The organism is Leptospira bandrabouensis, assembly GCF_004770905.1.
In the GTDB taxonomy this organism is placed as follows: domain Bacteria; phylum Spirochaetota; class Leptospiria; order Leptospirales; family Leptospiraceae; genus Leptospira_A; species Leptospira_A bandrabouensis.
Genome location: NZ_RQHT01000014.1, coordinates 1,970,343 through 2,028,013, shown reverse-complemented (window position 1 = coordinate 2,028,013; position 57,671 = coordinate 1,970,343). Strand labels below are relative to the sequence as shown.

General features: G+C 37.2%; 53 protein-coding genes (2 of these 53 cut by a window edge). 18 read left to right on the top strand and 35 right to left on the bottom strand.

Annotation, left to right across the window (positions count from 1 at the left end):
- From EHR07_RS16635 to EHR07_RS16580, 12 genes are all read right to left on the bottom strand, one after another.
- Window positions 1–311 carry the beginning of a chemotaxis protein CheW gene (locus tag EHR07_RS16635; protein ID WP_135746085.1) on the bottom strand. 2,899 nt of this gene lie to the left of the window's left edge, so the window shows 311 of its 3,210 coding nt (coding positions 1–311); its start codon is at window positions 309–311; the stop codon falls past the left edge of the window.
- A gap of 18 nt (window positions 312–329) precedes the next feature.
- Entirely contained in the window at window positions 330–833 is a 504-nt protein-coding gene (locus tag EHR07_RS16630; protein WP_135746084.1) for a chemotaxis protein CheW, read from the bottom strand.
- 36 nt (window positions 834–869) lie between these two features.
- Window positions 870–1,454, bottom strand: coding sequence for a 5-formyltetrahydrofolate cyclo-ligase (locus EHR07_RS16625; RefSeq protein ID WP_135746083.1), 585 nt, complete (start codon window positions 1,452–1,454; stop codon window positions 870–872).
- Window positions 1,451–1,768 carry a cell division protein ZapA gene (locus tag EHR07_RS16620; RefSeq protein WP_135746082.1) on the bottom strand — a complete coding sequence of 106 codons (318 nt, stop codon included), beginning with the start codon at window positions 1,766–1,768 and terminating at the stop codon, window positions 1,451–1,453. Before EHR07_RS16620 ends, EHR07_RS16625 begins: the two co-directional genes overlap by 4 nt.
- A 5-nt stretch (window positions 1,769–1,773) precedes the next feature.
- Complete coding sequence (locus EHR07_RS16615) at window positions 1,774–2,412, bottom strand: hypothetical protein (protein ID WP_135746081.1); 639 nt, start codon at window positions 2,410–2,412, stop codon at window positions 1,774–1,776.
- A gap of 57 nt (window positions 2,413–2,469) precedes the next feature.
- Window positions 2,470–2,823 (bottom strand): 50S ribosomal protein L20, encoded by a 354-nt coding sequence (rplT, locus tag EHR07_RS16610; protein WP_002975326.1) that lies wholly within the window; start codon window positions 2,821–2,823, stop codon window positions 2,470–2,472.
- A gap of 3 nt (window positions 2,824–2,826) precedes the next feature.
- Window positions 2,827–3,027, bottom strand: a complete 201-nt coding sequence (rpmI, locus tag EHR07_RS16605; RefSeq protein WP_002988170.1) for a 50S ribosomal protein L35 — start codon at window positions 3,025–3,027, stop codon at window positions 2,827–2,829.
- 8 nt (window positions 3,028–3,035) lie between these two features.
- The gene (gene infC / locus EHR07_RS16600; RefSeq protein WP_135599828.1) at window positions 3,036–3,599 is read right to left on the bottom strand and encodes a translation initiation factor IF-3; all 564 of its coding nucleotides are present in this window, start codon (window positions 3,597–3,599) and stop codon (window positions 3,036–3,038) included.
- An 89-nt stretch (window positions 3,600–3,688) separates the two neighbouring features.
- Window positions 3,689–4,570, bottom strand: a complete 882-nt coding sequence (locus EHR07_RS16595; RefSeq protein WP_135746080.1) for a hypothetical protein — start codon at window positions 4,568–4,570, stop codon at window positions 3,689–3,691.
- A gap of 48 nt (window positions 4,571–4,618) precedes the next feature.
- Complete coding sequence (thrS, locus tag EHR07_RS16590; RefSeq protein ID WP_135746079.1) at window positions 4,619–6,532, bottom strand: threonine--tRNA ligase; 1,914 nt, start codon at window positions 6,530–6,532, stop codon at window positions 4,619–4,621.
- Between the two features lie 49 nt (window positions 6,533–6,581).
- The gene (locus tag EHR07_RS16585) at window positions 6,582–7,175 is read right to left on the bottom strand and encodes a TetR/AcrR family transcriptional regulator (protein WP_135746078.1); all 594 of its coding nucleotides are present in this window, start codon (window positions 7,173–7,175) and stop codon (window positions 6,582–6,584) included.
- A complete protein-coding gene (locus tag EHR07_RS16580; protein ID WP_135746077.1) occupies window positions 7,160–8,050 on the bottom strand; it encodes an alpha/beta fold hydrolase in 891 nt (296 codons plus the stop codon). Before EHR07_RS16580 ends, EHR07_RS16585 begins: the two co-directional genes overlap by 16 nt.
- 150 nt (window positions 8,051–8,200) lie before the next feature.
- Here EHR07_RS16580 and EHR07_RS16575 point away from each other — a divergent pair, with 150 nt between their 5' ends.
- From EHR07_RS16575 to EHR07_RS16565, 3 genes are all read left to right on the top strand, one after another.
- Window positions 8,201–9,550 carry an adenylate/guanylate cyclase domain-containing protein gene (locus EHR07_RS16575; protein ID WP_135746076.1) on the top strand — a complete coding sequence of 450 codons (1,350 nt, stop codon included), beginning with the start codon at window positions 8,201–8,203 and terminating at the stop codon, window positions 9,548–9,550.
- Window positions 9,551–9,638: 88 nt separating this feature from the next.
- Window positions 9,639–11,306, top strand: coding sequence for an ABC transporter ATP-binding protein/permease (locus tag EHR07_RS16570; RefSeq protein WP_135746075.1), 1,668 nt, complete (start codon window positions 9,639–9,641; stop codon window positions 11,304–11,306).
- Window positions 11,264–14,602 carry a GH36-type glycosyl hydrolase domain-containing protein gene (locus EHR07_RS16565; protein WP_244288968.1) on the top strand — a complete coding sequence of 1,113 codons (3,339 nt, stop codon included), beginning with the start codon at window positions 11,264–11,266 and terminating at the stop codon, window positions 14,600–14,602. The genes EHR07_RS16570 and EHR07_RS16565 overlap by 43 nt, the downstream gene beginning before the upstream one ends.
- 67 nt (window positions 14,603–14,669) lie before the next feature.
- On the opposite strand, the gene EHR07_RS16560 is transcribed toward EHR07_RS16565, so the two are convergent.
- Together EHR07_RS16560 and EHR07_RS16555 are read right to left on the bottom strand one after the other, a co-directional pair.
- Window positions 14,670–15,014 (bottom strand): P-II family nitrogen regulator, encoded by a 345-nt coding sequence (locus EHR07_RS16560; protein ID WP_004786287.1) that lies wholly within the window; start codon window positions 15,012–15,014, stop codon window positions 14,670–14,672.
- Window positions 15,015–15,034: 20 nt separating this feature from the next.
- Window positions 15,035–16,423 carry an ammonium transporter gene (locus EHR07_RS16555; RefSeq protein WP_135746074.1) on the bottom strand — a complete coding sequence of 463 codons (1,389 nt, stop codon included), beginning with the start codon at window positions 16,421–16,423 and terminating at the stop codon, window positions 15,035–15,037.
- Between the two features lie 365 nt (window positions 16,424–16,788).
- Between EHR07_RS16555 and EHR07_RS16550 the strand changes: the two genes are divergently transcribed.
- Genes EHR07_RS16550 through EHR07_RS16540 form a run of 3 tightly spaced genes read left to right on the top strand, consistent with a single transcriptional unit; the run spans window position 16,789 to window position 19,210 of the window.
- Window positions 16,789–18,207, top strand: a complete 1,419-nt coding sequence (locus EHR07_RS16550; protein ID WP_135746337.1) for a deoxyribodipyrimidine photolyase — start codon at window positions 16,789–16,791, stop codon at window positions 18,205–18,207.
- Window positions 18,204–18,488, top strand: a complete 285-nt coding sequence (locus tag EHR07_RS19290) for an ATP-dependent Clp protease adaptor ClpS (protein WP_135746073.1) — start codon at window positions 18,204–18,206, stop codon at window positions 18,486–18,488. The genes EHR07_RS16550 and EHR07_RS19290 overlap by 4 nt, the downstream gene beginning before the upstream one ends.
- Window positions 18,485–19,210 (top strand): DNA alkylation repair protein, encoded by a 726-nt coding sequence (locus EHR07_RS16540; RefSeq protein ID WP_135746072.1) that lies wholly within the window; start codon window positions 18,485–18,487, stop codon window positions 19,208–19,210. Before EHR07_RS19290 ends, EHR07_RS16540 begins: the two co-directional genes overlap by 4 nt.
- Here the strand turns inward: EHR07_RS16540 and EHR07_RS16535 are convergent.
- Window positions 19,207–21,267, bottom strand: a complete 2,061-nt coding sequence (locus tag EHR07_RS16535) for an adenylate/guanylate cyclase domain-containing protein (protein WP_135746071.1) — start codon at window positions 21,265–21,267, stop codon at window positions 19,207–19,209. The genes EHR07_RS16540 and EHR07_RS16535 overlap by 4 nt on opposite strands.
- Before the next feature lie 46 nt (window positions 21,268–21,313).
- Between EHR07_RS16535 and EHR07_RS16530 the strand changes: the two genes are divergently transcribed.
- The 3 genes from EHR07_RS16530 (at window position 21,314) to EHR07_RS16520 (ending at window position 24,715) form a co-directional block, all read left to right on the top strand.
- Window positions 21,314–22,633: a class I SAM-dependent RNA methyltransferase gene (locus EHR07_RS16530; protein WP_135746070.1), complete on the top strand. Its 1,320-nt coding sequence runs from the start codon at window positions 21,314–21,316 to the stop codon at window positions 22,631–22,633.
- A gap of 49 nt (window positions 22,634–22,682) precedes the next feature.
- Window positions 22,683–23,810, top strand: a complete 1,128-nt coding sequence (locus tag EHR07_RS16525) for a SpoIID/LytB domain-containing protein (RefSeq protein WP_135746069.1) — start codon at window positions 22,683–22,685, stop codon at window positions 23,808–23,810.
- Between the two features lie 62 nt (window positions 23,811–23,872).
- Window positions 23,873–24,715 carry an HDOD domain-containing protein gene (locus EHR07_RS16520; protein ID WP_135746068.1) on the top strand — a complete coding sequence of 281 codons (843 nt, stop codon included), beginning with the start codon at window positions 23,873–23,875 and terminating at the stop codon, window positions 24,713–24,715.
- A 31-nt stretch (window positions 24,716–24,746) separates the two neighbouring features.
- Here EHR07_RS16520 and EHR07_RS16515 read toward each other — a convergent pair whose 3' ends face one another.
- The 7 genes from EHR07_RS16515 to EHR07_RS16485 are packed head-to-tail and all read right to left on the bottom strand — an operon-like array spanning window position 24,747 to window position 32,673.
- Window positions 24,747–25,979 (bottom strand): adenylate/guanylate cyclase domain-containing protein, encoded by a 1,233-nt coding sequence (locus tag EHR07_RS16515; protein ID WP_135746067.1) that lies wholly within the window; start codon window positions 25,977–25,979, stop codon window positions 24,747–24,749.
- A gap of 5 nt (window positions 25,980–25,984) precedes the next feature.
- The gene (locus EHR07_RS16510) at window positions 25,985–26,800 is read right to left on the bottom strand and encodes an NADH-quinone oxidoreductase subunit B family protein (protein ID WP_135746066.1); all 816 of its coding nucleotides are present in this window, start codon (window positions 26,798–26,800) and stop codon (window positions 25,985–25,987) included.
- Complete coding sequence (locus tag EHR07_RS16505) at window positions 26,797–28,227, bottom strand: hydrogenase large subunit (protein ID WP_135746065.1); 1,431 nt, start codon at window positions 28,225–28,227, stop codon at window positions 26,797–26,799. Before EHR07_RS16505 ends, EHR07_RS16510 begins: the two co-directional genes overlap by 4 nt.
- Window positions 28,215–29,432 carry a proton-conducting transporter transmembrane domain-containing protein gene (locus EHR07_RS16500; RefSeq protein ID WP_135746064.1) on the bottom strand — a complete coding sequence of 406 codons (1,218 nt, stop codon included), beginning with the start codon at window positions 29,430–29,432 and terminating at the stop codon, window positions 28,215–28,217. Before EHR07_RS16500 ends, EHR07_RS16505 begins: the two co-directional genes overlap by 13 nt.
- The gene (locus EHR07_RS16495; RefSeq protein WP_135746063.1) at window positions 29,429–30,040 is read right to left on the bottom strand and encodes a formate hydrogenase; all 612 of its coding nucleotides are present in this window, start codon (window positions 30,038–30,040) and stop codon (window positions 29,429–29,431) included. The genes EHR07_RS16500 and EHR07_RS16495 overlap by 4 nt, the downstream gene beginning before the upstream one ends.
- Before the next feature lie 8 nt (window positions 30,041–30,048).
- The gene (locus tag EHR07_RS16490) at window positions 30,049–30,927 is read right to left on the bottom strand and encodes an NADH-quinone oxidoreductase subunit H (protein WP_135746062.1); all 879 of its coding nucleotides are present in this window, start codon (window positions 30,925–30,927) and stop codon (window positions 30,049–30,051) included.
- Window positions 30,928–32,673, bottom strand: a complete 1,746-nt coding sequence (locus EHR07_RS16485; RefSeq protein ID WP_135746061.1) for a proton-conducting transporter transmembrane domain-containing protein — start codon at window positions 32,671–32,673, stop codon at window positions 30,928–30,930.
- Window positions 32,674–33,054: 381 nt separating this feature from the next.
- Between EHR07_RS16485 and EHR07_RS16475 the strand changes: the two genes are divergently transcribed.
- From EHR07_RS16475 to EHR07_RS16465, 3 genes are read left to right on the top strand one after another with little or no spacing between them, the layout of a single operon-like run.
- Window positions 33,055–33,759, top strand: coding sequence for an ABC transporter ATP-binding protein (locus EHR07_RS16475; protein WP_135746059.1), 705 nt, complete (start codon window positions 33,055–33,057; stop codon window positions 33,757–33,759).
- Entirely contained in the window at window positions 33,756–36,215 is a 2,460-nt protein-coding gene (locus tag EHR07_RS16470) for an ABC transporter permease (RefSeq protein WP_135746058.1), read from the top strand. Before EHR07_RS16475 ends, EHR07_RS16470 begins: the two co-directional genes overlap by 4 nt.
- Before the next feature lie 37 nt (window positions 36,216–36,252).
- A complete protein-coding gene (locus EHR07_RS16465; protein WP_135746057.1) occupies window positions 36,253–37,158 on the top strand; it encodes a hypothetical protein in 906 nt (301 codons plus the stop codon).
- A 2-nt stretch (window positions 37,159–37,160) separates the two neighbouring features.
- Here the strand turns inward: EHR07_RS16465 and EHR07_RS16460 are convergent, their stop codons facing one another.
- The 3 genes from EHR07_RS16460 to EHR07_RS16450 all read right to left on the bottom strand — a co-directional run bounded on the left by EHR07_RS16460 (window position 37,161) and on the right by EHR07_RS16450 (window position 39,598).
- Complete coding sequence (locus EHR07_RS16460) at window positions 37,161–37,913, bottom strand: hypothetical protein (RefSeq protein ID WP_135746056.1); 753 nt, start codon at window positions 37,911–37,913, stop codon at window positions 37,161–37,163.
- A complete protein-coding gene (gene pyrE / locus EHR07_RS16455; protein WP_135574488.1) occupies window positions 37,914–38,471 on the bottom strand; it encodes an orotate phosphoribosyltransferase in 558 nt (185 codons plus the stop codon).
- A 140-nt stretch (window positions 38,472–38,611) separates the two neighbouring features.
- Complete coding sequence (locus tag EHR07_RS16450) at window positions 38,612–39,598, bottom strand: cytochrome-c peroxidase (protein WP_135746055.1); 987 nt, start codon at window positions 39,596–39,598, stop codon at window positions 38,612–38,614.
- 272 nt (window positions 39,599–39,870) lie between these two features.
- Here EHR07_RS16450 and EHR07_RS16445 point away from each other — a divergent pair, with 272 nt between their 5' ends.
- Window positions 39,871–40,218: an LEPBI_I2431 family sigma-54 regulated protein gene (locus tag EHR07_RS16445; RefSeq protein ID WP_135746054.1), complete on the top strand. Its 348-nt coding sequence runs from the start codon at window positions 39,871–39,873 to the stop codon at window positions 40,216–40,218.
- An 87-nt stretch (window positions 40,219–40,305) separates the two neighbouring features.
- The gene (locus EHR07_RS16440; RefSeq protein WP_135746053.1) at window positions 40,306–41,238 is read left to right on the top strand and encodes an ornithine carbamoyltransferase; all 933 of its coding nucleotides are present in this window, start codon (window positions 40,306–40,308) and stop codon (window positions 41,236–41,238) included.
- Window positions 41,239–41,308: 70 nt separating this feature from the next.
- Here the strand turns inward: EHR07_RS16440 and EHR07_RS16435 are convergent, their stop codons facing one another.
- Window positions 41,309–41,743 (bottom strand): globin domain-containing protein, encoded by a 435-nt coding sequence (locus tag EHR07_RS16435; RefSeq protein ID WP_135746052.1) that lies wholly within the window; start codon window positions 41,741–41,743, stop codon window positions 41,309–41,311.
- A gap of 258 nt (window positions 41,744–42,001) precedes the next feature.
- Between EHR07_RS16435 and EHR07_RS16430 the strand changes: the two genes are divergently transcribed.
- Window positions 42,002–42,994, top strand: coding sequence for an HpcH/HpaI aldolase/citrate lyase family protein (locus tag EHR07_RS16430; protein WP_100727834.1), 993 nt, complete (start codon window positions 42,002–42,004; stop codon window positions 42,992–42,994).
- A 198-nt stretch (window positions 42,995–43,192) separates the two neighbouring features.
- Window positions 43,193–45,013, top strand: coding sequence for an alginate export family protein (locus tag EHR07_RS16425; protein ID WP_135746051.1), 1,821 nt, complete (start codon window positions 43,193–43,195; stop codon window positions 45,011–45,013).
- Between the two features lie 102 nt (window positions 45,014–45,115).
- Here the strand turns inward: EHR07_RS16425 and EHR07_RS16420 are convergent, their stop codons facing one another.
- From EHR07_RS16420 to EHR07_RS16405, 4 genes are all read right to left on the bottom strand, one after another.
- Window positions 45,116–47,188, bottom strand: a complete 2,073-nt coding sequence (locus EHR07_RS16420; protein WP_135746050.1) for a methyl-accepting chemotaxis protein — start codon at window positions 47,186–47,188, stop codon at window positions 45,116–45,118.
- A gap of 339 nt (window positions 47,189–47,527) precedes the next feature.
- The gene (locus tag EHR07_RS16415; protein WP_135746049.1) at window positions 47,528–48,664 is read right to left on the bottom strand and encodes a FecR family protein; all 1,137 of its coding nucleotides are present in this window, start codon (window positions 48,662–48,664) and stop codon (window positions 47,528–47,530) included.
- Window positions 48,665–48,747: 83 nt separating this feature from the next.
- Window positions 48,748–49,386 (bottom strand): hypothetical protein, encoded by a 639-nt coding sequence (locus EHR07_RS16410; protein ID WP_135746048.1) that lies wholly within the window; start codon window positions 49,384–49,386, stop codon window positions 48,748–48,750.
- A 61-nt stretch (window positions 49,387–49,447) separates the two neighbouring features.
- Window positions 49,448–50,740, bottom strand: a complete 1,293-nt coding sequence (locus EHR07_RS16405; RefSeq protein WP_135746047.1) for a chloride channel protein — start codon at window positions 50,738–50,740, stop codon at window positions 49,448–49,450.
- Between the two features lie 112 nt (window positions 50,741–50,852).
- On the opposite strand from EHR07_RS16405, the gene EHR07_RS16400 reads away from it, so the two are divergent.
- Both EHR07_RS16400 and EHR07_RS16395 read left to right on the top strand, forming a co-directional pair.
- Window positions 50,853–51,194 carry an ArsR/SmtB family transcription factor gene (locus tag EHR07_RS16400; RefSeq protein ID WP_135746046.1) on the top strand — a complete coding sequence of 114 codons (342 nt, stop codon included), beginning with the start codon at window positions 50,853–50,855 and terminating at the stop codon, window positions 51,192–51,194.
- Window positions 51,187–51,675: an SRPBCC family protein gene (locus EHR07_RS16395; RefSeq protein ID WP_135746045.1), complete on the top strand. Its 489-nt coding sequence runs from the start codon at window positions 51,187–51,189 to the stop codon at window positions 51,673–51,675. Before EHR07_RS16400 ends, EHR07_RS16395 begins: the two co-directional genes overlap by 8 nt.
- A 30-nt stretch (window positions 51,676–51,705) precedes the next feature.
- Here the strand turns inward: EHR07_RS16395 and EHR07_RS16390 are convergent, their stop codons facing one another.
- The 5 genes from EHR07_RS16390 to xerA all read right to left on the bottom strand — a co-directional run.
- Window positions 51,706–52,485 carry a lysophospholipid acyltransferase family protein gene (locus EHR07_RS16390; RefSeq protein ID WP_135746044.1) on the bottom strand — a complete coding sequence of 260 codons (780 nt, stop codon included), beginning with the start codon at window positions 52,483–52,485 and terminating at the stop codon, window positions 51,706–51,708.
- Window positions 52,486–52,580: 95 nt separating this feature from the next.
- On the bottom strand, window positions 52,581–54,737 hold the full coding sequence (locus EHR07_RS16385) for a PAS domain S-box protein (protein ID WP_135746043.1): 2,157 nt from the start codon (window positions 54,735–54,737) through the stop codon (window positions 52,581–52,583).
- A gap of 140 nt (window positions 54,738–54,877) precedes the next feature.
- The gene (locus EHR07_RS16380; RefSeq protein WP_135746042.1) at window positions 54,878–56,320 is read right to left on the bottom strand and encodes a nitrilase-related carbon-nitrogen hydrolase; all 1,443 of its coding nucleotides are present in this window, start codon (window positions 56,318–56,320) and stop codon (window positions 54,878–54,880) included.
- Between the two features lie 62 nt (window positions 56,321–56,382).
- Window positions 56,383–57,072 (bottom strand): TetR/AcrR family transcriptional regulator, encoded by a 690-nt coding sequence (locus EHR07_RS16375; protein ID WP_167483381.1) that lies wholly within the window; start codon window positions 57,070–57,072, stop codon window positions 56,383–56,385.
- Window positions 57,073–57,293: 221 nt separating this feature from the next.
- On the bottom strand, window positions 57,294–57,671 hold the end of the coding sequence (xerA, locus tag EHR07_RS16370; protein ID WP_135746041.1) for a site-specific tyrosine recombinase/integron integrase. It continues 558 nt past the right edge of the window; only the last 378 of its 936 coding nucleotides appear in the window; its start codon lies off the right edge, out of view — the gene reads right to left on this strand; it ends in the stop codon at window positions 57,294–57,296.

Genomic DNA, 57,671 nt, shown 5'->3' with positions numbered 1-57,671 from the left:
CCTTCAATCACCTGTTTGATCAAATCAAAACATTCAAAGAGTAAATTAACAAGTTTAACGTTAATTTCTAAACTACCTTCTCTAATTTTTTGGAGAAGGTTTTCCATCGTATGGGCTAAATCGGATAAATTGTACAGTCCAACGAAAGCAGAAGAACTTTTTAAAGAGTGCGCTGCACGAAAGATGTCATTGATGATTTCTGGGTTTTCATGGTCTTTTTCGAGTTTTACCAAATTGGAATTTAGTTCCTCAATTTGATCCTCTGATTCTTCCAGGAAAACTTCTGTGTATTCGCCTAAAATTCCAGCCAATGTCGTATCCCTTTTTCTTTACTTTGCGGATGAAACAAAATCAACAATTTGTTCCAAATCCAAATTCAAAATCAAATGGTCTTCGTATCTAGATACTGACTCAACCATCTTACTATAGTTTAACGACAAGTCATCAGTTGTGTAACTGATAAAATCTTTTTGGATTTTTACAACCTGTTTGACTTCATCAACAAGAACACCAATCCGCTTTTCATCTAACATAATCACGATGATACGCGAAACTGGAAATATTTCAGAATCAGTTCCATGGAATCTTTTTTTCAAATCCACAATAGGAATGATTTCACCACGTAGGTTGATGACACCTAAAATATAATCATCCACGTTCGGAATCCTTGTAATGAGGACTGGTTTTAAAATTTCGTGAACTAGAAGCAAACGAATGCCAAAGAATTCTTTTTCAATGGTAAATGTAAGGAACTGTTCCAAGTCTCCCAAATCGGACTCTTGTTCCATTTTGGTTTTTTCCGCCAGGGATGTGAGTAATGTTTCTTGGTCCATATGCTACCTGGAATCGTGTCAGAATCCTACGTGGATTCAATCTAAAAACGAATGAATCTGGATTTCCGTAATCATTTTTCCTATTTTTAAATCGTGAGTTTCTGCAAGGAATGGGACGGGAAAAAGTTTAGAAAAACTAAGCCCCACTGTTTTCTTTTGGAGAGTTTCTGAATTTAAAATGCGATCATAATAGCCACCACCTCGTCCCAATCTGTATCCTTTTTCATTGAAACCAAGGGAAGGAACAAGAATCAATTCGGCTTCTTCTACGGAGATCTCCTCATCTCCAATCGGTTCAAAGAGCCCAAGGTCGTTCTTCACAAAAGAATGGGGTCGTAGAAACCTCAGTTTTTTTCCCTCTTCCATCCGAGGGAAATACCATTTCGCCGAATGTCTAGCTTCAATAAATCCAGTTGGCCTTGGTAGGGGGCAAGATTCAATGACAGGAAGTACATCTACTTCATACAATAGATCGGGCGAATAGGTAATGATTTTGGATTTGCCTTGTAATAGAGGGAATAACCTTCTTAAAATCGCAGCCTCATGGTCTTCCCTTTCTGGAAGATTCGGAAGGTTCTTTTTTAGAATTTCTCTAGCATCTGCTTTTGAAATTGGATTCAAAAATGATCCCCAATGATCCCCTCTTCCAAGAGAGAAATGATCTTTTTTGTTCTTTCTTCTAATTCAGGATTTTCGTTTAATTTGGCAGAGGCTTCTTTCATTTGAAAAAGTTCATCAGCTAAATTCAGAGCACATAATACTGCCAATTTAGTTTTAGATGCGTTTGGAAGTGCCTTTGCTAAATCTAAAAGACGTTGTTCCACGTAATCAGCAACCTCAGAAATATATCCTGAGGATGCTTCGCCAACAATGGTATACGTCTCACCAAAGATTTGTTTGGTTATTTTTTGCGATTTTGGGGCAGATTCTGCCATACAAATTATTTAGGATCGTCTTCGATAATTAAAAAATCATCATCGTCATCAGCATCAAATACGCTGATTGATTCGTCATCGTCGTCAATGATGATGTCATCATCTTCATCGATATCCACAGTCGGAATTTCTTCTTCCGATTCGACAACGAGTTCTTCTTTTTCAAAGGATGCGGAGGCAGGAGATTTTTCTAGAGTTTCCTCGGTATGGAACTCAGATTCTTCTTCATCCAAAAGGATAATTTCATCATCTTCTTCTGCGACTAAACTGGGAGTGAGAGAAGTAACCGCAGGTGTTTCTGGTCCCACAGAATTGGAATCTGTATTTGGTTGTGGTTTTGGAGCCGAACTTCCTGTTGTAGGAAGTCCATCCAAACGACCAAGGAGTTGGTGGACTTTGGATTCCAAAAGTCCTTCTCTTTCGCGGAGTTGGTTTAACTCATCGTTTGCTTCTTGGAGTTGGGAACGAAGTGTTTTGAGTTCACGTTCCTTCTCCTCCATTGCGAGCTTCATCTGGTCGTTTTCTGCGCGGAGGGATTCGTTTTCCGTCTCCAGACGTGCATTTTCCGTTCTCAGGTCTTGGATTAACTCCAAAGCCTTAACAACTTTACTTTCTAGCTCTTCAATGGTTTCGATTTTTAACATGATAACAATCCGATGGAATAGAATAGTCGAGCTATTCTATTCCAATCAAGCACTAATTTACTTAGCGACTTTGGTTTTTTCTACGATGGCGTTGAATACTTCTTTGTGGTTGTAAGCAAGATCAGCCAAAGTTTTTCTATCTAAGTTGATTCCGTGTGTTTTAAGTGCATGGATGAATTTTGAATAAGACATTCCATTTTCTCTTACTGCGGCATTGATTCTCGTAATCCAAAGTTTACGAAATTCGGACTTTTTCTTTCTACGGTCACGGTATGCCCATTGACCTGCTTTCATCACAGCAGATTTTGCTGTTCTAAAAAGTTTAGAACGTCCGCCTCGAAAACCTTTTGCTTTAGCGAGAACTTTTTTTCTACGATTCTTATGGATGGTTCCGTTGACTGCGCGTGGCATCGTTTAACCTCCGTAAGGTAGAAGTTTTTCTACACGGTTATAATCGGTTTCGTGGATGAGGTGCATTCCACGGCTTTGGTGTTTCATCTTAGGAGATTTTTTCTCTAAGATATGTCTTCGGAACGCACAACCACGTTTAATTTTACCAGACTTGGTAAACTTAAAACGTTTGGCTGCTGCCCTATTTGTTTTTAGTTTATACATAGTTGTTTTTATCCTTTAGGTTTTTCACTAATTGGGTTCATCACGACCACTATCGTCTTTCCGTCGTGTACCGGCATTTTTTCGGGAGAGGCATGCTCTTTTAGGTCCTCGACAAACCGGTTAACAATATTCATTCCAATTTCAGAGTGAACCATCTCTCTGCCTCGGAATCGAAGAGTCACTTTTACTTTATCACCCTTTTGCAAGAATTCTAAAGCATGACGCTTCTTAATCTCGAAGTCATGGTTATCAATCCGCGGGCGGATTTTAATTTCTTTCACCGTGACAACGTGTTGTTTCTTTTTCGCTTCTTTTGTTTTTTTAAGAAGTTCGAATTTGTATTTTCCAAAATCGATCAGCTTACAGACGTGAACATCCTGGTCACCCGAGACTTCCACCAAATCAAGGTTAGCTTCCTTAGCTCTTCTCAGAGCTTCGTCCAGAGTAACGATATCAGACCCTTCGTCACTGACGAGTCGGATCGATGCTACATTGGTAATTTGTTCGTTAATTCTGATGTGGGCGAATTTATCTTGGTTTGGGTTCCCTCTAGGGTTGGGCCGTTTCTGCATTCAGTCTCCGAAATTTCTTTCAATTTCCAATTTCGGATGAAAAACTAAGCACGCAAGTACATTTCTTTAGGAAATGTTAGGTAGTAGGATTAAAGCGACCCTGCGGGCCCTTCCCAGACCACAAGCTCCAAATACAAGGCCTCGGAATCTAGAATTTCTGGCAAAATGGGAACCAGTGAGACCAAATCTCCATGATTTCCCACTCCCATACAAGAACCTCCGTGGCAAAGCCTACCCTCTTGGTTGTAAAAAGCATATTGGATCAAATTATCGAAGGATTTCCGTGGTTGCACTGGGGATTGGGACTGGACGAGAGCTATGTAACTTAAACCTTCGCTCTTTCTGCGTTCTAAACGGATTCGAAGACGGTTTTCATTCGTGAGTGGTTCTGTGGCAAAAAGAAGCTCACCAGTACCAGGATTCCATTTTTGAAAACTATAAGTTCCCACCACTCCCCCTTCCCTTTTCCATTCATATTTAGTTTCTGACTTAGGTTTCCCTTGGGGATGGTTTTGATTGGGATTGGGATGCGGATCTTCCCAACCAAAGGAAGTAATTCCTACAGAGGCTCTGGCAATTTCAGTAATGGGAAAAGGAAAACGACTCCAAAGTCCTGGGATATCATAACTTTCCCAAAGTTGGACAATGTGTTCGCTCGTTTGGCAAGAAAGAAGACGATTTCTGGAATCATAAAAAGCAGCTACCACATAGAGAACCACAGGTGTTCCCCCTAGGTTTTGCCCGCCTGTGATGACAATGCTTGGACAATCAAATTTCAAATCACGACCGAGACCATCCACAAATTGCATTGGACTCACCTTCCAACCCACAGTCAGACCTTCTGCAAAAGGAAGAAGCTGCATGGGAATGGCATCAAACGCATCACGGGCATCATACGGTGGATGGATAGGAAGATCCAAATCGTATGTCACCGGCTCGACTTGTTTGGTGATGATTAGATTTTGTGGCACTGGAGGGAGTGTGCATCCCCCCAATGGTTAGTCAAGAAATTTCTTTATTTAAAGATCACCTTTCAGTAAAGATAAAAATCCATCGCGAGAAACCGTTTCTGTTTTCTCTTCTCCCATACGGCGGAAGGAAATAGATCCTGCTTCTTTCTCTTTATCCCCTAAAATCAAAGTATAACTGCTTCGTTTTAGGATGGAATCCCTAATTTTACTTCCGATCTTTTCATTCCGAAGGTCCATCTCAACTCGGAAACCTTGCATTACTAAATCTTGATATACTTCTTTAGCATAATCATTATGAACTTCTGCCACAGTTAAGACACGAATTTGTGTTGGATTGAGCCATAATGGAAATTTCCCTTCGAAGTGTTCGATGAGAATTCCTATGAATCTTTCCAATGATCCGTAGATAGCTCTGTGGATCATGACTGGTGCATGTTTTTTTCCATCCGAAGCAGTGAAGTCGAGTTCAAAACGATTCGGCATAGAGAAGTCAATTTGTACGGTTCCGCATTGCCATAATCTACCAAGGGAATCCTTGATATTGAATTCAATTTTAGGTCCGTAAAAAGCACCGTCCCCTTCTTTGATTCCGTATTCGATTCCTTTTTTCTTCAATGCATCGTGTAATGCTTGTGTGGCGAGATTCCAATCTTCATCACTTCCTTGGGACTTTTCTGGCCTTGTCGCAATAAACGTTTTGAACTCGGTGAATCCAAATTTTTTATACACATCAAAAGTAAAATCAATGATGTCTTCTACTTCGGATTCCACTTTATCAAGTGGAGCATAAATATGAGCATCATCTTGTGTGAATGCCCTTACACGAAAAAGTCCATGAAGAACGCCCGACATTTCATGTCGATGTACATTCCCAAGTTCCATAAACCGAAGTGGAAGTTCTCTATAAGAGTGCATATGGTATTTGTAAATCAAACAACACCCAGGACAGTTCATTGGCTTTACGGCAAATTCACTTTCGTCGATGTCTGTGAAGTACATGTTCTCTTTAAAATTATCCCAATGGCCTGACTTTTTCCAAAGAGAGGAATTTAAAATCGCAGGTGTTTTGATCTCTTGGTACCCGCGTCTAAAACATTCTTCTCGAATATAAGAAGCCAGAGTGTTCCAAAGGACAGTTCCCTTGGGATGCCAAAAAGGAAATCCGGGAGCTTCGTCTTGGAAACTAAAAAGATCCAGTTCTTTCCCAAGTTTTCTATGATCTCGTTTTTTGGCTTCTTCAATGAGGAAAATATATTCGTCTAACTGTTTTTTGGTGGGAAAAGAGACACCATAAATGCGGGTGAGCTGTTTGTTTTTGGAATCACCCTTCCAATAGGCACCAGAAATCGCAGTGAGTTTGAAAGCTTTGAGTTGGCCCGTACGAGCCACGTGAGGTCCCCGACAAAGGTCATACCATTCCCCTTGTCCGTATAACGAAACAGATGTGGAATCGAATCCTTGGATGAGTTCTACTTTATAAGGTTCGTTTTCTTTTTTAAATTTTTCAATGGCTTCTTCTTTGGAAAGTTCCCAACGTTTGACAACGAGGTCTTCTTTGACTATTTTTGCCATCTCCGCTTCGATTTTAGGGAGGTCTTCTGGGGTTAAAATGGTAGACCCAAAATCAATATCATAAAAGAAAAATCCAGGACCATTTTCAATGACAGGGCCGACAGTGAGCCTTGCCTCAGGCCAAAGTCTTTGGACAGCCATTCCCAGTAAGTGTGCAGAAGAATGATGGAAAACTTCTTTACCTTCTTTATCATCAAAGGTGAGAAACTTTACCGTGGTGTTTGCCTGAGGAATAAAAGAGAGGTCAACAGTGCGACCATCGGACAAAACAACGGCTAAAGCTTTCTCTTTCAAGAAAGGCAGTTGAGCTTGGATGAAATCGGAAAAGGATTTACCCGATTCTAGTTCCTTGGAACTTCCATCTGGTAGTGTGATTGTAAGTGCTGCCATAATTCTTTACCCAGGTTTTCGCACTTACCCTCTCCCGAAAAGTAAAGTTTTACCAGAGTCTACCAGATTCCAATGATTCTGTTATTTTCTGAAAACTATCTTCAATGGATTCTGTCCGGCCAAAACCTCCCGCCTCTTCTAAAACGATAAACCCGTGCAATAGGGAACGTAAAATCCGAATCCTATGGACTGCCGTTTCATCCAAACTTTGAAATCCAAAGACCTCCATACAAAGAAACAAAATCCGATCCCCCAGAGGTTTTAATTCTAAATCGGATTCTGTGGATTCAATGGTCAAAGGATACATATTAGGGTGCGACTTTGCAAAACTTCGATATAGATTCAAAAATTCAGGAATCCGTTTTCGGCCCTGATTTGGATTTAGGTTCTCCAAAGAAAGCCTGTCACCTAATATCTGCAAAGACCTTCTTTTCATTTCCCTACGCACATCCTCTAGGTCACGGATATGGTTATAGAGCGAAGGTGTACGAATTCCTAAATTTTCGGCAAGGCCCGCCAAACGAAATTCGGCAAAACCCTGTTCCATAATTAAATCCCAAGCCAAATCCAAAACAGATTCTCTTGTGATTTGGTTTTGGCCTTTTTTCGGACGGCCCGGTTTGTGTTTTATTTTTTTTGCCATAACAATTGTACGTCGGAAGAAAACCGAGAGGGATCTTCCACAAAAGGATAGTGGCCCGCATCTTCATATATTTTTACAGAGCCCATGAGAGTATTTGCTATCCATTCAGCTTCTTCTTTGGGTGAATCAAAATCAGGATCTTTAGAACCCATGACCACTATGACATTTCCAAAAGCAAGTGGCAAAGCTAATTCGCATTCGTTTTTGGAAGCAAACATCATAGATCTAACAGCTGCCATACGCCCTTCTTCCTTTAAATTCATTTTTAATTCTTCCGATCTATCTTTTAAATCTTTAGGTGGATTTACTGGAAATAAAGACTCATAGAATGATGCCCAGGCACTAGGTCCCCAAGGTCCACGAAAAGCAAGATGGATGAGGGCCTTCATTCCCAAAGACAATGGCTCTTTATCGCGAACGAAAGGACCAGAAAGAAGGAGTCCATGAACTCGATTTTTTTCTTTCGAACGAATGTAAACAGCCGAGGCAGCTGTCATCGAATTAGCGATGATATATACATTTTTTAAATCTTTCTCTTTGATAAATGCCAAAATGTCTTCTGCCGTTTCTTTGGGTCCATAAGAGGAAAAACTGACATCGGATTCTCCCATCCCCCGTAAATCAAAACTATAAACAGAATTTTCTTTTGCCAGAATTTGGCTTAGTTCAAAATAACTTTCCTTTCTGTCACCAAGTCCTGGCAGTAAAATTAAATTTCTTTTACCATTTCCTATTTTGGAATAAGCAATTTTACCTTCGTCTCTCTGAAAGAAAGAAGTAACAGTCGTTGATCCGAATAATTGGCCATCCATCAAAAACAGATAAGGAAAGATCAATGGAAAAAATAGAGTTAGTTTGTGGTAGGTATTTTTCATAAAACTAATGATATTAGTTTATTTAACTAATGCAATTAGTTTTTTACAAATTTTAACAAATTTGGGAAAATTTCCTAAAACTCGATATTTTTCTGGCTTGCCCTTACCCAAAAGAAATCCAAATCTAAAATGGATAAAATACGGTGATTCATGTATACTGTTACCTTTGAAGATAAAGAAAACTCTCCTCTAAAAACGGAAAAACTAGGAGCCACAATCCTTGAAACGGCACTAAAACACGAATACCCGCTCTACCATCTTTGCGGAGGGAATGCAAAATGTACCACTTGCCGCGTTTTTATCACTGAGGGACTAGACAAACTCAGCTCACGTAATGAAAGAGAACAGACATTGGCCGATAGGAAAGGTTGGCCTTCGGAGATTCGGCTCGCCTGCCAAACAGAAGTTTTTGGAAATGTTTCCTTACGAAGAATTATTAAAGATAATAAAGATTTAAGAACAGTCACTAGTGAATCCAAATCCTCAAAAACGGGAGAAGAATGTTATTCTGTGATTCTTTTTTTAGATATCAAAGGATTTACAGCTTTTACCGAAGGAAGTTTGCCCTATGACGTTGTATTTGTTTTAAATCGTTTTTTTCAAGAAATGAGTGAACCCATCCTAAATAATGGAGGTGGAATTGATAAATTCATTGGAGACGGAATCTTAGCTTTTTTCCAAATGGGAAACAAAAAAGAAGCCATAAAGAACGAAGAGAATTTAAAAAAAGCAAAACAGGAAACCATTCGTTCAGCTATCCGCGCTTGTCTTCGTATGTTTGATCAATTGAAGAAATTCAACTTGGAGATGAAAGATAGATTTAATTTTACCTTTGACATTCGCATCGGACTCCATGCAGGAAATGTAATTTACGGAGACATTGGGCATTCTGAATACAAAAGCCAAACAGTACTCGGAGATACAGTGAATGTGGCCAGTCGCCTGGAAGCATTGAATAAAAAAACAAATACCAATTTTTTGGTTTCCGATGAAATTTATAACTTAATTGGACCTTCTTTGTCTGTGAATAAAAAAGTAATCACCAAACTTCGTGGTAAGTCAGAAAAAATGACTGCTTACTCTGTTCTTGGTTTCAAAGATTTAGATTCCATACTAATGATACAGAAATCACTTGATCATGTTTTAGAAAACAATCCCAATTGGATACAATGTTACTTAGACAAACTTAGTAGTTTTGTAAAAGAGAATCTAAACAAAAATATGATAGAAACAGAAGAATTACTAAATCCAAATGAATTTTCTGCCTTAATTGAATCCATCATTGAAAAGTTAGGAAATCCAGAATCCTTAAAAAAAGAAATTATAAAACTAAAATCAATTTATGAATCTTTTGGCATTACAAAAAAAGAATTACCTAAACTTGTGCCAATTCTCATTTCCACTATGAGAGAAAATCTACCTTCTGAATGGAATGTAACCCTAGAGTCAATATGGAACCAAGTAATCACGGATCTTACTATAGAAACAATAGAAGTGTAAAATCCTCCTTGCATTTAGTAAAAAACTCTGTTTTTCTAATCATTAAGCAATGCCATTAGAAAAAAGTAGAAAAACATCCCAAAACTGGATGCGTTTAACAAACACAATACGACAACTTATCCAATCCAAACAAGGACCAACTGCCATTCGTTACGGGATTACCTTGGTAACCCTTGTGATTTTATTTAATGTATTTAATGTTATCAATAGTTATGTAGGCCGCGATTTTATATCTTCGATCGAACAAAAAAACACAAACGCATTTTATACAAATGCCATTTTATACTCTGTCGTCTTTGTAATCTCTTCAGCCATAGGCTCGTTAAATCGATATACAGAAGAACGATTGGGGATTTTATGGCGCGAACAACTCACTTGGAAATTTACTGAAAATTATTTAACCGAAAGAACATTCCAACAAATCATTGGAAGTCCAGGCATTGAAAACCCTGACCAAAGAATCACTGATGATGTGAAAGCATTTACCACAACTACCATTTCATTCACCTTACTTTTTATAGGTGGAATATTTTCCGCAATTTCCTTTTCCGGGGTTCTTTGGAGTATTAACCCAATTTTGTTTTTGGTGGCAGTCGCCTATGCACTTTGGGGAACAGTATCGACCATTTTTCTTGGTAAATCACTCATTCGGCTTAATTATGACCAATTAGATATGGAAGCAAGTTACAGGGCAGATCTTTTGCATATTCGCCAACATGCGGAATCTATTGCAGTGACTCACAGAGAAGCAAGGATGTCTGTCCGATTAAAATCAAGACTTAGAAAGTTAGTGAATAATTTTCGTAAACTCATTTCTGTTAACTTACGTCTAAGTTTTTTTACAAATAACTATAACTACTTTATTCAGATCATTCCTATGCTAATCATTGCGCCGAGCTATATGAGAGGAGAAATTGAATTTGGAGTGATCACACAAGCTGCCCTTGCTTTTACGACTTTACTCAATGCTTTTTCATTGATTGTGACTCAGTTCCAATCCATCTCCGCATTTTCTGCAGTAGTCAAACGATTACATTCTTTAGAATCAGCCATGACTCTATCCGGGACAGAAGCTAAACAAAAACGAGAATCCAATTTTAGTCCCAATGAAATTTGTTTTGAAAACTTTACGTTGTATTCGAATGACAGATCAAAACTTCTTGTGGATAATCTACAATTAACCATTCATAGAAAGGAACGTTGGCTTATCACTTCTAGTGATGATGCGGTAAAACTCAGTTTATTTCGATCCATTGCAGGTATTAGTAACCATTCCGAAGGTAATATTAAAAAGCCTAGCTGGGATGAGATTCTATTTTTGCCAGAAAAACCTTATCTTCCTCCTGGGAGACTCAGGAATGTAATTGTGCCTGCTTACCTAAACTTAGAAGTATCAGATTCAGAAATCCTAAAGGAACTTAAGAATATGGGTCTCGAATCTTTAGTGCGTAGGTTTGGAGGAATTCGGTCTTTAAAAGAATGGGACGAAGAACTCTCGTTAGCTGAAAAATATAAAATTGCATTGATTCGTATCCTCTTTGTTAAACCTAAGTTTCTCATTCTTGACCGACCAGGTTCCATTTTAGGGAAATATGAAATTTCAAAACTTTTAAAATTATTTCACAGATTGGGAGTTACCACTGTTGTCATCGCCAAAGATGAAGAAACAGTTTTAGAATATGATTACCATTTAAATATTTCTCATTTTGGAGAATGGACTCTTTCTTCTCTAAACTTAACAAACTCACACACATGATGCAAAACATTCAAAATAGTTCAGGCCTAAAATTTAAATTTTTATATAATGGGAATGTACATTCCATTCGTTTCAACGAGTTGCTGGTTAATCTATATCTTGGGAACGAAATGGAACAAGCAGTCAGTAACCTTTATTTGAGAATTCATTCAGAAAATAGCCTCATCGTTTTCCCCTTACTTGGACCAAAATCAAATTCAGAATTCCAAATTTCGGAGTTTATTTTTATTGCCCAAGGAAATTTCCAGAAAATTGACTATCAGGTACATTTGGAACTTCATCCGAACCAACCTACTTGGCGATACAAAGTAGATCTCACAAACAAAAACAATCACCCTGTCAGTTGCGATTTGGTTTATGTACAAGATATAGGTATTTGTGATTATGCTGCTTCCCGATTGAATGAATACTTTGTTTGCCATTACATCCACCATGAACCAATTTTATCTAATGATTACGGTTATGGAGTCCTTTCGAGACAAAACGAATTAATGTCAGGGAAAAACCCTGCTTGTTTTTTATTTAGTTCGGAACCGATTCGAAATTTTGCCACAGATGGTCTTGACTTGTATCCCAATGGCATTTTAAACCAACTAACAAACAAACGTAGACAAGGTGAGCATTCCATCATTGGATTAGAAAGAGAACCTTTTACCTTAGAACCCGATGAACAACAAAACACTTGTTTTTATGGATCTTTATTCTCCCATTTAGAAACCATTTCCTCATTTCAAAATAAAGAGATATTCATAAAAAAAATGATAACGGGATGGAACGATAACCTTAAGACAGTTTCCTCGTTTCAAAAACCAATCCCTAGCCTTTTCACTAACGCCAAACAAATACAAGGTGATAGTTTAAACGAAATGGAACTAAAATCATTTTTTCCTGATCCTTGGCGAGAGGTTGAAAAAAGGGAATCAAGCTCCATTTTATCTTTTTTTACCGATGAATCAACGCACGTTGTATTAAAAGAGAAGGAATCTCTTTGTTTACGCCCTCACGGACAAATTCTAAGAACCGGCCTACCGATGGTTCCAGACGAATCTTCCCTTACTGTTACTTGTTATATGAAAGGCATATTTTTATCCCAACTTACCGAAGGTCATTCAAGTATTAACCAATACATATCGCGTAACCACAGCTATCTTGGGTTATTTCAGTCTTATGGATTTCGGATTTTTTTGGAAGATCATTCAGATTTTTTTCTCTTAGACTCACCTTCTGTTTTTGCAATGAAACCAAATCACTTGGAATGGATTTACAAATGGAATGCTGAAGAAATTAGGGTGCAAGTGGAAACAACTTTCGACCATAAAATAAAATTTAAATTAAAAACTAATACTAAAACATCCAAAAAATTTTTATTTTCCTTTCATATCGCACTCGATGGAGATAACGGTGCCTTAGAATTACCACCAAAGGTAATTCAAAACAAAAATGAACTTCGAATAGAACCAAACCCAAAATCCAATCTTTATCAGAGATTAGATGGAAAAGGTTTTAAAATTATCTCTGAAGAACTCAATACTTGGGAAATCGCTGATGATCGTTTTTTATACCTGGACGGTAAATCGAAAGGCCAGTCATATCTTACCGCCAAAGTATCCATAAATGATAGTTTCCAATTTACAATCCAAGGAAACTTAAATGAATCTCAACAAGAAAGTTTAGCGATAAAAAACCAAAAACTGACTTTTTTTCCATCTTTCAAAGAGGAAAAATTGGATAACAAGTCAATGCAATCGATCAAACAAATTCAAGAAATCCTTCCTTGGTTTGAACAAAATGCTCTCATCCATTATTTGAATCCAAGAGGTCTGGAACAATATTCGGGAGGGGGTTGGGGCACAAGAGATGTATGCCAAGGTGCTTTTGAATTTTTACTTGCAACTGGTGACTTTGATTCTTGCCGCAACATACTTTTAAATATATTCCAAGAACAGAATGAAGATGGAGATTGGCCCCAGTGGTTTATGCTTTATCCTCGGGATAAAGCGATAAGAGCCGCTGACTCTCACGGAGACATTGTATATTGGCCTATACTAAGTCTAACTTCTTACTTAGAACGAACCCAAGATATAAATTTTTTGAAAGAAACTACAAGCGGACCCCAAAGGCAAAAACCTATAACGATACTTGCTGCAGTCAATCAGGCAGTAACTTTAATTAACAGTCGCTTGGTTTTGGGAACAAAACTTCCTATATACGGTAATGGCGATTGGAATGATTCCTTACAACCCGTAAGCGAGGAATTTCGGACAAAGGTTGTTAGCACATGGACAGCTGAATTACAATCTCTCACCTACCAAGCACTTATTAAAATCTATCAGCTAACAGGCGATAGAAAAAATATAGAACTCTACCAAGCCGAATTAGAAACTATAAATCAAAATATCAAAGAACATTGTATGGATGATTCTGTCCTCTCCGGTTTAAGATATTTTGGTGAGGGAAATTCCAGAGAATTTTACTTACATCCGAAAGACAACAAAACGGGAGTTCGTTATAGTGTCCTTCCTATGATTTATGGAATTTTGTCTGAAATTTTAGATAACAAGGAAGTGGAAACCCACCTATCTCTTATCAAAGAATGGCTTATGGGCCCAGATGGTGTCCGGCTTTTTGATGTTCCAATCTCTTACTCAGATGGAGAAACTAAAGAGTTCAAACGTGCCGAAACTGCCAGTTACTTTGGTCGCGAAATCGGACTCATGTATACCCATGCCCATCTACGTTATTGTGAAGCATTGGCACATCTAGGTAAATCGGAAGAACTTTTATATTATTTGAATTTAGTAAATCCGATTGGAATCAAAAATAAAATTCCGTCCGCAAACAGAAGACAATCTAACTGTTATTATTCGAGTTCTGATGGTTTATTCTTGGATCGTTATGAAGCAGGCAAAGATTACAAAAAACTAATATCTGGAAAAATTCCTTTGGAAGGAGGATGGCGAGTTTATTCCAGCGGTCCCGGAATTTATATCAAATTAGTTTACGAGTGTTTGCTTGGGATTAAAGTTTTTTCAAATGCAATCGAGTTGGATCCAGTTCTTCCTAAAGATTTAAGTGGATTAACATGGAATCTTACCTTGATGGGTAAAAATATCTGTATTACCTACATAGTTGAATCTGAAAATGCAATCATCGACTCTGTAGAGTTCAACGAACAATCGATTCCATTTGTTCGGTTGATAAACCGTTACCGTAAAGCTGGTCTCAGGTTTAATTTTTCCGATATATTACCTTACTTGAAAGAAACAGAGAATTTAGTCACTGTTATATCAAGATAAAACGTAAAAAACGTGTAGGGAAAATTCCCCACACGTTTTCCGATTTTTCCTTTGCAAAAAGGAAGTTTTAAATGGCGCTTTTTCCTTTTTCGCCAGTTCTGATTCGAATGACTTCTTCGAGAGGTGAGATAAAGATCTTACCATCTCCGATTTTTCCGTCACCACTTTTTGCTGCCTTAAGAATTGCATCAACAGTAGGTTTTACGAATTCATCGTTAACGGCAATTTCCAATCGAACTTTTCTAAGTAAGTTCACAGTATATTCGTGACCACGAAAAACTTCTGTTTTCCCTTTTTGTTGTCCGTAACCTTGAACGTCCGATACTGTTAGACGGTAAATTTCGTTTTTAGTTAATTCTGCTTTAACTTCTTCCAACTTATGTGGTTGGATGATTGCAATGATCATTTTCATAATGTTATACTCCTATTCCCTTAACCACGAGCTCGGATATTGAAATCAGGGTAAGCTTCTGCTCCGTGTTCCCCAAGATCCAAACCACTGAGTTCTTCTTCTTCACTCACTCGGATTCCGCCAGCAAGTTTCAACACATACCACAACACGAAAGAAACAACAAATGTGAATCCACCGATTGCTAAGATTCCGTAAAGTTGTGTTAAGATAGAAGGAACCTCTACTCCAGCTGGTGCACCTTCATAACCGAAGATTGCCACTGCTAGTGTTCCCCAAATACCACAGACTAAGTGAACAGAAGTTGCTCCTACCGGGTCATCAATTTTAATTTTGTCAAAGAAAAGAACAGACAATACTACTAAGATTCCAGATACAGCGCCGATGATGGCCGCAGATGTTGGACTAACAATTGCGCAAGGAGCAGTGATACCAACAAGACCTGCAAGTGTCCCGTTCAGAATCATACCAAGATCAGGTTTTTTCAAAATGATCCAAGCAGTCACTGTGGACGCAAGTGCACCAAGAGCTGCTGAAATGTTTGTAGTCACAATCACATGTGCCATTACACTTCCGTCGCCTACACCCATAGTAGAACCTGGGTTAAACCCAAACCAACCGAGCCAAAGAATGAGTGTTCCCAGTGCCGCTGAAGTCATGTTGTGACCAAGGATTGGTTTGATTCGACCATCTGGTAAAAATTTTCCTTTCCTTGCACCAAGAACGATGGCACCAGCAAGAGCAGCCCATCCGCCTACCGAGTGTACTACGGTAGATCCAGCAAAGTCATGGAAACCAAGTGCGGAAATCCATCCACCGCCCCAAACCCAATGACCTGTGAATGGATACATAACGGCAACAAGGATAAAGGAGAAGATAAGGAAGGAATGAAATTTAATTCGTTCTGCCACAGCTCCAGAAACAATCGTTGCTGCTGTTGCTGCAAAAACCAATTGAAAGAAAAACTTTGCAAGAAGAGGAACCCCTGTCCAATTCATGGAGGAATACACACCTTGGTATGCATCACCGATAGCCGGCGAGTTATCAGCTCCGCCTAAGAAAAAAAGTCCTTCTGTTGCCATATAGGGAGATCCGTCCCCAAACATCAAACCCCAACCGATTGCCCAATAGGAGAAAGTGGCTGCAGCAAAAACGATAAAGTTTTTTGCGAGGATGTTCACGGTGTTCTTCGATTGAGCAAAACCCGATTCAACGAGAGCAAAACCGGCATTCATAAAGAATACCAACATACCAGCAACTAACACCCATAAAGTGTCTAAGCCGACTGTCAAAGTTTGAATTGCGTTTGCGGTTTCTTGCGCCGGGTTCGCGACGGTTGCAGCTTCATCTGCAAAAAGGAACATCGGAACAACCAGGAGCAGGAAGGCGATTGATTTGAAATACTGTTTCATATTACCATGTTTCCTTTCCATGTTATTTGCTTACTTACAGTGCAAGATTGGTACCCGTTTTATGCCAGATCGGATTTGAAGGAAAAAAAAATGGATTAATGCTTAAAAACCCTCCATTTTGTGTAAATTTCTGAATCAATGGGCAGGGTAATCGATAAAAAGAACTGGTGATATTAAATCAATTTGCTGGATATAAGGTCACAAAGCATAAATTATAAGCACATCGAAAACCTAAACTAGGGTCGGCTTGTTAAAAAACAAAGCATTCAAGATCCAAAAATACTCTAATAAACGTGACCGAAGAACGAATCAGAAATTGTAACCAAAATCCTTTTGCAAACAACGGAAAGTACATCTTGTATTGGATGCAGGCCTACCGGCGATTTGATTCAAACCATGCCTTTTTTTATGCATACTCTCTAGCGAAAAAACATAAGAAAGAACTGATTGTGTATGAAGGTTTACGTTCCGACTATCCTTGGAATTCAGAACGAATCCATAAATTTATTTTGGAAGGAATGTATGACAACCAAACAAGAGCAGACGAACTAGGAATCAATTACTGGCCCTTTGTTGAATCCAAATTTAATCCCGCCCGTGGTATTTTAAAAGAAATATCCAAAGATGCGGCAGCCATTGTCACAGATGACTTTCCTTGTTTTATCATTCCCGAACAAATCACAAAACTGGCAGGTAAGGTCAATTGCCCGGTATATGCAGTGGATAGCAATTCCCTACTTCCACTCTCTCGTTTTGAAAAAGAAGCCAGTGCCGCAAGGATTTTAAGGATTTGGATTCATAAAGAATTTCTAAAAGGAATGCCTAAATTCACCAAACAAAAATGGGAAAAGGAAGATTTACAAGGACTCCACCAAAACTCAAAACCACCTAAAGGATTTGGATTACCAAAAGATTTAGATTCTTTTTTAAATACCATTGATTTTAAAGAAAATGTTTCTCCTGCCACAGGGATAAAAGGTGGTCGTAATGAAGCACTTAAGATTCTGAAATCTTTTGTATCAAAAAAATTAAAAGATTATGAAATTGGCAGGTCCAATCCCAATCCTCCGAATCTAACAGCCACTAGTGGACTTTCCCCTTATCTTCATTTTGGGCATATAGGAATCGAAGAAATTTTCAATGCTGTTTTGGAAATATCATCAAAAGGGAAATGGAATCCGGAAAGGTTAAGCCACCAAAAACCAGGGGACCGGGAACATTTTTACTCGGATTCAACTTCCGCCAATCACTTCTTGGACGAACTTATCACTTGGAGAGATATTGGTTATCTTTTCTTTTGGAAAAACAAACCAAGTCGTATCCATTTAGAAAATCTTCCAGATTGGGTTAAATCTAATTTCAAAAAACATAAATCTGATACCAGGGAATATCTTTATACTTTAGAGCAGTTTGAATCTGCAAAAACTCACGATGAACTTTGGAATGCAGCGCAGATAGAACTCGTAAAAACAGGCAGGATGCATAATTATATGCGAATGTTATGGGGGAAAAAAGTAATTGAATGGACAAAAACTTACGAAGAAGCCTTTCAAATTTTAGAACACCTAAATAACAAATATGCTTATGATGGCAGAAATCCTAATTCTTATACAGGAATTTTATGGTGTTTTGGACTTTTTGATAGACCTTGGTTTCCCGAACGAAATGTATTCGGAAACGTAAGGTTCATGTCTTCAGATTCCACAAAAAAGAAGTTTAAAATGAATACCTATTTGGAGTATATTGATGAACTGAGCGGAAACTCTGACTTACTTTTTCCATGACAGAAGAGAACCAACCATCATTAATAGAAGAAACAAAAACCAGTTTTGATTCAATTTATTTCTACTTCGTCATTCTGTTCAATGATTCGATTCATGAGTTTTCTTATGTAGAAGATTGTCTCATGAAAATTTGTTTCAAAACGAAAAAAGAAGCTAAAAAAATTGCGATCGAGGCTCATACAAATGGGAAAGCAGTTTGTTTTCAAGGAAGTATGGAAGAATGTGAGACCGTTGCAGAGAATATGACTAATGCCAACTTAACTGTAATTTTAGGCGTATGAAACAAATCTCACAAAATATCATTTCTGATTTAAAAAGAGAAAGTAACAAAGAGAAGGCGGAATTTTTCCCCAAATTTTTTAAAGTTGGACCCGGAGAGTATGGTGAAGGAGACAAGTTCTTCGGAGTTACAGTCCCTATCCAAAGACAAATTGCAAAAAAATATTATAAAAATATCGATCTTAACTCTTTAGAATCACTTATCACCTCACCTTTTCATGAAGTACGTCTCACAACCCTTTTGATTTTAGTTTTGAAATTCACATCCAAAACTTGTAACGAATTAGAAAAAAAGGAAATCGTAGACTTTTATCTTCGCCATACAAAATACATCAACAATTGGGACTTAGTAGATTCTAGTGCTGATAAAATATTAGGTGAGTATTTTTTCAGACGTAGTAGGAAGATCTTAGATCAATTACAAAAATCAAAAAATCTATGGAAGAACCGAATTGCGATTCTTAGTACATTTTATTTCATTAGGAAAGATGACTTTGAAGATACTTTACGTTATTGTGAATCTTATTTATCTCACAAACATGATTTAATTCACAAAGCCACAGGATGGATGTTACGCGAAATTGGAAACAGAGACCCTAATGTGTTAAAAAACTTCTTAAAGTCTCATGTTTCTAAAATGCCACGAACGATGCTTCGTTATTCAATCGAAAAACTACCCGAAAAAGAAAGGAAGTTTTGGTTATCACAAAAACCCAAACTTTAAACAACAGGTCTTGGTTTTACCTTCGTGACAAAATAAACTTTTACAGGTTCTACTTTTCCTTTGAGTGTGAGCTCTTTGGTGTCTTCAAATTCAATGTATTCCGCTCCCCCAGCTGCAAGAAAGGCCGCTTCCGAAACAGCAACTTTTCCTGGGATTCCATGGCTTTCTAATCTGGCAGCAGTGTTCACTGCATCACCAATCACAGTATAATCCATACGTTTGACAGAACCAATGTTCCCGACAATGGCCTCACCAAAATTAACACCAATTCGCAAACGGAAAGTGCCAGGTGGAACACCTAATTCACGATTGATTTCCTCCATTTTTTTCTGCATATCCACAGCACAAGCAATGGCATGATAGGCATCAAGTTCTGTTTGTTTCGGAGCTCCCCAAAAAGCCATAATGGCATCACCAATAAACTTATCTAGGGTGGCAGAATAATGGAAAATTAAGTCTGATAAGGACTCAAAAATTGTATTTAAATTTTGTAAAACAACACCTGGTGGATTTTTTTCAGCAAATGTTGTAAACCCTACAATATCGGAAAACAAAGTAGCAATGTGTTTTTCTTCGCCACCTAACTTGATATTATCTGCAACAATGGTTTCCATGACCGCAGGAGAAAAATAACGAGAAAGACGATCCTTTTCTTCTCTTTGTTTTTCCACAAGCCTTCTTGAATCAATCATATTCTTGACAATGGATAATGCCACCGAAATGGAAAAAGCTGCAAAAGCATAATCTTTTAGGAATGTATGACTTGGATACCATTCCCATTGCATTTCCACAAACACATCATTCATTATCAATAAAACAAAAACACAAAAACCGAGGGACACCGTACCTATCGAAGGAACTTTCCTTCCGAGAAAAATGATATAGAATAATGCCCCACCAAGTAGGATGGTGACAAAACTCCAATAAAAGAAAAATTTAGAAAGAAACAATAGGTTTGGAGAAAAAAGAACCACAAACATTGACAATACACCAGCACCGTCAATATAACGGTTGGTAATTTTTATCCAACCTTGCAGAACGTGAGCAAATCGAACGATAAAGTTAAACAGTAAGTGTACGAGTCCAATCCAAGCAAAATATTCTATTTTTTTGATCCAAAATCCATCGGCAATTACAGAGTAAATAATCTGGCTTTGAAACAAAGTATTCAAAGCCATAAAAATAGAACCTAACGCAAAGTAAATGGTAGCGTCATCTTCACTTCTAAACAAAAATTGCCAGTATAAATAAAAACTTCCTAGTAACAAAGTAAGTACAATTACAAAAATTTTCTTAAAGTCGTTCCAATACTCTGCACGTTCGGAATATTTTACAGAAGAGATATAAAATTTATCATGAGAAAGTCCCGGACTCAATGGATACTTAGCATACACACGAACGGCAAGAACATTGGGTTCATCAGTTTTAAGTTGGTCTGTGGGTATTTGGTAAAACCTAATTTTATCACTATAAAGAGATTTATCTTCTAACTCAGATCCTTCTTCTGTATCGAATAAAAGACCTGTTCCTCCAATGAATTTGCCATTCCAGTAGACTGCATCCGCTTGACTAATTTGTCCTAATCGAAGGGTTAAGTTTCTTGATTTGAATTTAGAACGTATGTCCTCTTCTGTAATCAGAATTTCTGTTCTATACCATCCATAACCCTTATAGGTTTCTCTATATTTATGGAAGTCTGGGAAATAAAATTCTCCATCCCCGTCCCTCACCTTGTCCCAAGCGGTTTGGATTTGGAATCCGGAAATCCAACCATTTCTAACTGATTCTTCCAGAATTGGTTGGGCATGGAGAAAACGTAAAGCCTTGGTCTGTCCAGATTCTTCATCTAAATAGAGATCATCTTCCTTCTCTTCTGTAACCAATGGAGAATCTCCCGGTTTAAAACTCCATTTATGGATCGATTGCCCAAAAGAGGTTTCTGATCTCAAATCCAAAATTTGGTTGGTGAGGAGGACTTGAGCAGAAAGGTTTGAGAGAAATCCCGTAAAAAATAGGAAACAAATCCAGGAAGAAAAGAGTCTTTTCGAAAAAACCATGTCGGAAATCCTATAAAAATCAAAAGGAACTGGCAAGTAGAAAACATTGGACAAAGTCATTGTAGAGAGTTTAGATTCCGACTTTTCTGGAATCGTCACCACACCTAACGGAAAAAAGGTGAATGTTTTCTTTGTTTATCCTGGTGATGAATTACATGTGGAATATGTAAAACGTAGACCAAGACAAAGGTCATTACGCATACAGGAAACCATTCGCAATCACGACTGGAAACTTGTAAAATGTAAAGTATTTGGTGAATGTGGTGGATGTACAGGCCAACACATAAACTACGAAGAACAATTAAACCTAAAATTTACACCGATAATCAACTCTTTTCATAAAGACCTAGGAATCATTATACGACCACTTCCATCAGAAAAAATTTATGAATACAGATCTCGTATGGATTTTTCTGTATTTCCTGGTCCCACCATTGGACAGAGACAACGCGGAAATTTTAGAAAAGTAGTACCCATTTCCAATTGTTCTATCCAATCGACATGGGCAAACCAAGCTCTAAAAGATGTACAAAATGTACTAAACCAAATGCCAGAGGTTATATGGGACAGAAGATCAGAAGAAGGTGGACTGAAATACCTCACCATCCGTAAAGCGCAGAATACTGGTGATGGAATTTTAATTTTTACATTTACTGATGGATATGAATCACATACTTTGATGGATCAATTTCGAAACCAATGTTTGGAATCTTTAACTCAAGACTCATTACTCTTTTGTTATAACAGACCAAAATCAGAAGTCTCTGCTTTCGGAAGACCCGAAATTTTAAGAGGGAAATCCACATTTGAAGAAGTGGTTCTTGGAAAAACTTTCCATATACCTTTTGATTCTTTTTTCCAACCCAATCCCAATGGATTTTTACCGATCCTTTCCTTTATCAAAGAAAGGTTACCCAAAACGAGCGAAAATCTAATCGATTTGTTTTGTGGGAATGGCTTCTTCTCTTTGTTATATGGTGATTCATTCACAAATGTAGATGGGTACGAACTTACAGAATCATCTATTGAGATAGCTTCGAAAACTTTCCAAGAAAATCATCCAAACAAATCTTTTTCCTTTCAAATCACCAATTTGTTTATGACTACAGAACTACTGAAAACAAAGGAAAACACTACCCTAATTTTAGATCCACCTAGAGCAGGAGCGGGCAAATTAGTAAACCAATGGATTCGGGACTTTGGACCTGAGTATATATTCTATGTCTCTTGTAATCCCTACTCGCAAAAAGAGGATGTTTCTGTTTTTATTTCTAAGTATGATTTTGTAGACGGGATTCTGATCGATCCTTACCCGCACACACCTCACACAGAATCAGTGCTTTTCTTCCGAAGAAAGTCAGTATAAATCCCTTCACCAATTTCGGATTTTTTCCGAAAATTGAAGGGAGGGTACTATGAAGATTCAAAAATCGATTTTATTCATCAGTCTTGTTATTTTAGGACAAATCGGTTGTGCGAGTGTGATGGTGACCAACTGGGCTCCAGAAGAATCCAATTTCAAATCCAAACCAGTTCGCGTGTTTCTTGGATATGCCACTGAAGAAGAAACATTTAAGTCTTCGGGTGAAATCATCGTTCGAGATGCCAATGACCTCACCATCAAAAAGGCTTATGACTTCCTATCTTTAAATCCTACTGTACTCAAGGCACCTATCTCCATTCACAGCAATTCACAGTTTTTAGAATATAAGGGAGTCAGTTACAGAGGATCGGTTCTTCTCAAACCCATCGAAGGAAAAGTTTATATCATCAATTTAGTACCGATTGAAGAATATCTTTTATCAGTCGTTCCTTCAGAAGTAAGTGCCTCTTGGCCCAAAGAAGCTTTAAAAGCACAAGCCATTTGTGCAAGGACTTATGTGGTGCGAGAAATGTTAAACCGCAAAAAACAAGAGTTTGATGTGGATACATCAACCAATACACAAGTTTATAAAGGTAAAAACAAAGAACATCGAAATACTACAGAAGCAGTTTTCGAAACAGAAGGTCTTATCCTCATTCACAAAGGCCAACCGATCCAAAGTTTTTTCCATTCTAATGCTGGTGGATATACCGAAGATCCCACAAATGTTTGGGGAAGCCCCGTAGAATATTTAAAACCGGTTCCTTCCGAATATGACAAAGATGGGGAACAGTATTCTTGGGAAGAAAAATGGAAACCTGATTTCGTAAATACAAACTTACAATACTTAGGTGTGGGAGAGATCCAGGATATAATAGTATCCAGTAGATTTCCATCCTCAAGGGTGAATGAAATGGAAATCATTGGAACATCTGGTTCCAAAAAAATCAAGGCCACAGAGTTTCGAAAAAAACTAGGAGCGACCAAACTAAAATCCACAAGATTTGGAATTCGCAAAGAAGATTCAGGAGATTATTTTGTAAAGGGACTTGGATCTGGACACGGTGTGGGAATGTCTCAATGGGGAAGTTTTGCAATGGCAAAAAGTCAGTTCAACCATAGGGAAATCTTACAACATTATTTTAAAGGAATTGAATTCGCAAGAATCGTAGCCAGATAGTTGGGAGTTTTTAGTTTCCTTAGTCTCATCGTTTTAGATTCTGACTTTAGGTCCCTATCCGAATGGCAACAGTAGAAGAATACCTTTCCCAAATCAAAGACCTGACGATTGTACCGCCAGTCTTACTCTCCGTACTATCCCTAGATGATGACAATGAACTCTCTTTTGGAGAATTAGAAAAAAAAGTCCAATCAGACCAAGTGCTTGTGGCAAGGCTTCTCAAACTGGCCAACTCCCCATTTTTTTCCCGGGGAAATCCTGTGGCCAATATGAAACAAGTCATCACTCGTTTGGGATTTAAAACTGTCCGAAGTATGGTGGCCATGTCGATGACAGACTCCCTTTTTAGCCAAGGGAATTATAAAAAATTCCGGGATGAAGTATGGGACCATTCGGTGGCAAAAGGAATTTTTGCACAAATTCTTTGTGAAGAAAAGAAATTCAAAAAAGAAGCAGAACTTGCCATCACTTGTGGGCTCATGCAAGACCTCGGACGAATTGTACTCAATACCATTGATAGAAAAAAATATGTGGAAGTCCTTACTGAATTTCAAACCTCAGACTCTAGTTTGATTTCCCTCGAAAAAAAATCCTTCGGTGTGGATTCTTATGAAATGGGAAGTGCTGCCGCTAAACTTTGGAAAATGCCAAACATTATCATTTCCTCTATTGAAGATCTTTCGAAACCTGTGGCAGAACAATCTCCTCTAGGACAAATCATTGGATTTGCTGGACTGATTGCCAAGTTTACTGGTCACGGAAAACAAGAACCTGATACTTTGGAAAAATTTGAAGAATACAAAACGGTATTAGGTCTTACGATAGAAGACCAAAAAACATTTGTAGATACAAAAGAAGAAAAACTGAAAACAAACGAATTGTATCAGTTCTGTAGTACTCTTTAAAAAGAAAAAACCATCAAAAAAGTAACAATCGTTAGATAGGCTTTACACTGAGAATTCGGTGTAAACCTTCTTTTCCTTTGATTTTAACGGGTTCTAATTCCTCATATTTGTATTTGTTAGCATATTCCTCTGGAAGGAAATTATAAAGTCCTTCTGATACATAAACTTCCATTGGTTTTGCAATGGATTCTAGTCGACTTGCCATATTAACTGTATCACCAACGGCCGTATAAGAAAGTTTTTGAAACGATCCTACGTTCCCAACAATTGCCTTTCCTGATGCGAGGCCAATTCCAATCTGTGGCACAAATCCATATATTTGTTCCCACTTCGGCTGCCAAAGTTCAAACACTTGGACCATTTCTACAGCACAATCTAGAGCATTCTGCCTATGATCTTCCTGAAAAACAGGAGCACCAAACAAACACATAATGGAATCACCAATATATTTATCGATCATCCCACCATAACCTAAAATCACTTCTGTCATTGCCGTGAAGTATTCATTCAAAAATGAGATGACTTGCTCTGGTTTCATTTTTTCAGAAAGTGTCGTATAACCGCGAATATCCGAAAACAACACAGAAACTTCTTGTTCTTTTCCTTTTTGGTCAAGGGAGAGTGTGTTATTCATCAAACTTTCAACAATGATAGGATCAACATACATCCCGAAAACATTTTGCATTTTCTTTTTTTCGGTTTCTAAATTTAATTTTTCTTCGTATTCTTTTTCTAATTCTTTTTTGAATTTTTTCACCATCGAATTCAAATCCTGAATTTCAGATTGGTTCATACCATAAAGATCTTGGAATCGTTTTAGGCTATCGTCCATTTGAATGGAGACTACTTTTTTACGATAAACTTCTCGAAACAAATTTCTGAATCGATGTTCCAATACATTTTTCTTTAACCTTCGTTTGCCGAAGTATTCATTAATACCTAGTTGGAAAGCATGGATTGGTAATTGTTTTCCTTCCGCTTTTGTGAATACAACCACAGGAAGTTCGGATGGACCAGCTAAATCCATAATCATTTCTAAAACGGATTCAGGAGAATCTTCTAATTCGGGGAATTGGATTTCTGTGATTAAAAGATCGTATTGAGCTTTTTTAATTTCTTCGGCTCCATTTTCGAAAACAGAGCGCCAAGTAAGTTCGATGTAATCTCCAAACCACTCGGCGAGTAGTTGGGAGATGGTATCATACGATTTTTTTTGTGGTTCTAAGACCAGTACACGAACGATTTCTTCTTTTTCTAAATCCACACACCTTATTTTTCATTCTCCAAAATTTTGTGAAGCGCCTCTTGAAATCGGAAAGAAAATCTTCCCATTAAAAGACGAAAACCTTGTAGAATGACATCCGGTCTTGGGGGATCTCCTGAAATATAGAGGTCTGGTTCTTTTGGCAGTGGACCCATAGGATAGAGTCCACCGCTCACTGCTTCAGTCCCGCAAGCAATCAAGGCTTTGGGTTCAGCCATTACATCCCAAGCTGTCTGTAATGGAGCCGACATATTGATACCAACAGGTCCAGAAAAGACAATGGCATCCGCATGTTTGGGACTGGCTACACAACGAACCCCTTCTCTTTCCGAATCAAAGACAGAATTAAAAGAGGCATTCAGTTCCGATTCCACAGTATTGTTCCCAGATGCCGCAACCTCTCGATAAAGAAAACCACGTTTTTTAGTTAAGGATCGAAATAAATTTTGGTTTGGTGCTAGTGGGTGAGGGTCCTTTATTTTTAGCATTCTTCCATTTACATAAGAAACTTTTAATTCTTCACGATGCAAAGCGAAGGTATAAATAAAACCAGAATCACGAAGTTTTCCAGCCGAACATTCAGTACAAAGTCCACATTGTAAACATTTTCCATAATCAAATTGGACTTCAGAATCGGAAATGATTTGAATGGCACCCGTAGGACAAACTTCGGCAGCTAATTTTAAAGTATGAGGCCCTTCTAACATCTTGGCAGTAGGCACAGGGATACCACGGCTATTGGGATTTACAGGTGAAGCCTTATCAAAATCCAAAACATTTTTAGGAAATAAAAAACTTTTTAATTCATACAAAAAATTCATAAATCAAAACCAACATAACTAAGATTAAACGATTTATTGTTCAATGGAAAATCTCCAACTTGTTCGCCGCGAACTGCTAACTCCAAAGCATGCCAATTCAAAACAGAAGGATCACGAATATAAGAATTTTTGACAAAACCTTCATTATCAAAATCTAATGATACTAAAAGTGGGCCCCTCCATGCTTCTACCGAAGCTGTATAAATTCCAGGTTTTGGTTTTCCATTTTTTTCAATTTGATTCCCAAAGTGATTATCTGTATCCGACCATAAGGACTCCCAATTGATTTCTTCCAAATGAGATTCCATCCAGTTTAATGACTGTTCAATCTCTGCATAACGAATGTACATACGAGCCCAAACATCCCCATTATAATGATGGTGTTCCTCCTGAATTGGTAAAGGAATCCAACCAGGATAATCTGGATGGTTAATTCTCAAATCATCACTTACTCCAGCCATACGCGCCACCATCCCTAAAAATCCATTTTTTTGGACGTCCAACTCTGAAATGAAACCACAACCTTGCATCCTTTCCTTTAAAGTTGAAACAGAAAGTGCTCTTAAAATCTGCGGACGAACTCTCTTAAAGTAAACTTTTTTTAAATTGAAAAAAGCATCTTTCGCTTGTTTTGCGGAGATACGTTTGTTCACTCGAACACGCCCAGGTCGAACAGCGGCTTTTCCAAAACGATTCCCAGTCCATATTTCCATTAACCCGAGGGCTGCTCCCCGATCCGTCACACAAACTCCGTAGAGAGGGTAATATCCAATATCTTCGGAAATTCCACCGAGATCCCCAATATGTACAGCAATTCGTTCCAATTCGATTAAGAAGGATCGAAACAGAGCAACATTTTTAGGAACCTCAATTCCATACATTTCTTCGTAGATTTTACTAAATGCAATCGCATAACCAACGCTAGTATCCCCTGATATGGTTTCCGAAAAGGGCATAACCGCAGACATAGGTTTTCCCTTTATTTTTTCACGAATCCCTCTGTATTGAAAACCCAAACGTATCGTTAAGTGGCGAATATCTTCCCCCTCTACAATAAAACGAAAATGCCCCGGTTCGATGATTCCTGCATGAATGGGACCAACCGCATGAGAATAAGTACCTGCTTGAAAAGGGACTTGTAATCCATGGTAAACCAAATCTCTAACAATACCCGTTTTTTGATGTAAGGAAAGGTTTTTACCACGATTGTCTGATAAATAATCTTCTTCCTTTAATTCGGAATAATCTTCCTCACCCATGTCTTGACCAAAGGCATGACGGACAAGCCAAACTGGATACTTAGTATCTAAAAGAAAATCAATATTACTTTTTTTAGATATTACTTCTTCCCTAACTATTTTTTGATCACGAAACACATAATGGTGATAAACACCATCAAAATTAGTAACGCCTGTTATCTTTTCCATATATAATCTGCCAATAAATAGGTTAAACCGTATGTTCCTACGAATACGGTGAATAAAAAACTAAACCAAAAGAATACCATTCTCGTTTGTAATATTCTATATACACCGGAATCAAAATTTCGATTTGGCAATCGGACTAATGGTAAAACTTTGTTAAGCGAAATAAAGAAAAATATAGCGCCGATAATAGGAAACAAAAACAATAAAAACAACTTTTGTTTGATTGCAATTTCAATTACCTTTAAATCCAAAACAAAGACTGGCGACAAAGGAAAAACAAATGCCACAAGTAATGCCAGGAGATACATATACAAGGCTTTATGACTCAGCGAAGAGTTTTCTAAAATTTGCGAAATATTTCTTTTCCCTGCATCCATCCGTAATATCCCCATGGAAAGAAATACTAAAAGTTTCACAAGGACAGTTGTTGTTAACAAAAAGTAAAATATATCATCAGATACATCTAACCATAAAAACAAAGTCAACATACCCGAATGGAAAAGAGCGACCTTAGCAGAAATCCTTCGAATGTCTTCTTTTGAAAAAAGAATCAAAGTAGAATAAAGTATGGTTAGAACACCTATAAACAAAATTCCATTTGCTGCATTAATTATATGGGGATTAATTTCACGTTCCAACTGTATGAGTGGACGGATGGCTAAAACCACGCTGACTGGCACAAAGGAAGCAATCAAAGAAGAGATTTGGCTTGGGCTCTCAGCGTAAGTATCCCCTACCCAAAAATGATTCGGAACAAGCCCCAACTTTCCACTATAACCATAAACCGTTAATAAAATTCCGGTCTCAATCAATAGCCCGCTCTGACCAACTAACCCCTGTTTTAACGAATTAAAGTCTAAGTTATCCAATGGAGTAGAAACAAACAAAAGAATGACAATTCCTAAAAAAGCAAGACCAAGAGCGTAGGAATTGATCAATAAAAACTTCCAACCTACATGAAAGGAGCGCTCCGTTCCACTGGACGAAATTAGTAAGGCTCCAAATAAAGTTGATGCTTCAATTAAAATCCATTTAAGAACTATGTTATCGGTAAACCAAGAGTAAAACAAAGATCCGAAAAAACAGATCTTCAAAATACTCCATAACCAAATCCTTGTTTGTCCCTTAGTAGGTGCCAAAACAGAAACTAAAAATATAACAACAAAAGCAAGAACTCCTGAAAAATAAAATAGTTCTGTCATCATAGTTTTCTCTCCTTAGTATGCATATGGGGAGAAAGTTGCAATATACCACCAGAGACAATGACGAGTATGGCATCCAAAAAAGATCCAAATTCAAGTCCAAAAGGAAGACCTTTGTCTAAAACCAAAGTTAAAACAAAAATTCCATTTTCAAAAACACAAAATCCTGCAATGAGCGCAAGCCAGTTTCGCCTAACAACAAAACAAAGAATCCCCACATACACAAGTAAGATGACGTAAATCAACCCAATTTTATGTACTGGAATCGAAAGAACAGAAACACCTTCTGTAATCTTAACTGCCAAAACCAAACCAAGTACCATAAACAATAAAGTGGCTAAGTAGCCAAAACGAGGTGTTGTACTTTCATTCATTTTTGATTTATTAGCAGTCCAATTCAATACCCAAGGAGTGAGAATTCCCTTAAACAGCACTACCATAACAATCAGTGAAATGGCATGTTTTAAGTCGCCCTCATGTGTTTGTAAAACAGGGAAAACCAACAGGAACCCCTGCACACTTAAAAAAAAGATAATTCGACTCAACCGGTTTTCTACCAAAACAACAATTCCGGTAAGTAGCAGTAATAGATAAATAAAATCGTAAATCATAACAACCTTTAAGACAATTTAACCAATGTGCCTAAAATTAATATAGCAATGAATGTTAATCCCATAAACTCAGGGATCCAACTCCACTTCCTTCGAACACTATTTGACTCCCAAAAACCAAGAATGATTGCAAGTAATATCACCATAGGAGCAATCATAAGTTCTCTTGCAAAACTATCCAAAACTTCGTTGCGAAATAATTTGGAATGTTCGAGTGCTAACTTCACAAGAAAAACAAGTAATGTAGAAAGTTTTATGGAACTTGCTAATTCAAAAATGCCTAATTGTTTTCCTGATGCTTCTAAAATCATCGCTTCGTGAACCATAGTTAACTCTAAATGTGTTCTTGGATCATCGAATGGTGGTTTGGCAAGTTCTGCAAGGATTGCAATAAATGCTAAGGAAAGAAAAAGCAAACCTATCAGAGCACCTTGTGGGCTAACTGAAATTTCGATATGGGACTGGGCCGCAAGGATCATCAAAATGAATGTGGGTTCAGCCATTACCGAAAGTAAAATCTCTCTCCCAGATGCCATCCCTCCAAAAGAAGAAGCACCCTCCATAGCAAAGCTAACATAAGCAAATCGGTAAAGGGCAAGAAAAAAAGGAATGAGGATAAAAGGAGCCCATTCGAACAATACAACACTCCAAATCATCACTGAAGAAAACAACGCAATCCTTGGTGCAAGATGTGTAAAATCAGAAATGTTTTTGTGCGAAATCGGAGTTTTTCGCAGAGATTTATCCACTTCCAAAAAAAACTGAAGTAATTTCGGACCTCGCCTTCCTTGCGTATAGGCCCTTACCTTTCGTATAATCCCCGTTAAAAGAAAGGGCATTACAATAAAAAGAATTACTAAGTAAGTATAATAAATAACTGTATTCATCTATAAACCTCCAAAATCACCTAAGATAAGCAGTGAAAAAATGAAGATTAGAAAAATTGATGAAATGGCTAGGTATTGACTTACATCTTCATCCTTAGGATGAGTTGTTTTAGACAATATCCCGATTCCCAAACGAAAGAATGCAGTGATCCCTCTTATGAGAAAAGAGTCTACTTTTGATTCCCCAGTTTTACTTAAAAAATATCTTCCAAGTGAATTACGTAAAGGTTCAGAAAACACTGATGTTGGGATAGAAAGTTCGTGACCACTGTAACCTCCACCGCAATCCCAGTTTTTAGTTCTAGGTAAACCATATTTTTTCAATTGATATCGATCATACAAACGGAAAATAATCACAGTTCCAATCGTTACATAAGATACCAATGACAATGTCCAAAACCAATCTACCAATTGTGGGTCAACAAAAGGACTTAACATTGGTAGTCTAACAAAGTAAGGAATCACTAAAGGAAAAACAAAAATTACTATTGCTAAACTAAATAAAGAAATGGTTACCCATCTACTTTTTTGTTCACCAAATGGTTGGATATTGATGTCTTTGCCTGGAGTGGACAAAAACAAACTCATAAATAATTTGATATGTGTAAATCCACCAAGTACGATTCCAAAAAAGATAAATATCATTGAAGGCAAAAGAAAAACTGACCGACCAATCGGCATATCTAAAATACGTGCGTTCAAATAAAAGTAAGTTGCTTCAGATACAAATCCCAAAGTGCCAGGTAGCACTGCATAACTAAAAGTTCCGGAACCTAACAATAGAGGAGAAATTCCAAGGAGCCTTCCAATCCCTTTTAACTCATCACTAGAACTTGAATTTTTTAGTCTTGCTACCATACCTATTGAAAACAATTGGAATGTCTTTGAAAAAGAATGATGGAATAAACCAAGAAAAAACAAGATTCGAAAAGAGTTACTTAAAGTCATTAGTTCAGAATCTACCGAAAACTGAAACATTCCTGCTATGATCAAACACAACCAGAGAAAGTTAATCGACTCTATGGAACTATAAGCCAACGCGATTTTTGGATCTTTATGAAAGAAACTAGTAATGCCTCCGAAAAATATTCCTAATGCAGCGAGAGGAAATAAAATCTGATAAATGATCGGATCTAATTGGTTCGGTAGAACGTATCTGTAAAACAGTAAAAGAGGAAACACCTCTAATACTCCGGCAAAAGCACCTAAAGCATGGGATGGTCCACCTTCATTTACTTTTGGTATCCATAAATGAAATCCAGAGAACCCAGATTTAATTAATAATCCAATAAGAAGTAAAATGATTCCTACATTATCGCCATCGGGTAACATTACCCAGGCGGATAAAAACAAAGCAGAAATCCCTGATGCTAAAAGTAATGAACCTAAACTTTCGATTTGTTTTTTTCCAAACTCAGTACCAGAGTAGATCAAAATAGTAGAAAAAGATGTTACTTCCAGAGCAATGGGAAGAAGGAGTGATTTGCCAGACAAATAACAAAGACCCAATGCTGACCAAAAAATAATATAACCAACAGTGACTTTATTTTTTTCTTTAGGTTCATAGGACTGAACCAACATAAAAGAAGAAAAACCTATATATGCTTGAATGACTAAACCCACCAGTATAGGAAAGTCAACTGACAAAACATCATAATTTGAAAACAAAAATATAGCAAGTGGCGAAAGAGCCGAAATACCAACTAAGATCGATCTGAAGATTGAAATTCTTTCATCTTCTAACATAACTACCTCAAAAATTAAATTTTAAAGAAATAAGTCTGTTATGTAAATTGGGGAGAGCCCCGACGATCTGGAAATTTGATCGAGAAGATATTATATGCGATAAAAGGAATATTTCGAAAAGGATAAGGTTTTGAAACTAAAATGAAAACGGGGAACAATGGAAAAGAAAAAACACTTTCTTCTTCCCCCGGAAGGTCTTCTAAATTTTTTTCACAGGTAAAGACCTCACCTGACTCGGTAAACTCCGCAAGAGAAGTCCAAGATTGTGACTTACCAATCATTAAAACTGACAGAAGTAGAATAAAAAATATACGTGCTATCAATCAGTTTTACCGTTATCTTTATATTCTCGACTGTCTTATAAATGGGAAGTTATTTTTCGTGAGCAGTAAAAAAAAAGAATCGAACACAAACTCTGTCATAAAAATCAAAAATGTTAACAAAACTTTTTACCAAGGCGAATTTGCATTTCCTGTATTAAATGATATTTCCTTTGAAATTGCTGAGAAAAAATTAGTTACCCTTATGGGCCCTTCCGGCAGTGGTAAGTCAACATTGCTAAACATCCTCTCTGCAATTGAATCGGCAGATTCAGGAGAAGTCAATGTGTTCGGGCACCAACTCTTCGGGGCCGATGAAAAGGAACTTACGATTTATAGACGAAAAACTATTGGAATTGTCTTTCAGTTTTTCCATTTATTTCCTTACCTTTCAGCCATTGAAAACGTTGCTTTACCATTATACCTCTCCGGAACTGCAAAAAAAATTGCTGTTTCCAAAGCGAAGGAAGCTCTTTTTCATGTAGGGCTCAAACACAGGTTAGAATTCACTCCTAAAGAAATGTCGGGAGGCGAAAAACAAAGAGTATCCATTGCTCGGGCGTTGGTCCACAAACCCAAACTCATTCTTGCGGACGAACCAACGGGAAACTTAGATTCAAAATCTTCCGAAATCATTATGAAATTATTCCATCAATGTGTACATGAATTAGGCATATCTGTTTTTCTTGTGACTCATAACGAACAAATCGGTGAATCGGGAGACATTAATCTGCGAATGTTAGATGGTAAAATTCAGAAAAAATGAAAGTTCTTTATTACTTATTTATATTTCGATATTTTAAGGAAAACCTTTCTAGAACCTTATTATCGATTATAGCAATTAGCCTTGGAATTGCCTTATTTATTAGCACACAGATCAATGCTTGGCGAGCTGAACAAAGTGTACTTGACCAAATGTTAGGTTATTCCTCCGAAAAATTCATAGGTAGGTATGTTGCAAACAATCAAAACCAAGGTGCAAACGATAAATTTCTAAAAGAGTTGAGCTCTCGTGTCCCAGAAAACATAAAACTAGAACCTGAATTCCAAACCAAAGGAACATTCTACGTAACAAAAGAACAAATTCTAAGTTTTCCTATAATCGGAAAAGATGTTATTTTATCTTTCCAAGTTTTCGCTTCTAAAGAAACTAAAAAGAAAATACCCAAATATTTTTTTAGCCAATCTCTTTATGAGAAAATCCAACTACAAAAAGATACAAAAAAAATTTTAATCTGCGAAAGGGAAATCTCTGTATCACAGGAAGATTACCAAGTGATTCCTCTCGATGGCATTTTTCTTGTGATGGACATAACAAGGCTGCAATCAATTTGTAATCAAAAAAAACAAATTACATCGATTTGGTTAACTCAAGACGAAAACAGTATAAATTCACAAACTATAAACAAAATCAATTCTCCAGAATGGACTTATGAATCTAAAGAATTAATTATCGAACGCGCAGGGATTGCTTTAGGTTCCCTAAAAATAAACCTAACGATTGTTTCATTAGTTTCTGTATTGATTTCTTTTTTTATGGTCTCCAACATGTTCACGGGACTGTATTTAGCACGAAAACATGAATTTGGGATTTTATTATCGATTGGTTCTGATAAAATTAATAACTTTATACTATTTTTAGCCCAATCCATTGTGATAGGCGCTTTAGGTGGAATGATAGGAATCTTCTTAGGCATATTGATTGCTAATACAAATTTGTTTACTACTGTAAATACAATTACAGATTCCAATCAAATTCGTTCTTACCGCAACATTCCTCTCTCCATTATCATTTCAGGTTTTTTGATCTCTATCATAGGATCTGTGCTCGCGTCCCTTTACAACTCTTACAAAACTTATAAAATTCATCCAATAGATCTGATACGAGAAAGAGACCATGCCCAAACGAATATCTTTTTTGGTTTCTCAAAAAAAAATACCTTATCTCTTTCTATTCTATTGATTTTTATTGGGGTATCCCTCGGTCTTCTTAGTTTCGCAAAACAGATATTACCAGGGATGGTCGGAGTTGGATTTGTGATCATTGGTTTTGTTGCACTGAACTTTTTGACGATTCCTTATTTGGTTCAAATTTTAGATAAATTATTCTCAAAATTTCATTTCCCACAATCGATTAAAATCGGATTAAAAGAGATTGAAATGGAGCCTTGGAAACATGGACTCACTGCTTCCACCATAATGTTATCAACTTCTCTGGTTTTTACTTTAACTAGTTTGACGAATAGTTATGAAAGTTCGCTAATCCATTGGGTAGATGAAGAAAACAAATCAGACTATTCTCTAATCAACGAAAAAAAATTAAACACAGGTGAGCCGGGAGTTCCCGTTTCCCTCTATGAATCACTAAAGACAGTGCCGGAATTCTCTGCAGTAGAACCCTTCTACATTGATTCAAAATTTATAGTGAACGGGAAATACTACACCTTACATGTATTAAACTTTGGAAACAACTATGACAAAAACCAATTGATCGTTTCAAAAAACTTATGTTTTTTAGATCAAATATGCAAAGGAGATTCAATTACGATCAATACAGAACTTAATTCGAAAGTCGCGATAAAAATCCAAGAGGAAAAAGATCATTTTTTCTCCGAAAGAGGAACCATCATGATGGATTATTCTTTTTTTCAGAAAAACTTTTCTATCAAGTATCTAAGTTCGATACGAATCACTAAAAACAAAAAACTTCCTGAAAAAAAGATATTAAATTTATTACAAGATATCACAAAGAAATATGGATTAAAATTCATAAACCAAACAGAATTAAAAAAACTATATTTAGAAGGAATGAACCAAGTTTTTTCTATTTTAGACACTTTGAAAATATCGGCACTTTTTATTTCGATACTTGCCTTAACAACTTCTCTCATTTATTTTATACGAGAGAAATCACAGCTGTTAGCGGGATTAAAAGCCATAGGTATGGACTCATACCAAATGTTCCAACTTATTTACAGCCAAACATTATTTCTTGTAACTTTTGGAATCACTTCAGGAATTTTTAGTAGCTTCTTTTTATCACCCATCGTTATTTTTGGGATCAATCGGAATGCATTTGGCTGGATCCTCAATTTTCAATATCCCACGAACCTTGTAGCAAAACTCCCGATATTAATTCCCGTAATCACATTTTTCATTTGCCTAATCCCATTTTATTTTCTGAAGAAGATGAACATTTCCAAGGAACTGAAATATGAATAATTCTTTACCGAAAAAGTGCTATCAATAAGTTTTATTCATGGCCGGAAGTATCAAAGTTTGTTTGGAACTTGCAGAAATGATTCGGAAAGAAAACCTCGAATCACGTGAAAAAATTCCGACTTCAGACACTCATTTAAGAGTTTGGTCCTCACAATTATCAAGATCGGAAGAAGACCTAAGGAAATTACTAACCGCTCTTAGAGATAGCCATTATATTTTTATTGTTTCGATTGTTGCGCCTGACCCCAACCTATTTGTTTACGGAGAAGACGCTTACGTATTCGCAGAACCGTTCATTTTGAACGAATTAAAAAGGCATTCCGAAGAATCTTTGGAAAAACTATACGAAGCAAGTAATTACAAAAGAAAATCCGCATTTCAAATCACTCGTGAACTCTTTCCTAAAATTAAAGAGTTCAACAATACCCCACTTGGACGATCGATTAACTTGTCTGTAATGCTCGAAGAATTCCAAAGGATGCTGACTGCCCAAAGTTACGAGTACACCGACCAATGGCGAAGAGCAAAACTCCAAGAAATATTCAAAGACGAAGTCATTGCTTCTGAAGAATTAGCTAATGCAGCCATCAAAGACTACGACCCAACCAAACGAGCTGTAGACCAGTTAAAAGAACAAACACCAAAAGAAAAGGTTGATCAAAACTGGATCAAAGCAAAAGAAAACTTTTCCACCGAATTCTTGTTACGTGTACATTTCAGAAAATACGAATTTGATGTTGTAAAAAAACTTATCCAGTCGGGAAAACTAAAGGATGAAAAAGATATTAAGTATGTTCGAGATACATTGCAGCTAATGGAAAATCGGATGGACCAAGACAATCTATTAAAGAGATATGCAACAGAAATGATCGAATTAAGAAGATATGCCCAAGCAAAATTAAATTTACTTAGGCAAAATATAGGTTCAAGACAGGATCATTAAAATTAGTTTTTTAACCAACCGGATTTATCCAATTGGATATAAACCTGAAAGAAAAATACTACCAAACTAATAAAAATCATCCTTCGTTTTAGTGAAAACTGACTAATGGTATAATTTTGTTTTTCAGGTAAATACAAAAGGTAAATGATCAAATTTACATTAAAAAACAAACCCAAAAACTCATTCGAAAGAATAGGAAATTTTTCCTTAACCATGGGAAGATAGGTTGCAATTAAAACCAAGATACTTGGTATAAAATACAAAGGGGTTTTTAGAGTCCATATCCTATCTTCTGTTAGGTCATTGATTCGTTTTAGTCCAGATTCCTTTTCCAAAAGAGAAACTAATTCTTCCTGATTTTCAATGTTTACTAGCGGATAAATTTTTTCTTTTGTTTCCAAAACGATACGATTGTATCCACGAAATTTATCGATTGTGATCTGTTCTAAATCTTTCATTCGAAGCGAGGCACAATTTCCATTGGAATCAAATTGTTTGAGTGATCCACCTTCGATTTCAATTCTTCCCGATGATAAAATTTCAATTTGTTTTAGGTAATTTTTTCTAAGAAACCAAAAGAACAAAACTAACAAAGGAACAAAAATAGTAAAAAACTGAATTCTGCCTTCTTTTGGCACCTGCAGACTGTTATATGCAACAAAAACTACAAATAAGGAAACAACAGCCCAAGTTCTTTTTAATAATTTATTTCTAAATAAACTTACATCATACTGAAATGTCTTTTGGATACTCATTTAGAAAAACTCACTTTTGCGAAATATAGATTCCATCCGGACACCTTCTTTTTCCAAATTTTCTGCACCACCTTCTTCGCGGTTTAAGATACAAATCCCTTGGGTTACGGAAATCCCGACCTCTCTTAAAGCTTGGACTGCTTTCAGAGTCGATCCACCTGTAGTAATTACATCATCTACGACCAAACAGGATTTTATTTCCTTCCAGAAACCTTCTATTTGTTGGCCAGTTCCATGCCCTTTGGCTTCCTTTCTGACAACAAGTGGAAAAATGAGTTTCCCCTTTTTTTGGTAAGCAAGTGCTATGGAATAAGCTAATGGATCAGCACCTAACGTAAGTCCGCCGACAGCTTGGAAGTCGGCACCCATTTTAGGAATGATTTCTTCCACAAAACATTCCGCAAGAGCAGCAAGGCGCTCGGGATGGAGAGTGATCTCCTTACAGTTAAAATAATGATGGGATTCAAGGCCACTTGCTAAACGAAAGGGAGCTTCTGAATACCGATAGACGTAAGATTTCATCCAGGCAAAGAGTTGGTCTCTATAAGTTGGGGACATAGTCTAATTATTCTTCTATTTCTGCCCCGAAAAGTATATTTTTATTGGTTATGGATTAATTAGGTCAGTTGGGGAATATTCCCCCTTGGACCACCAATATGGTTTTTAGGATCCAAGGAGATACCAATCAAAGTTGGGAATTAGTTGGCGCGATTTTTATCAGATAAAGTTCCAAGGAAGGTAACAATTTTTTTTGTTTCATCCTCAGAAAGATTCATACCCAATTGGTGGTAAGCCATCTTCTTCACTGCTTCCTCTAAAGTTTTAACTTGGCCATCGTGGAAATAAGGTCCAGTCAAAGCAATGTTTCTTAAACTTGGAACTTTGAAGAAATATTTATCCTCTGCTTTTTTAGTGACATTGTACAAACCAAGATCGTTAGTTTTGTATTCATTCACTTGGCCCATTTTACGGAAAGAATTTCCTCCGAGAAGGTTTCCAGAATGGCAAGATGTACATCCTGCTGCCATAAATGATTTAAACCCCTCTTGTTCTGCTTGTGAAATTGCTTTGTAATCTCCGTTGATAAAATCATCAAATCGTGAGAAAGTAACCAAAGTTCTCTCAAAGGCAGCAATGGCTCCTGCCAAGTTTTCATAAGTGACTGGAGTTTTTTCATTCGGATAAGCTTTTGCAAATAAAGCTGGGTATTCTGCATCCGCGTTCAATCGTTGCAAAACTTCTTTTTCTGAAGGCATTGCCATTTCCACTGGATTTAAAATGGGACCTTTGGCTTGTGCTTTCAAATCCGCAGCACGTCCGTCCCAGAACTGAACAAAATGAAATCCTGCATTGAGAACAGTAGGAGAATTCCTGTCTCCATTTTTACCGAAAGCTCCGGGAGAAGTAGGAAGGTTGTCTACACCAGCCCCTTTCCCTTCCACATTGTGGCAAGAGTTACAAGATTGTGTTTCGTTCAAAGAGAGCTTTTTTTCGAAGTAGAGTTTTTTTCCCAAAGAAATTAACTCTGCTGTATCATTTTCAGAGCCAGGCATTTTTTCAGGTAAGGCACCAATGATTTGTTTGGCCTTGCCTTGCAAATCTTTGGTTTCTTGTGTTGGCCCACAATAGGTAAAAGTGGCGAGTAGGATGGAAATGAATAAAGGTGTAAGTATTTTTCTCAGCATATAATTGGAATCTTCCTAAAAAGAACCGGAATCGGCAAGTTAGAAATAATATAAATTCAGTCTAAACTTAGAATCATTTCAATTGCATACTAGTCAGACAGATTGATGAAGACCTGTTCAAAGCCCAGTTTTTCCTAGATGGAAAAGGCGACAATTTAGGGCAAATGGATGTCTTCCCCATTTTATCCCAGTGGCAAACGGCAAAAACCTCCTATTTTCCCCTATTGGCACGATTTATGCTTATTAGTGTTCTAGACCTTTAGGAGTTGTATATGTTGAATACAAGAAGAACCGATCGCATTGAATCTTTAGATTGGGATGATTTGGTCTTAAAACTATTTTCTATCAATGACCAACCAGAATTCCTGATCGCAAAAATTGGAAATATTTCAGAACTCGGAGTGAGTGGAAGTTTAAACCAAGAGATTGAAATCAATGACCGAGACCTAGTGGCTGGGGTGATTGAAAGTGATTTAACCAGGTCACGAATTTCCTTTAAAGGGAAAATTGCTTGGAAAAAGGAAACAGACCAAGGCCTACTCTTTGGCATCAAGTTTTTGGAAGAATTGATCCTTCCTAATTTTATCATTGCAAGGTCCATGGCAGAATCGGTAGCATAAAAAAGAAAAAAATAAGATTTTAGGGTTAGAATCTTATGAGAATCTCTCGATTTGCTTCTCATAAGATCCGATATTAGTTGGGTAGCTATGTCCCAAGTCAAACATTTGATATCTTGGCAAGATTGGAGTGATGGAGAAATCCGGGAACTCCTTGAGTTTGCAGTTTATGTAAAGAAAAATCGCGTTTATTTTTCTGGGCATATGGCTGGACGTTCTCTTGCCATGTTGTTCCAAAAAACTTCAACAAGAACCAGAGTTTCCTTCGAAGCAGGAATGACAGAACTTGGTGGACACGCAATATTTTTGGATTGGATGGCTTCCAACTTTCTACTTTCTGATATCGATTTTGAAGGGAAATATCTTTCGAGTAACGTTGCCATCATCATGGCTAGGCTAAAAAAACATGAGGACCTACTCGTGTTAAAATCAGGATCCACGGTTCCTGTGATCAATGGTTGTTGTAATTTATTTCATCCCTGTCAATCTTTAGCAGACATCCTAACAATCGTTATGGACTCTCCACTAGATTGGCAAAAGAAAACTTTATGTTATATTGGTGTTCACAACAATGTTGCTAATTCTCTTATAGAAATTACCGCAGCACTAGGAATCCATTTAACTCTTGTAACTCCTATTGCCTCAGAAGATTCGATTGTAAAACAATCAGTGGAAAGGGCCAAAAAAAAAGGTACTATCTCTTGGGAAACCGATGTTAAAAAAGCAGTTTCCAATGCAGATTATGTTTATACAGACACTTGGGTGGATATGGAATATTTTAATGATCCCAAATTCCAAAAAGAAAAAGAAGAAAGAATCCAACTCATGATGCCCTACCAAGTGAATGCAGAACTTTTAAAAAATTCAAAAGCAAAAGTGATGCACGATATGCCAATCCATGCCGGATATGAAATCACAAGGGAAATGGTAGAAAGTGATCGTTCGATTATTTTTACGCAGGCAGAAAACCGTTTGGATGCGCAAAAAGCAGTCATTCTTAAATTATTAGAAAACCATAACTAAAGTTATCTCCCTCTGGAGAATTTTTGTACAAACCAAACCTATAGAATCCAATTCTATAATGTTAGTTTGTTTAATCCTTTATCGAATCTTTGCGATTGACCATCCAACCACTAAATCCATCTAAAAAATATAAAAAATCAACTTTGTCTTCGTGTTCAAAATCAAAGTTTTGTAAGGCTTCGTCATAACAATGAAACCAAACAGCTCTTTCTTTTTCAGAAATAGGAAAAACAAAATGGCGCATCCGCATCCTGGCAGGTCCCCATTTTTCTAGATAATAACTTGGGCCACCTAACACTTGTATTAAAAAATCAGCTTGTTTTTCTTTGGCCAAGTCCCAGTCGCTTTGAAACATCCACTGAATTTCGGATGTTGCCACAAGGTCATAAAAATCAGAGACAAGTTTTCGAATGTTCTCTTCTCCCCACTTTTCAAATAGGAATTTAACATTCGGACTGGGTGGAGGCGGACCACCGGCTGGTGTGTAAATATCGTTTGGATCCAAATCAATTTCCAGAATTGCGAAAGGGACAGGAAGGGGAAGTCGATTTTCGACCGGAGCCGAAGGCGTAGCCCGGACTGGCCCGGCCCTTTGGCACAAAGGGTTCGCCCCAACATTTCAGAAAGGCAGGAGAAGACTACATGTGTAAAATTTCCTGGAAGGTTTTGCCTGACTCGGTGCGGTTCCGGTTTTACGATTATTTCCTCGACGATAGGCAAAATTCACAAAACTTGGTAAAAAAATCCGAAAAAGGTATATTAAATGGCACTGACTCACCCGCAATCAGCTCTCTTTGCAGGAGAAAAACCTTTCCCTATCATCCCTGCTTGTGAACACTTCGCTGGATCTGAAAAACTCATCACAAAAGCTCTCGAGTTACAAAATAAACTCGGTGGACTTTTTGATATCACGATGGACTGCGAAGACGGTGCCCAAACAGGAAAGGAAAAAGAACATGCAGAGATGATTGTTCGCATCCAAAATTCTGAACTCAACAAACACAAAATGAGTGGAGTTCGTATCCATGACTATACCAACGAACATTGGAGAGGTGATATTGATATCATCGTTCCTGGTGCCGGAAATGTAATTGCTTACATTACAATCCCAAAACCTACAAAAGCAAGCCAAGTGAAAGAACAAATCACTTACATCCAAGATGCTTGCAAAAAAGCAGGAATCAAAAGAGAGATTCCGATCCACGTATTAATTGAAACTCACGGTGCCTTAAACGATGTATTCGAAATTGCAAGCCTTCCATGGTTACAAGTTTTGGATTTTGGTCTTATGGACTTTATCTCTGGCCACCACGGTGCAATCCCTGCTTCTTGTATGAAGTCACCAGGTCAGTTCGATCACGAATTGTTAAGACGTGCAAAATCAACTATGGTTGCGGCCGCTCTTATGAATGGAGTGATCCCTGCACACAACGTAACTTTGGACTTAAAAAACACATACCAAACTTACCAAGATGCAAAACGTGCACATGATGAATTTGGTTTCTTACGTATGTGGTCCATTTATCCTGCACAAATCCAATCGATTTTGGATGCAATGGCTCCAAACTTTGCAGAAACACAAACTGCTTGTGATATTTTAATCAAAGCACAAGACGCAGATTGGGGACCAATCCAACATGATGGAGACCTTCATGACCGTGCAACTTACCGTTATTTCTGGGAACTCGTCCAAAGAGCAAAACTCACAGGACAAAAACTTCCAGACGAAGTAGAAAAAAGATTTTTTTCTAAATAATCGTTTTTAGTCAGAATTAGACCAAAAAAAAGGCTCCTCTTTGGGGCCTTTTTTTATGCCTGGGAGGATTTCCGCTTCAGAATTCAGACCATTTCCGTTTCGAAACATCCAGTAGTTTTCGTTTTTACGGAATTTTTGTTCAATATATTGACTTTTTATTTGCAATAACGGATCGTTGATTAGTTACTGTCCTAACTTATGGACATGCGAATCTCAAAAACGACCCTCTCTCTTTTCCTTTCCGTACCTTTGGTTCTGGCCTTACTTGGTGCCTGCGAACTCTCCGCACAAGTGGAGGCGAGTGGCACAAACCCAAAACAAGAACCCGTGGTTTTGGAACAGGTTCCCCCTCCTCCCAAGGAAGAAAAAAAGGAAGGGTACGTGAGTCCGCAGATAGGAAATTTATCCGGAGAGTATTTGCGAAGTCTGCAAGTGACGGCAAAACAAAGAAAGGCAATCCAAGAAAACAAATCACTTTGGTTTGCTGACAAGTTTCGAGTTGGGTTTGGAATTCGGCCGAAAGTGGACTCTCTTTATAATACTGATTTTGACAAGTCCACAGCAGATAACAGAAATAATGCGCTAAGCCAAACACAGTTTTTTGTGATAGGTGACCTAAACGAAAATGTGTTATTTAAAGTTACCTTACAGGATGTACGCCTTTGGGGAGGTGAGATTGTAGCGGGCGGAAATGCTGACCAGAAATATGGAGCCATCGCGAACGCAGGAACAACGATTGATACAAGTAAACAAAAGGAAGTTGTTTTAAATAATTTTACTGGGTTTCGGGAAGCGTTTTTAGATTTAAAAACAACTAACCAAAACTTCAGGCTTCGAACAGGCAGGCAAATTTTAGAATTCGGAGACGGAAGGATTCTTGGTTCTAGAAACGATAGTTTGAATGGGAATTCCTTTGATGCACTTAGATTTACTGGCAAAATTAGCAATCATACTTTAGATGTTTTTGGTTCTGTCGTTGGTGCTGAAAACAATTCCAATAGTCTTGTCTCCAATAACTCAACAAAGTTAGGTGGTATTGGAGATTCTTATTACGGAGGTGTACATTATAACTGGAAAGTCGCAGACTGGTTAGGACTTGATTTATATAATTATAGTTTATTCAAACAACAAAAAAAAGCAAGTGCCCCGCCAGTTCTCTCCGATACACGCAATTACCGTGGGGATGACCAATTGAATACCTCTGGATTTCGACTTACCAATAGAACCAAAAACAATTCCCTACCAGACGGAACAGGTATTGATTGGATGGTAGAGGCGGCTTGGCAAACAGGATTTAATGGCGAGAGAGTGACTCCTGATTGGTTAAACCAAAAAGGAAATTATGTTACCAATCAGAAAACGGGAGAACTACCTCCTTTCTCGGAGGCAGTGAGATACAAAGCCAATATCGTAGCGGTCCAACTAGGTTATACTCCCGTAAAGGAATTTAGAATTGGAGTACAATATGTCCAAGCCTCGGGTGATCCCAATCGAAATGATTCCAGTGTTGCCACATACAATCCTTTGTTTGCCACAAGAAGGATGGCAGGTGGCGCACTCCCCTTTGCCGGAAACGGAAATTCTGGGCTTGTATTCTGGCAAAATATCAAAGACTACTCCATCCATCTGAAATATGAAACATCGCATTATGGTACTTTTATTTTTAATCCTCACTGGTATTATAAAGTAAAATTACAAGACGGATATTATGATAACAATAATTATGTGGCAGGAAGTAAAGCCACTGGGGAAACCGCATCCACCGAAGATTATTTTAATAACCAAGCTTACAACACAAACAAACCGCAATTGGGTAAACTTGTCGCAACAGAACTAAACTTTATTTATATCATTACACCTTTTGAGAATGTTTCTTTTTGGTTTGGGGCCACAGTCATTCGAGCAGGTGATGCCATCAGAAATCAAAAAAACAATCCTAACGAACCAGATCCACTCCATAGATACGATTTAAGCCCTACGGCCACTATGGTTACATTTCAAACCGTATTTGCAATCTAAAGTTTTTAGTTTAAAAGAGAATGACGCCAAAAGAATGGGAACTCTAATGAGTTCCCATTCGAAAAGGAAACCAAATCGAAAATTTTTACAAAATGGGAAATGTTATTTTAATTTAAATTTTTCTACCTGCGTGGAAAGATAAGATGCCTGTGAGGCAATTTCTCCTGCAACGATCGTTAGTTGGTCAGAACCACTGGCCACATCTTGAGTTCCATTCGAAATACTAATGATGGTTTTAGAAATTTCCTCGGTCGCTCTTTTTTGTTCAAATACAGCGTCTTCAATTTGTAAGTTTAGGTTGGTCAAAAGATTTGAATTCTCCGCAATATCTTTTGCATTGTTTTCTTGTAAAAGTACAGAACCAAGAACTCTTGTTGCCGATGTCTCAAATTCTTTTACCCGACTATTGAGTAAGTTTAAAACTTCTGCGGCTTCTGTTACTTTTTTGTTTCCATTTTCCACAGCAGAATTTGTGGAAATAACCAGATCTCCAATTTCTTTTACTGAGGCTCCCGTTTGTAGAGCAAGTTTTCCGATCTCTTCGGCGACCACAGCAAACCCGCGACCTGCGTCACCTGCCCTGGCAGCCTCTATGGCCGCATTCAATGCTAATAGGTTAGTTTTTTCTGAGATTTCTGTAATGATGTCCAAAACTTCACTAATTCGTTCGGCTTTTTCACCAATGTCTTCCATCGCACGAGTGGATTCATTCATAGCAGTTTCCCCGACAACAGCATGTTCTCTCGATTCCGAAGCAAACTTGGCTAGATATTCCATTTCTTTGTTAATATTTTGAACTTCTTCTCTTAAAGTTAAAACGGATCTATCAATTTCTTTCATTTTCACAACCGCTTCTTCCATCGACTTACCGACATTCTCAGCCGATGCTGATAATTCTTCCACAGCAGCAGAAGATTCTTCTGCTGCTGAGGCTTGAGTTTGCGAAGTATCAGATAATGTTTGTGAGGTGGATGCCATTTTATTCGATTGGCTTCCCAAGGATTCCACTGTTTGTTTGATATCTCCTATTATGGATACTAAACTATTTTTCATTTGATTCATTGAATGTAACAAACTACCAATCTCATCCTGGTTGATTTCTTCTGCATTGATTGCTAAGTTTCCGTTGGCAATTTCAGAAGAGAACTTCATGGCATTTTGTAAACGAACGCTGATTTGTTTTTTAAATACAAAATTTAGAAAAAATAGAACCACAACCAATATGATGATTGATATAAAAGAAGAACTTAAAATTACTTTGGTAATTTGGTTAGTAAAAATCGAATCAGGAATACTCACTTGTAGGGCCCAAAATTGAGGATCTTTTCCAATATGAAAGGGCGAAAAATAATGAGTGTATCCATCGCTTTGAATGGTAAACATTTTTCCAAGTTTTAGATTTTCTAAGTAAATTTTTAAATGTTCAGAATTTTCAATTTTTTTCCCAAGTTTCGTTTTGTCCTGACCATACATCACATAAGTTCCGTTGTCCGATAAAAAAGCAATATGTCCTTGGCCACGAAAAGGACGACTATCACCAATTTTTTCTTGTAAGGAACTAACTTCTAAGTCGATACCAGCAGCCCCCTTAAACTGACCTTTCGGATAAATGGGAACCACAAGAGAAATCATCTGAACTTTTTTTCCATCAGCTACATATTCATAAGGCCCAAAAACCTTTGCTTTGTTAGTTTTTTTAACTTGGAGGTAATAATCACCCGCACCATTAGGATTGTCATAATCAACAAGATGATCTAATTTAATTTTTCCGTCACTTGTATGGTGTAAATACGGAATGAATCTACCTGTTTGGTCATGGCCCGGTTTCCCAATGAAAGAAGAATCCCTTCCTTCATAAGCATTTGGTTCATAACAAAGCCAAATAGCAAAAATATCATCATTCCGTTCCAGAATTTCTCTCATACTGCTAATCATAGAATCGCGAGGCGGAGAAGTATAAAACAAAGCGAACCGGAATCCTCGAATGACACCCATCATGGCATTCAGATGTTCTTGGATTTCAAATGACCATTTCTCAGATGTGATTTGTGCATTTTCTTTAATTTCAGCTCTTAGGTCTGTGATGGTTCTGTATATTTGAAAAGAGGTAAGGATCACAAATCCAATAAATAAAATTCCAGCAATGGATAAAGAGACTCTTTGTCGTATACTCATAAAGATCGATCTTAGGTTATTTAAATTTTTTGTAAATAGTTTACCGTTCCTTGAAAACCAAATCTGGAACCTAATGGGAATTAATTATTTCTCATAACTCCTTTGGTTTCCGTAGATTTACTAATCAGTAACCATAAAAAATAAGAATTCTTTGAGAGCTGCTAATGGAAAAGGTCCACCCAATTCCTATCAAACAAAAGAGAAGATTTGTTCTACGATCACTGTACGTTTTAATTTGGCGATTGCCAATTCTATGGAGCTCTCAGAAATGAACTCCATAGTTTCCTTACATTTTTATTCGAATCGGCAAAATTAACGAGGGTAACTTCTGCGTTTGGATTATTTTTTTGCCCTTGTTTTTACTTTAAAATTTTTGTATTCCACATATTCTATATCATCCACAGACAGTTGATAAACACCTTTTGTGGAATGAACAATAAATATATCACCTAACTGAGCAACGACTGCCCCAGATAGGACATCCCCGTTAGTTTTATGAATGGTTTCAAGGATGCTATAATGGTTATGGATTTCTTCTTCATTATCCAAACCTGTTTTTTCTGCTTCCTTTGCAATTTGATTTAAAGCTTCCATTCGTTTGGCTTCATGTTCCTGTTCTATGGTTCCGACTTCTGTTTTTTCAGTCGAATTTTCCTTTTTTGATTCAATTTGTTTGTGAATGGTTTCTGAAGTAATGGAAACAAGAGTCTCCGCTTCCGCTTTTTCTTGCGGGGTGATCACAGTTTGTGATTTGGAAAGACCGCTATCAATATCAATCAATCCAGAAATTTGTTCATTGGTAAGGGCCTTGGCAGGAACCTTTGCATTGATCAAATAGACCAACTCATTAAGGTTAGGATTCACTTCCAACCTTTCTCCAGGTTCCAAAACCACTTCGTTTTCTTCTAGAGTTTTTACCAAACGATTATAGTTCTCCGCAGATAGTCCTTCATTGATCTCAACTAACTTGGGCGAGGTTTTGAAAGCAACGGAAACGGCACCTTCGTAGACTTTCACTTTCGGTACAGAACCTTGGTCTAACTCAAAAGAAAAAACAGTTCCCCTAACACCCGCCACCATTGTAGGCGAAGTTACGGAAAGATTTTGTCCTGATTTTAATTTTACTGATTTCACCAGTAAATTTCCTGCTATCATGTGAATGTCTGTATTGGGACGGTTTTCCCCAGCTATATCTCGAAACAAAATATCCGAGTTGTCTTTGATGCGAATGATTTCCCCACGATAGGTTTGTAAATCGACCCTACCTAATTTGGTAACGATCCGATCCCCTGGACGAACCACATCTCCAATCTTGGCTTTGGATTCCTTACCTTGGGAACTGATCGTAATATTTCCTTGAAAGAAGGTAATGACTGCACCTGCGGTTTCGTCTTTTGTTTGGTTAGATCCAAATTGGAAACGACTGCAATGAAAAGTGATCAGTAAAATAGCAAAAAGTGTAACGATAGTTTTCATATTTTTTTTCCGAATGTCCTTGTAGAAAAAGAAACAACTCAATGTATCTCCATTATCAAAATTGTAAAAACAAAATTTAGTTTTTAAGAAATTAAATAGGATTTTGCCCAATTCCAAAGTGATAAATACAAAAATGTCACAATGGATAAAGTCCCCACAAAAAGAATTAAATTATAAATACGATTTTTAGCTAAAACTTTTGGATCCAAATCGGGGCCGACCGGCCACACAAAGGAAACTAAAATAAGAATATAACCAATGGCGGCTAATGTTGGACCAATAAACAAGAGTTTACCGCCAAAACTATAACTTGTGAGTGTTAAGGAAGAAACAATACCAATTTCTCTCAAAGAATCTAAACTGCGAAAATCTAAATTCCCAAACTGGTAGCCGACAGGTGTTCCAAAAATTAGAATGTTTTTCCCATTTCGTAAGTGGATTTCTAGATCAGACCCGGAAAAACCGCTGGAACTGACTCCTGTCTTTTGCCTGGCTGCACCTTGGTAATTGTACCCAATTCGTTCAATTTCTCTGGGATTAAAACGGTCTTCTGAACTTTGTGTGAATTGTTTACGGTTGAGGATACATTCCTTGGGATCACAATCCAATCGGGCTCCGGTTCCACTAAAAAAGAATAAAAAAATGGGAAAAATCAAAAACAAAAAACCAACGATTGTTTGTTTCCATAAAAAAGTTTTTAGTGATTTATTTTCAGCTAACATTAGTTTCTCCGTCACACAGAAGTTGAACATGAAAAATAAATGAGCAATGACTATTTGAAAATTATTTTTTTAAGTCAGAAATTTTTTTACCAGAATCTGAAGGCCGACTCAGTGGTTTGGTTTTGCCAATCATTTGTGATTGATAAATGCTTGTGTGCCCAGAACAAATATAAGCAATTCCAGCACTCAAAAGAAAAAAGATTCCACATTCCCATCCAAACAATTCCATTCCCATCACAGCACATGCCAAAGGAGTGTTCGTGGCACCTGCGAATACAGAGATAAATCCAATTCCCACAAACATAGTAAGATGAAAAGGATCAAAATACCCAAATAAATTTCCCAAACTGGCTCCAATAAAAAAGAGTGGAGTCACCTCACCTCCTTTAAAACCAGAGCCAATGGTAGTCACTGTTAAAAGTAACTTCAAAAGAAATGTTTCCCCTGGTAATGGTTCCAAAAATGCTCTTTGGATTGTGGGAAGACCTAAACCAAAATATTCGAGGTTGAATCCGAAAACAAAGACAATCACAAGTATAATACCACCAACAAAGGGCCTAAGTGGTGGATAAGGAATCCACCTAGAAAACAAATGAGAAATAGAATGCATAAGCCAACTAAAAAGTTTTGCTACCCATCCCGATAAAACAGCTAACACGAACAAACAAATCAAAAGGGTTCCATTATAATCAAAGGAAATTTTTGGATAATGAGAGTGGGAAACACCCCAAGACAAACAAACCAAGTGAGATAAATATGCTGAAAGAAAAGCAGGAATGATCCACTGATAACGATAACTTCCAATGCGAATGACTTCAATAGAAAAAATAGTCGCGGCGAGTGGAGTCCCAAAAACAGAAGCAAAACCAGCACTGATTCCAAGGATAATCAATGTTTGGTGTTCATGAATCTTCATTGGAAAGAATCGAACGATTTGGTGAGCGATGGATCCTCCCATCTGTACTGCTGTTCCTTCTCTACCAGCAGACCCACCAAAAAGATGGGTAACCAGTGTTCCGAGTAAAACCAAAGGTGTCATCCGAAATGGAATGATGGAAGAAGGAGAATGGATTTCCTCTAAAAGAAGGTTATTTCCTTTGTTGGCATTTTTTCCGTAATGAAAATAGAACCAACCTATCGCAAAACCGGCGAAAGGAAGAAAATATACGAGCCATATATGAGATTCTCGAATCGATGTGACTGTATCAAGGGCCACCAAAAAAAAGGCAGAAGTAGAACCGACAGACAAAGCAATGAGAAGGATAAAAAATAACCACTTGGTTAGGTACCTTAGGCAAAAAGAGTCCCAATAGAGAGATACCAGGTTCTGAAATTGAGAAATTCCTCGCTTCATTTGCCTTTCCTATAAAATGGAAAGGGTTTTCTAAGAAAACTATCTTTTAAAAAATACTTAAACCCAATACTTAGGTGTTGACCTAAGTATTAAATTCTGTTATTATGCCTCTATGGTCAAAAGGTCGTATAATATTGATGTGGTATTCCATGCACTTTCTGATCCAACAAGAAGGCAAGTTGTAGAACGACTGAGCCAAGGCCCTGCCAGTGTCAGTGATTTGGCAAAACCTTTCTCCATGGCCATGCCTTCTTTTATGCAACATTTAGATATTTTAGAATCAAGTCAGTTGATCTATACTAAAAAGGTAGGAAGGGTGAGAATCTGTTACCTAAATCATAACCCATTTTCTGTCATGGAATCTTGGTTGCAGATTCAAAAATCTTTATGGAACACAAGGTTAAATCAATTGGATACATTCTTGTTAAAGACAAAGGGGAAAAAGTATGAGTAACGAATCAAATGAAACATTCAATCCTGAATTGGATTTAGTGTTAGAGAGAATTGTCGAAGTACCAGTAGAATTGGTTTGGAATGCATGGACGAAACCAGAACAATTAATCCATTGGTTTACACCAGCACCTTGGAAAACTATCGATTGTAGAATTGATTTAAAACCAGGTGGTGAGTTCTATACAATGATGGAATCACCGGAAGGAACCCAATTTCCCAATAGTGGATGTTTTTTGGAAATTGTCCCCTTACAAAAGTTAGTTTTTACGGATAGTTTACTTCCAGGTTATAGACCTTCTGGCAATAGTTTTATGACCGCATTCGTTACAATGGAACGAATTGGTAAGGCAACCAAATACAAAGCGTTAGCAAAACACAAAGATCCTGAAACTAGAAAACAACACGAAGATATGGGATTTATGGACGGTTGGGGCGCTGCACTAGACCAATTAGTAGCGTTTACTAAAAACTTACCCAAATAACCAAAATTAAAAATTAATAAGTATTCGCCGTTATACGGTAACGGCGGACATTTCAATAGCTTCAATTTCTCTTTTTTTATTTTTCATCATCGTTTCTGCCGCTGCTAAATAGGCTTCAAATGTAGAATAATCCTTTGCTTTGATGGATCCGCAAAAATGGAAATAGATAGTTTTAGATTTTTTTAAATGAGAGTATTCTTTGAGATTAGAATAACCCATCATCCCGCTGACAACAAAAACGTCTAAATCCACATTAAATTTATACGCAATTTTCATTACTCCTGTCTGAAAAGGTTTAACTTCTTCGGTAAATGTTCTCTCACCTTCAGGATATAAAAAAATAGATCTAGTTTTTAAAACTCTAAGTACGTCCGTTTTAAAGTTTCTAAAATTCGGTTTTTTTTCTGAATAAATAACTGCTTCCACAATGGTTTTATGCATCATAAGAGGAATGATTTTATATCTTTGAATGATATCCCCACCCAAATAAGATAATTTAACATCTTTAGAATTTGCCAAATACGGTAGAGCAACGATCAAAGGAACTTCCAAGGCATTGGTATGGTTACAAATTAAAAAACGATTATTTCCATTAGGGTCCCAATTTCCCTGTACAAACTGTAACTTTCTTCCCGTAATTACAAAAAAAGAACGATACCAGAAATAACCTAAGTAGTTATTGATACGGTTTGACCACTGGTCTAAACCAGTGATTTTAAAAATATAAGAGAAAGATAATCCAATCGGAAAAAGAATCACAAAAAATGGAATTGCATAACATAATACAACGAAGAGTTGAAGTTGGCCCATGGGAAAATAGAAATGAATTCCTAAACGAGGTAAACAAGAATTCGTTCGAAAGAACTTAAAATCTAATTATTTTTAAAAGTAAAACATAGAACCAATCAAAGACTTAGTTCTAATAGAAACTTTGGAATTGGGTTTCTAACAATGCTAATTTTACCTTCAATCTGGTCCACGAGCATCCCTATCAATTGCAGCCCAAATCCAGGTGAATGTTCTATTGAGATAGATTCGGGAATCCCAGGTCCGTTGTCAGAATACTCTAAATACAGTTTTTTTTCTTCTCTGAAGATTTTTAAACAGATCTGTGCTTTGGTAATTTCATTGAAGGCATGTTTCATTGAATTAGTGATGAGTTCGTTCAGAATAATTCCCAGAGAAGAAAGGAGTTTGGCATTTAACTCAATTGGTTCTTGTAGGATATCCATCTTCAATTCAATTTTTTTTGGAAAAATATTAACAATTTCCTCAAAGATGGCTGGGAAATAATCTTGCAAAGATACAGTATTGTCAGTTGCCGAATGATAAAGTTTATCATATAAAACAATCATACTTTTGACTCGACCGGCGGCCTCATAAAGAATGGTTTGCGTTGAGGTTTCTGTCTGCGACCTTGCTTGTAGAGTTAACAGTGTAAAGATGGAACTCATATTATTTTTTACACGATGATGAATTTCTTTGAGTATGTTTTCTTTTTCGTGTAATAATTTTTGGATTTTTGATTCAGCAAGATTTCGGACGCTCACATCCCTTAATATCACTGTAAATAGTTTTTCACCTTTAACAGAAATTTGAGATATGGATGCTTCGAGAGGGAACTCTTCTCCGTTGGATCTGAGACCGCGAATCTGACCAAGAGCCCCCATTGCCCTACGACTGACTCCTGTTTTGGAAAATGAATCGATATGGTTATCATGTTGGTTACGGAAATCCAAAGGAATCAAACGATCTAAAGCTTGTCCTATAATTTCAAAAGATTCGTATCCAAACATCTTTTCGGCAGCACCATTAAAGAGAATGATTTTTTTAGATTGGTCAATGCTGATGATGGCATCCATAGCCGATTCGATGATTTGAGTGAGTTTTGCTTCTGATTCTCGAATTTGTTTCATCGCATTCAATCTTTCGGAAATATCTCTCCCAACAGCAATATATCCAATAGGCAATTCACTTTCATCATTTAACAAAACTTGGTTCACTTCGATATTACGAATGTTTCCATCTTTTGCAAACTGGATGACCTCACCAATAAAACTTCCATCTGTGTTTACTCTTTCTATCACTTGGTCGCTAGTTAATTGTAGATAATCTGTTTTTAAAACTTCAAAAACGGATTTACCCATCACCTCTTCTGCTTTCCAAAGGTAGATTTTTTCTGCTGCTTTATTCCAATAGTTAATACGATGATTAAAGTCTGTTCCGATAACAGCATCTAACACATTATTTAACATATTTGCTTGTTTTGCAATATGACTTTGCACATTGTATTCGGCTGTAATATCTCGAAATACCAAAACGACACCTCTTGTGTCTCCATTTAAATCTTTAATGGGAGATCCAGAATCTGAAATTTGATATTCAGAACCATCCTTAGAAAGGAGGACTGTATGGTTGGCAAGACCAACAATTGAATTTGTACGTAAAACTATATCAACGGGATTTTCCACCAAACTACGTGTTTTTACATTCACGATTTTGAAAACTTCACGAATGTTATGGCCTTCTGCATCATCGTGTGTCCATCCTGTTAGTTTTTCAGCAACTGGGTTCATTCGAATGACTTTGCCTTCGCTATCGGTTGCGATAACACCATCACCTATAGAATGTAATACGGTTTCTAAATGTTCTTTTTTACTTTTAGTTAATTCATTTGCTTCAAAAAGTTTGAATGCCATTTTTATCGAAGCATCAAGCACGGTAAAACCTGAGTTTTTGACCACATAACCATAAGAGGTGATGGTCTCGGTTTTCTTTACAATTTCTCTTTCTGTATGAGATGAAAGAAATACAACAGGGATTTCTTTATAGTTTAAAATTTCTGTAGCAGTCTGGGTTCCATCCAATCCACGCCCTAAGTCAATGTCCATAAGGATTAAATCAAAAGGTTTTTCCTCTCGGATGACTAGGTGGATGGCATTTTCACCATTGCTAACATGGGTAACAAGATATCCCCCCTGTTCCAATTGGTTTTTTTCGAACATAGCAAGAATTGCTTCGTCTTCGACTAACAAAATAGATTTATCAGCGACTACTGTCATCAAACATCCTTTGAGAATTCCAAGAGGGGGGATAGGATTTCTCGACTACAAATGATGACAAAAAGAAAATTTAATTCAACCAAATATTTAGAATTTTTCTAATAATAAGTTTTTCTTTTAATCAATGACACAAATTCCTGTTAGTCTCTATTCTTTAGTACATTCACAAAAATGAATGCACCTGAAACTAAAAAATAGAATCCTCCCAAGGCAATCATCCAATTCCCTAAACTTTGGTATAAAGTAGGAACCACAGATATAGGAACTGATGCTACTAATACTCCGTCATTGTCCTCATAATAATCAAGAGTTCCCTTCGGACGACCATAAGCATCATAAATCCCCGATAAAGCACCTCGCGTGGAACGTACAATCGAGCTACCATTTTCGATCCCTCTTAGAGTTGCCATTTCCGTATGGAACGGATTAATTCCCTTCCAATCGGAAGCAGGGATATAAGTGACTCCTGTTCGCAATTCAGCATGTTTTTTTGTTAGTTGGAGACTATCAAAATCATAACAAATGGCCACTGACATTTTACCCCATTCTGTTTCAATCGCCCTGATTTCTGAAGGTGTATGAGAAACTGGCTCACCGGGTGGAATAAATTGTTTGAAATAAATTTGGCGGGTTGAGCCGTCTTTACCTATCCAATACAATTTGTTTTCCATAAAGAATTCTTTTTCCTTAAGTGGAACAATGTAAGCTGCGATGATTTCTGATTCTATCTCTTTGGCAAGATTACTTACTTTTTTCAGAAAATAATCTTCTTCCTTTCTGTTGATAAGAACGGCTCCTTCATTCCAAACGATAACTTTAGCACCTTCATCTGCCGCTTGTTTGGTTCTCTGAAAAACAATTTCAGTATTTTTTTGATTTGCGATTGGATCTAACCACATCGTTTGGATTTCTATTTTAGAAGTAACAGTCCCGACTTTTATACTTTTTCCTTCGATCGTATTGGTAAGACGGAAGGCACCATAAAACAACAATCCAACGAATAACAAAAAGCAGGTGATTAACGAAATTCTAGAATTTTTTGAAATCGTTGAATTAAAAATCAATTCGGATAGAGTTTGTTCGAAACTACCATTTACAAAAAAAATAAGAAAACTAATTCCCGTGGCTCCAAATAACGACGCCGATTGCATAAGAATCAAATTGTTAATTTGCGTATTGGCAAACATACCCCAAACTCCTAATGCAGAACCATAACCACCTAACCATTCAACTATGGTAAATAAAAAGGCAAAACTAAGTATAGGTGAGATATGGTTCGAAAATTTGAGCCTAATTCGATTCCAAATCCAAAGTAAAATGGTAAATACGATTCCCCCTTGGATTCCCGAAACAAAAGCAATTCCTATGTGAAATGGTTCAGAAACAATTCGCATTGTAGAAGCAGTTTGAATCAAAATAAGGGAAAAAAGAAGAATCCACCAGGAATGACCTAGTCGAACATAACGTAAAAAAGGAACCAGAGCAAACCAGGCAAAAAAAGGAATGTTCCAATTCATTCCAGTAAAACCAAGGAAAACCCCTCCCATGAATAACAAATATCGTTTTTGATTAAAAAATTTCATAAATATTTCCTTATATTCTAATGTATGATGACTCAAACTTACCTCGACCAAACCTCTCCATTTTATGCCTTTACTTTGCCACCTGCTCCACGCCAAAGATAATCAAGTGATTCGATCCAGAGTTTTTCTAAGTTTTGGTTCATTTGAAAGGCAAGAATGGGAACACCAAAAAAACAAGATGCAATTGCCATTGAAAAAGATTTCCAATCCGTTGTTGCCGGCAGTTCGCCATTTTGGGCCGCAAGAGTTAAGGCATTTCGAATGATTCCTTCTACACCATTGGCATCCAAATCTTCAATACCAACAATTTTAGGGAAAAGTAAAACGCGTTCTGCTTTTGTGAGTTTGGGCTCTTGTAACTTTTTCTTTGTTTTAGCTTGGAAGGAGATAATTTCCAAAAGAATTCTCGGATTTTTTTTGGATTCTTTGGCTGTGTATCGAAAGAGTGCACAGAGGATTCCAAATCCGGATTCCGAAAGTTTTTTTTCCTTAGCAAAAACGGAAACTTGCAAACTCCAAATCTGAATGTAATGAAGGATCAAATCACCTTTCTCTGGAAAATAATTATAGAAAGTTGGCTCTGATACTTCTGCCATTTGACAGAGATCTTTGATTTTGATCTCATCAAAGGATTTAATTTCTAATTCAGAAAGGAAGGCAAAAGTTAAATTAGTTCTAGTTTTTGCAAATTTTCTCTCCTTCAGTGAAAACTGTTGGAGTGAATTTGAATCATATTCTGAATATCGCAGCACTTCAGAAATATAGCCTACATAATTTTTATAGTCAACTATAATTATTTCAATTTCTGAGCCAAAAGATGAACTTTTAGATTATATTTTGTTGAAGTTGGAGATTTTAGTTTCGAAAACGGGGAAGTTATGATAGAGGGAAACCAATGGGTGGCGGGTCTAGTTCCCCACCCTCAATTCAGGGCGGGGAGATTCTATCCGCGCGCAGAACCTAAATCCCATCCCTATTTCTTCGCATGGGGATGGGCATTTCGATACACTTCTTTCAATCTGTCTCTTGAAACACTCAAATACACTTGTGTGGAAGATAAAGAAGCATGACCAAGTAACTCTTGTACGGCGCGAATATCTGCACCGGCATTCAAAAGATCGGTGGCAAAGGTATGTCTAAACTTATGAGGAGTGATGGCTTTTTCCATTCCCATAACAGCCCTTCGTTCTGATAAAATATAACGAATCCCGCGTGTAGTGAGTTTTCCACCACGTTGGTTTAAAAAGATTTCCTCAGGTCCAGTAGTGCCTCTTTCCTCTAAATATTCGCGAAGTGCACTCTGTGCTTCTTCACCAATAAAGACAAAACGTTCTTTGCGACGTTTCCCCAT

Coding starts and splice junctions, on each gene's coding strand:
- EHR07_RS16460 (WP_135746056.1), bottom strand. CDS start 37,913: ATGAGTATCCAAAAGACATTTCAGTATGATGTAAGTTTATTTAGAAAT.
- EHR07_RS16580 (WP_135746077.1), bottom strand. CDS start 8,050: ATGAAAAATACCTACCACAAACTAACTCTATTTTTTCCATTGATCTTT.
- EHR07_RS16400 (WP_135746046.1), top strand. CDS start 50,853: ATGGTCAAAAGGTCGTATAATATTGATGTGGTATTCCATGCACTTTCT.
- EHR07_RS16380 (WP_135746042.1), bottom strand. CDS start 56,320: ATGAAATTTTTTAATCAAAAACGATATTTGTTATTCATGGGAGGGGTT.
- EHR07_RS16520 (WP_135746068.1), top strand. CDS start 23,873: ATGGCAACAGTAGAAGAATACCTTTCCCAAATCAAAGACCTGACGATT.
- EHR07_RS16570 (WP_135746075.1), top strand. CDS start 9,639: ATGCGTTTAACAAACACAATACGACAACTTATCCAATCCAAACAAGGA.
- EHR07_RS16465 (WP_135746057.1), top strand. CDS start 36,253: ATGGCCGGAAGTATCAAAGTTTGTTTGGAACTTGCAGAAATGATTCGG.
- EHR07_RS16415 (WP_135746049.1), bottom strand. CDS start 48,664: ATGAAAACTATCGTTACACTTTTTGCTATTTTACTGATCACTTTTCAT.
- EHR07_RS16420 (WP_135746050.1), bottom strand. CDS start 47,188: ATGAGTATACGACAAAGAGTCTCTTTATCCATTGCTGGAATTTTATTT.
- EHR07_RS16505 (WP_135746065.1), bottom strand. CDS start 28,227: ATGGAAAAGATAACAGGCGTTACTAATTTTGATGGTGTTTATCACCAT.
- EHR07_RS16630 (WP_135746084.1), bottom strand. CDS start 833: ATGGACCAAGAAACATTACTCACATCCCTGGCGGAAAAAACCAAAATG.
- EHR07_RS16495 (WP_135746063.1), bottom strand. CDS start 30,040: ATGATTTACGATTTTATTTATCTATTACTGCTACTTACCGGAATTGTT.
- EHR07_RS16615 (WP_135746081.1), bottom strand. CDS start 2,412: ATGTTAAAAATCGAAACCATTGAAGAGCTAGAAAGTAAAGTTGTTAAG.
- EHR07_RS16425 (WP_135746051.1), top strand. CDS start 43,193: ATGGACATGCGAATCTCAAAAACGACCCTCTCTCTTTTCCTTTCCGTA.
- EHR07_RS16395 (WP_135746045.1), top strand. CDS start 51,187: ATGAGTAACGAATCAAATGAAACATTCAATCCTGAATTGGATTTAGTG.
- EHR07_RS16470 (WP_135746058.1), top strand. CDS start 33,756: ATGAAAGTTCTTTATTACTTATTTATATTTCGATATTTTAAGGAAAAC.
- EHR07_RS16510 (WP_135746066.1), bottom strand. CDS start 26,800: ATGAATTTTTTGTATGAATTAAAAAGTTTTTTATTTCCTAAAAATGTT.
- pyrE (WP_135574488.1), bottom strand. CDS start 38,471: ATGTCCCCAACTTATAGAGACCAACTCTTTGCCTGGATGAAATCTTAC.
- EHR07_RS16585 (WP_135746078.1), bottom strand. CDS start 7,175: ATGGCAAAAAAAATAAAACACAAACCGGGCCGTCCGAAAAAAGGCCAA.
- EHR07_RS16485 (WP_135746061.1), bottom strand. CDS start 32,673: ATGTTAGAAGATGAAAGAATTTCAATCTTCAGATCGATCTTAGTTGGT.
- EHR07_RS16555 (WP_135746074.1), bottom strand. CDS start 16,423: ATGAAACAGTATTTCAAATCAATCGCCTTCCTGCTCCTGGTTGTTCCG.
- EHR07_RS16535 (WP_135746071.1), bottom strand. CDS start 21,267: ATGGTTTTTTCGAAAAGACTCTTTTCTTCCTGGATTTGTTTCCTATTT.
- EHR07_RS16405 (WP_135746047.1), bottom strand. CDS start 50,740: ATGAAGCGAGGAATTTCTCAATTTCAGAACCTGGTATCTCTCTATTGG.
- EHR07_RS16525 (WP_135746069.1), top strand. CDS start 22,683: ATGAAGATTCAAAAATCGATTTTATTCATCAGTCTTGTTATTTTAGGA.
- EHR07_RS16430 (WP_100727834.1), top strand. CDS start 42,002: ATGGCACTGACTCACCCGCAATCAGCTCTCTTTGCAGGAGAAAAACCT.
- EHR07_RS16620 (WP_135746082.1), bottom strand. CDS start 1,768: ATGGCAGAATCTGCCCCAAAATCGCAAAAAATAACCAAACAAATCTTT.
- EHR07_RS16540 (WP_135746072.1), top strand. CDS start 18,485: ATGAAACAAATCTCACAAAATATCATTTCTGATTTAAAAAGAGAAAGT.
- EHR07_RS16450 (WP_135746055.1), bottom strand. CDS start 39,598: ATGCTGAGAAAAATACTTACACCTTTATTCATTTCCATCCTACTCGCC.
- EHR07_RS16550 (WP_135746337.1), top strand. CDS start 16,789: ATGCAGGCCTACCGGCGATTTGATTCAAACCATGCCTTTTTTTATGCA.
- EHR07_RS16410 (WP_135746048.1), bottom strand. CDS start 49,386: ATGTTAGCTGAAAATAAATCACTAAAAACTTTTTTATGGAAACAAACA.
- EHR07_RS16445 (WP_135746054.1), top strand. CDS start 39,871: ATGTTGAATACAAGAAGAACCGATCGCATTGAATCTTTAGATTGGGAT.
- rpmI (WP_002988170.1), bottom strand. CDS start 3,027: ATGTATAAACTAAAAACAAATAGGGCAGCAGCCAAACGTTTTAAGTTT.
- EHR07_RS16440 (WP_135746053.1), top strand. CDS start 40,306: ATGTCCCAAGTCAAACATTTGATATCTTGGCAAGATTGGAGTGATGGA.
- EHR07_RS16560 (WP_004786287.1), bottom strand. CDS start 15,014: ATGAAAATGATCATTGCAATCATCCAACCACATAAGTTGGAAGAAGTT.
- EHR07_RS19290 (WP_135746073.1), top strand. CDS start 18,204: ATGACAGAAGAGAACCAACCATCATTAATAGAAGAAACAAAAACCAGT.
- EHR07_RS16575 (WP_135746076.1), top strand. CDS start 8,201: ATGTATACTGTTACCTTTGAAGATAAAGAAAACTCTCCTCTAAAAACG.
- EHR07_RS16385 (WP_135746043.1), bottom strand. CDS start 54,737: ATGACAGTAGTCGCTGATAAATCTATTTTGTTAGTCGAAGACGAAGCA.
- rplT (WP_002975326.1), bottom strand. CDS start 2,823: ATGCCACGCGCAGTCAACGGAACCATCCATAAGAATCGTAGAAAAAAA.
- infC (WP_135599828.1), bottom strand. CDS start 3,599: ATGCAGAAACGGCCCAACCCTAGAGGGAACCCAAACCAAGATAAATTC.
- EHR07_RS16390 (WP_135746044.1), bottom strand. CDS start 52,485: ATGGGCCAACTTCAACTCTTCGTTGTATTATGTTATGCAATTCCATTT.
- EHR07_RS16565 (WP_244288968.1), top strand. CDS start 11,264: ATGGACTCTTTCTTCTCTAAACTTAACAAACTCACACACATGATGCAA.
- thrS (WP_135746079.1), bottom strand. CDS start 6,532: ATGGCAGCACTTACAATCACACTACCAGATGGAAGTTCCAAGGAACTA.
- EHR07_RS16500 (WP_135746064.1), bottom strand. CDS start 29,432: ATGATGACAGAACTATTTTATTTTTCAGGAGTTCTTGCTTTTGTTGTT.
- EHR07_RS16490 (WP_135746062.1), bottom strand. CDS start 30,927: ATGAATACAGTTATTTATTATACTTACTTAGTAATTCTTTTTATTGTA.